Origin of the sequence: Romboutsia sp. 1001216sp1 (assembly GCF_039841805.1) — a bacterium.
GTDB classification, from domain to species: Bacteria; Bacillota; Clostridia; order Peptostreptococcales; family Peptostreptococcaceae; genus Romboutsia_C; species Romboutsia_C hominis.
The window spans coordinates 115,343-173,013 of sequence record NZ_JBDPHA010000003.1; the positions used below are offsets into that span (position 1 = coordinate 115,343).

A 57,671-nucleotide genomic window follows, 5' to 3' on the forward strand; every position below is an offset into this window, starting at 1 on the left:
AGTTGTAGGTCTTCCGTGTGGCATTGCTCCCCTTTCACCAGATACTACTATTGGTTCAAATGACATGCCACTTGCACCCTTTTTAAGTGCATGATATTGAAGTAGGGCTGAAACTTCTAGTTCAGTCATACCTTCTTTTATTTCAGATATGACCTCACTAAATACTTCATCTGTAATCTCACAAGCTTTTTTAATAAGCTCAATTTCCTCTTTAGATTTTACAGCTCTTACTTTACCTAATTCGTTAGTTATTAAGTTAATATTAAAACCTGCCTTATCTAATAAAATATACTCTTGTATACTCATAGTTTGGCTTTCTATTGCTATATTTTTTATATTCATTTCTTCTAACAATTCAATTATATTTTCTATATAAGATCCCTGAGATACAACCCTTTTTATAAATCCAGATGTTTTCTTATCTGCTTCATCAGTATATCTACCATCTAGAATTTGATATTTTTTTTCTTTTGTGATAAGCACATAAACACCGCTACCGGTTAATGCTCCTATATATCTTTTATTATTTTTTCCTTTAATTAAAAGAGCGTCAACGCCTCTTTCTTCAATTAAATCTATTATTTTTTTTACTCTATTATCCATAATAAAATATTAGAAATCTAATTCTAAATCTCCTAATAAATCTTCGTCTTCTTTAGAGAATATATTCTTAGCTGCATTTTTAGCTTCTTCTTGTTCCTTAGCTTCTTGTTGACGTTCCATTATCTTGAAGAATGGCCAATATAGCGCAACTGCTAGTACTAATTGTAAAGCATTAACTACTATAGAACGCCAATCTCCATTAGTTAAGAATCCTTCTAAGAATACTCCTACATATGGAGGGTCAAATACTGGTTTTGCTAGCCATCCCCAGTGCATAAGAAACATTGGCAATGTACCTATTATAGCTCCACCAAATACATGTGGTATAAACATTATTGGGTTTAATATTATTGGAGCACCAAATAATATTGGTTCATTTATTCCAAATAATGCTGGGAATAATGATACACGTCCTATCTTCTTATAAGTTTGGTTTTTAGATAACATACAAGCTACTACACATCCTATACTAATACCACAACCTGTAAATCCGAAGAATGCACTTGAAACCCCTCCTGTAAAGAAGTGAGGTATTGCTTCTCCTGCTTGCATTGCTGCTATATTTTCAGCTATAAATGTAACCATTATAGGTCCTGTTAAAGGCTTAAATACTGATGAGTGTATACCAAAGAAGAATATAGTACATATAGCAAAGTTAAGTGCAAGAACTGCCCATGGATTATCCATACTTCCTACTAACGGAGATAGGAATTGAGTAAGTATTTGTGGAGGTAATTCTCCAAATACAGCTAATGAAATAAAACGAGCTGCTATGAAAGTACCACAAACTATAATAGTAGTTGGTATTAATTCAAAAGATTTAGATACAAAATCTGGTACTCCTTCTGGCATTCTTATTGTAATATTCTTTTTCTTACAGAAGTTATATAACTCTACAGATCCAAGACCTGCTATCATACCTGTAAATAGACCTTTAGCACCTAGGTTTCCTAATTCTAATGCACCATCTGGTGTAAAAGTTGCTACTAAGAATAAAAATGAGAAAGTTGCAAGTGTAACACAACCTGGTATATATAATTTATAATAATTACCTAAGTTAAAGGCAATACACATACAGGCATATAATCCTATTAATCCTATAGAAAGACTTACTGGTAAATCTAATACTGCTGCATTTTTTAATATAAATTGACTTATTGGATTGCTTTTTCCAAGCATATTTGGAAGTGCTGGAAGTATTGCAAATATACTCCCCAGTATTGTGAATGGCGTCATAGCAACCATACCAGCTTTTATAGCCCCAAGGTGACGTTGATTGTCAACCTTGTGAGCTAAAGGCATAAATACTCGATTCATAAACGCTTCAAACTTAGCAAACATATTTAATCCCCTTTTCCCTATACTATTTTTATTATCCTTGAGCTAATTGATGTTTTTTATAAGTTACTAAAGCTAACTTCATAACTGTAGCTCCATCCATTTTTCCATAAACATCTTTATCTATTACTGCATAAGGTTTATTTTTTGGATCTAATATTCCTTTTAAGAAGTCTAACTTATGAGATATTTGAGGTCCTATAAGTACTATATCCCACTCATCAACTTGACTTTCTATTGAATCTGCTGGTATCGCTGTAAATTCGAAATCGTTTTCATCAAGTTTAGCACTTTCTTTTACTACCTTCTTCATATTTTGCATTAACATATTTGTAGAGAATCCACCTGCACAACATAATAATATTTTCATAACAATTCCTCCTAAAATTTATATTTTTTATTTTCCTTTAGAAAGTTTAATCTTTCTAAAGGAGTATTTGTATAATTAATTTGTTTATCTACTACTTATCAAAAACTTCTATTAAAGCTTCTATTAAATCTTTTGCTAATTGAGAAGTCATATAGTGATCTTGAGCATGAACCATTAAAAGACTCATTGCTGGACTTTCAACATCTTCATTTAGATCTTGAGTTATTAATTCTGTTTGTATTCTGTGAGCCTCAATATCTATTTTACGAGCTTCATTTATTAATGCTCTTGCTCCCTCGAAATCCTTTTCCTTAACCTTTTTTAAAGCTTCGAAAGCTTTTGCTTTACTGTCACCTGCTGTTGATATAAGCTCCATTATTTGCATTTCTGTTGACATTTTTTTATTCTCCTTTTAAATAAAATTCTTTATATTTTTATATCTTTCTTCATCAAAATTTAAAATTAACTGAGTATACAACTCTATAATAGCTTCTAAGTCTTTATTACTTACTATAGAAAATGCACAATGTCCATATCTAACTGGGACACAAGTTACTGCACAAGGTTTACCTTCATTTATAAGATGTGCCTCTCCACCATCAGTTCCACCTGATTCAAACATATCATGTTGAAGAGATATATTGTTTTTATCAGCAGTTTCTATTATGTAATTTATCATTTTTCTATTTGGAACTAAGGTTCTATCTCTATGCATTAGCATTATGCCTTTATCTATTTGTTTTTGATTTGTATGATCTCTTAAAAATTCATTTTTAGCACATGCTACATCTATTACAAATACTACATCAGGGTTTATTAACTGAGTTGCTGTTTTTGCACCTCTTATACCAACTTCTTCACTACTTGTAGCTGCAAAATGAACATTACAATTTATATCTTTTTTCTCTAGTCTTTTTAAGACCTCTCCCATTACAAAGCATCCAATTCTATCATCAAAAGCCTTACCTACTAATCTATTTTCTAAAGTAAATTCTTCAAAATCAGTAGTGTATGTTACCATGTCCCCAACTTGAATACCTAAATTGTATACTTCTTCTGCTGTATATGCTCCAACATCTGCATATACTTTCTCAACTTTACCATCATTATATGTCCCATTTATGATAGCAGGGATTTTCTTCCCTTCACTTGTAGTGATTCTAACTTTTTGTGTGAATTGTGCAAGAGGTTTTACTCCTCCTATTGTTATTAAATGAATCATACCAAGCTTATCTATACTTCTTACCATAAACCCAACTTCATCCATATGAGCACAAATCATTACATTTGGCACTTTTTCATTTTTTTTCTTAGAAAAAATTATACTCCCTAATCCATCACATACTATTTCATCACTATAATCTTTCAATTCTTCTAGTAAAACTTCTCTAACTTCTCCCTCATTAGAGGCTATCCCATCTGCTTCTGATAATTTCTTAAAAAAATCTATATTCATATCTAACCCCCTATGTAGATTTTTAATTTATACATAAACTCTTCATAAGATTGTGATCTATTTAGCATATCTACTATATCCTTATCTGCCATAATCTTAGTTAAGTATTTAGATATTTGTTTGTGAAGCTCTAGATTTCCCTTTATTAGTGAAATCATAAAAATAATTTTTGGTTTTCTATTTTCATGGGTAATATCTGAGTGTATCAAAGCTACTGATATTATATTTTTATTACCTGTCATTTCAATTGGGTGAGGTATTGATACACCATTGGTATAAATGGTACTTAAGTAACTTTCTCTTTCCCATACATCTTGTGGGTAACTTGGAGAACAAGCACCTTCATCAACTATACACTGTGACATATTATCAAGAATATCTTTATAGTCAATTTTTTCTTTTATACATCTAAAATGATTTTTATTAAATAGGCTTAATATATATTTCTTAGGATTTGACAAACTTCCTATATGGTCTGCAAATCGTACACTTTCTTTAATATTTAGATAATCTAATTCATCTAAAATTTCATTTATAAGTATAACTGGAGCATTTGTTTTAAATTGTGGATTTGTTATTGAAAAAATCAAATCTGGCTCAAAACATACTACTTCTTCTTCATCTAATAAAGAAAAGTTTTTTATTTCAGCATTTGGAAAAATTTCTCTTAATCTTAATTTTATTAAAAATGCACTTCCCCCGCCTGATGAACATATTACTGCTATTTTATATTTTTGATTAAAACTAGCTTCTTCTCTTTTCTCAAATGGTACAGCTATATGAGTGGCTATAAAACCTATTTCCTCTTGACTTATCTTTATCTTGTATTCACTTTCTATAACTTTGGAAAGTTGAATAGCTAAATTAAAAACTGTTGGATATTGCTGACTTATCTTCACCGAAAAAGGATTTTTTGTGTTATGATTCCTTTTTACACGTTCTATTAAAGACGCGATATGTAAATAAAGTAAATTAAAGAATTCTTTATCTTCTAAAAAACTAGTATTATATTTTTTATCTACACCTTTAAAAAATTCGTATATTATATCTTGAAGTTTACTTTTGTCAGCATTCATTATGGTAGCTTTTTTATCTTTAGTCCTTAGCTTTATAAGTTGCTTTAAGTAATCATTTTCCTCATAAGTAAGATAATATTTTTTGTCTTTAAAAATTTTATCTAGTAAATCATTTATTATTAAATCTTCTGTATCTAACTTTAATTCATTAATATTTTCTAATACTCTCAAATTGACCCTTATATATAAAGTAACAATTTGAGCTAATATTTCTTCAAGTTCCGTTAGGTTTGCTTCCAAATCATGCTTATTAAGTACATTTTTTATTGTGCTTCTAATATCATCTAATTTGAAATCATCTATAAATTTATCTCTATATTCCGTTATATTTCTATTTTCTTTAAAATAACTTTCTACTAATATTTTTTGAATTGATTTAACAGTACCTTCTATCTTAATTCCATAATGAGCCTTACGCTCTAACTTCAATTCTGTATCTCTTAGCTTTTCATCTACTTTTTTTAAATCATTTTTAATTTGAGATGAACTTACTAAGAATTTTTTGCTTAGCTGATCTATAGTTTTGTAACCTTCATTTACTAATAGTTCTACTATTATAGATTCTATCCGTTGTTCTGGATTTTCAATTGAATATGAGGGTAAGTTTTTTAGGTAATTTTCGAACTTTTCTTGGTCTTTAAGATTTAAAATATATCCTAGTCTAGTCTTGTATTCTAATTTAAAACCATTGCGTTCTTCTACACTTTCTATATTCTTAATTTCATTTCTAATAGTTCTAGTAGATACCCCTAGCTTATCTGCAAAATAATCTAGTCTTAGATAGTCACCACTGTTTCTTAAGCATTCAAGAATAACACGCTCTCTCATATACCCACCTCCCTCAGTTGTTTTTATACTTTTAAATAATGTTATGAATTGAAAACATTTTCTTTAAAAAGTCGATCTTTTCTATATTTATAGCGAAATTTATGTATCTTAATATATCATAATAAAATATATGTTTGATACAACAATAAAACCTATAGTTTGTTTTTTATTATATTTTAATTATATCCTCAATCTTTTTCCAATAAAAGCCGATATTTTTCAACAATTATATGAAAAAACTATACCATTATTTAAATAAATGACATACCTTTTTCAAAAATAAAAATATCCTAGATTTATCTAAAATAAATCTAGGATATTTTTATTTTTATGCTTTATTTATAGACCCACATACAACCATTTTTTCTTTTACAAATGATTTTACTGATTGAAGTCCAGCTTTTCCATATTTCTTTGGATCTATAACTTCAGGATCTTCACTTAAAACTTTTTTTACACCGTTACTATATGCAATTCTTAATTCAGTTGCATAGTTAACTTTAACAATACCTCTTCTTATAGTTTCTTTTATAGTTTCATCAGGTATTCCTGATCCTCCATGTAATACTAATGGTACTGAAACTAATTTTTTAATTTCTGATAATCTATCTAAATCTATTTTAGGTTCTCCTTTGTATAAACCATGTGCTGTACCTATGGCTATAGCTAATGAAGACACTCCTGTTCTTTCAACAAATTCCTTTGCTTCTTGTGGATCTGTATGAGCACTTCCTTCTCCACCATCTAGATCATCTTCTTTTCCCCCAACTTTTCCAAGTTCAGCTTCTACTGGTATAAGAGATGGATTACAAGCTTCTACCACTGCTTTTGATAATGATATATTTTCTTCAAAACTCTGATGAGAACCATCTATCATTATTGATGTATAACCTGTTCTTAAAGCTCTCATTGCAAGATCAAAACTTGAACCATGATCTAGATGCATTGCTACAGGTACTTTCGCTCTCTCTGCTGCAACTTTTGCATTTGCTAAATAATAGTCAAGACCTGCATATTTTACAGTAGATGGAGTAGTTTGTAGTATAACTGGAGAATTTAGTTCCTCAGCAGCTTCTATAACAGCCATTACCATTTCCATATTCTCTACATTAAAAGCCCCTACTGCATATTTTCCCTCTTGCGCTTTTTTAAACATTTCAGTTGTCGTTGCTAATGCCATATTTATACCCCCTAATTTTAATCTAAATATTTATAAATTTTCAATTTCTTACTTCTCATATTCGTGTATTATTACACCTTTTACTACTCTATTTACTGTCCCTGTTGGCGATGGTGTATCTGGTTTATTATTACATTTTACTGATGCAAATAGTGATATAGTTTGTGCAAATAATACATATGGGAATGCAAGGTATGCATCTGGTAATTTATCGTATTCTCTTTCAAATCCAAATGTTGTACCTGAGAAATTATTTTCATTTTCTACTGATATTGCACAAGTAAGTTTAGCAATTTTATCTGCATTTATTTCTTCTAAAACATCTAAATCATATTTTCTTGTGTATACATTATTGGATACAAATACAAATATAAGTGTATTTTCATCAATGAACGACTTTGGACCATGTCTAAATCCCATAGGAGAATCATATGCTGTAGCTATTTTTCCCGCTGTAAGTTCTAATAACTTTAACTGTGCTTCTTGTGTTAATCCTCCTAGACCTCCAGATCCTAAGTATACTACTCTATTAAAATCTTTATTTATTAACTCGTGTATTTCATCTTTTCTATCTAATACATTTTTACCCATTTCTATTATTGCATCTATATAAGATTTCTCTACATCTTCTTCTAAGTTATCAAATATTAACATTGCAGTTAACATCATGCATGAGAAACTTCCTGTCATAGCAAAACCTTTATCATTTGATCTTGATGGCATTAATAATAAATAATTATTTTCATCATTTTTAGTTACTTGAGCAAGTTTTCCTTCTGGAGCACAAGTTATAGCTAAATGATAAAAATTATCTACAATTTGTCTTCCTAAATTTAGGGCTGCTAGGCTTTCAGGGCTATTTCCACTTCTTGCAAATGAAACTAATAATGTTGGTACATCCTTTTTTAAGTAATCATATGGATTAGAAACTATATCTGTAGTAGGTATTGCTTCAATTATACATTTTCTTATATCATTTTTATTTTTAAGATATGGAAGTATTGAATTTCCTACATAAGCTGAAGTTCCAGCACCTGTAAATATAACTCTAAATTGTCCATGCTTATTACCTATATTTTCTATAAACTTATTTAATTGTTCTTTATTATCCTTATATATTTCATAAGCCTCTAACCATAACTCAGGTTGTTGCTTTATTTCTGTTGTTGTTATTATTGCACCTAAATCTTGTAACTTTTGTTCTTCTAATTTAAACATATTACTTCCCCTTTCATATTTCAAATTAAATCTGGTAATAAGGTTATAACCAGTTATTTTTTAAAAAAAATATATATCATACTTAAACTATTTTCTTCTCTCCCAAGTGGTAATTACCAATAATCCAAATATAAATTAATTTGAATTTTTTGTCAATAAGAAAAAGTTTATATTACTCTCCTTATAAACTTTATGCTTTAATTATAATTAAGTTTACAATTATAAAAATATGCTAAAAATAATTATTATGAACCTATTTATCTCAGATTTTACTAACTTAATTTTGTTACTTTAACTAAGACTTGATATTTTTTAACTTCTTCTAAAGTTACAAATCCAGTTTCTATGTTAAGAGCATTACTTATACCACAAGCATTCGAAAGTTTAAGCAAGTCTTCTACTTCATATCCTCTCAAAATACCTACACTAAATCCAGCTATTGTACTATCTCCACTACCTACAGTATTCACAGCTTCTATCTTTGGTACTTTTGCTTCATATACTCCATATTCATTTAAGTAAATCATTCCATCTTTTCCTAGAGATATACACACATTTTGTGCTCCCATTTCAAGAAGTTTTTTCCCCGCAGATATAACCTCATCTCTTGATTCTACATTGGTTCTTAATATCTGTTTTATTTCATCTGTGTTAGGTTTTATTAAATATGGTTTTGATTTTAGTGCTATTTTTAATGGTTCTCCTGATGTATCTAATATAAATTTTATATTATTTTCTCTACATATATGACCTATCTTTTCATAATAATCTAGCGGCATATTTTGACAGTAGCTACCTGAAGCTATTAGTATTTTAGTGTCTTTTATCACTTCTTTTATATCATTTTCAAACTTTTCTAAATCATTCTTTTCTATTATTGGCCCTTTTTCTAAGAACTCTGTACTTACCTTATTATCTTCAATTATATTTAAGCAATTTCTAGTCTCTTGCTTTATTTCTGTAAATTTGTTTTTTATGTCTAATTTTCTAAGTTCATCTTTTATAAATGCTCCATTAAATCCCCCTATAAATCCCATAGCTAGCGGATTTTCTCCTAAAATTTTGCATACTTTCGTTACGTTTAGACCCTTTCCTCCAGCAGCTGCATTTGTACTTACTACTCTTTGAACTTCACCTATATTTATACTATTTACTCGATACATTCTATCTATAGATGGATTGAATGTTATTGTCGTAATCATAATTACTTCTCCTTTTATTAATATACAAACCCCTAATCTATAACCTTTAATGTGGTTACTACCACTTTGAATATAAATTATTTTATTATTTTTGTCAATACTATGTAGTTTTAGCATAAATTAATAATTTTCCTTGCTCAGTTATCTCTATACTTTATTCATTGACAGAAATAGTTGCTCATTTTATAATTAAAATGTGGTAATAACCACTTAGAGAGGATTAAAATTTTTATGATAAACAGAAATGATAAAAGACCAATATATGATCAATTAGTTGAAATACTAAGAAATAAAATCGAAAATGAGATGGAGCCTAATGATAGGATGCTATCAGAAAGAAAAATTTGTGATGAATACGGAGTAAGTAGGACCACAGTTAGATTGGCCATGGCTGACTTAGAACATATGGGGTATATATACAAAAGACATGGAAAAGGAACTTTCGTAGCTGCACTTAATCAAAATTCACAAAATTTAATGGATAGTTATAGCTTTACTGATCATATGAAAGCTCAAGGAAAAAATCCAAGTACAAAAGTATTATCCTTTGAGATAGTAGAAAGTACAAAATATTTTGCTGAAAAGTTAGGTATAAACCCTGGCGAAAAAATAATAAAAATAATGCGTCTAAGACTTGCAGATAATATTCCTATGATGCTTGAAAGAACATATCTTCCTATGAGAGAATTTGCGGGATTAACACAAGAAAAAGTTATACAAAAACCTTTATATGAAATATTTAGAGAAGACTATGGAGAAATTATCAAGGTGGCTGATGAGGAATTTTCTGCAGGTATAGTATCTGATAAAGAGGCGGAGCTATTGGAAGTACCAATAGATTCAGCATGCTTAAAGTTACTTCGTACTACATATAATGATAATAATATAGTTATTGAATTTACTCTAAGCGTTGCTAGAAGTGATAAATTTGTATATAAAATAAGACATTTGAGATAAGAAACATACCAAATATAATATGATTAGGGGGATCAACTTTGAAAAATTTTATTTATGCAGATAAGTTTTTTATGAAATATGGTATAGAGGAAAAAGGATACCTTAGTATAATTGATGGTAAATTTGGCAAATTTCAAAAAGAAAAACCAGATGTTAATGACAATATCATAGATTACTCAGGTAAGTATATTGCTCCAGGTTTAGTCGATACTCACATACATGGTCTTTTAAATGCAGATGTTATGGATAACACATTTGAGGCTATTAATACAATTTCAAAAGGATTACTAAAATATGGAGTAACTTCTTTTCTACCAACAACTTTGACTGATTCTATAGAAACACTAAGTGAATCTATAGAAAATATAAGTAATAATTACAAAAAAGTTGAGGGCGCAAAAATACAAGGAATTTTCTTAGAAGGTCCATTTTTTACTGAAAAACATAAAGGTGCCCAGAATGAAAAATATTTTAAGGACCCTGAAATTAATATCCTAAAAAAATGGCAAGAGAAATCAGGAAACTTAATAAAGAAAATAGCAATTGCCCCAGAACGTGAAGGTGCAGTAGAATTTACTAAATATGCTACTAAAAACAATATATCAATAGCACTTGGGCATAGTTCATCTACATTTGAACAAGCCGAGAAAGTAGTTAATTCAGGTGCTAAAATATTTGTACACACATATAACGGTATGAGCCCATTAAATCATAGAGAACCTGGAATGGTTGGAGCAGCTATGGCATTAAAAGATACATATGCAGAGCTAATATGCGATGGACATCATGTAAGCCCTATTGCTGCTAAAATAATGATGGATATTAAATCTAGAGATAATATTGCCTTGATTACAGATTGTATGAGAGCTGGTGCTATGCCTGATGGTGAGTATATTCTTGGGAAGTTCGATGTTAATGTAAAAAATGGAGTTGCAAGATTAAGTAGCGGAAGTTTGGCTGGAAGCGTATTAACAATGAATAATGCTATTAAAAATGTAATTGATTGGAATATAGCAACTTTAGAAGAGGCAATAAAAATGGCTTCATATGTACCTGCTTTAAGTTGTAATATTAATGATGTATGTGGTTGTATAGACCAAGGTATGGATGCAGATTTTATAGTTATAGATAATAATTTAAATGTACATGAAACTTATATAAATGGTGTATGTAAATATAAATCTGATAAGTAAATTTATATAGAGAGAAATATCTAAGTATGAGAGTGTAGATAGATTTGTGTAAAAACAAGCTTATCTACACTCTTTTTATTATTTTAAATAATCTTACAAAATCAACTTAACTTCCCCCTTTTAATTTTATACTAAAAAAGATGTTAGTATTTCTACCAACACCTTAATTCATTAGCTAATTACTTTAATCGAAATGTTTTTTGCACTTGCATACTTTTCTAATAATTCTTTTGCGTATTTTAAATACTCTTCTATTTCTTGCTTTCCACTAAAAGAATAAATACACATAATTATCTCACTCACATCATTAGTTATCATTGCTCTTTCTGAATCACTTGTAGGACTACCAAAAGTAGATATCTCATCCGATAATACTGGCAGATTTTCAATATTTATAAGATCTTTACCAATACCTTTATATTTTTGTCCTTCTTTCCCTATAGTCAAACATATTGGAGGTTGTGTATTGTTTATATTATAACTCCCTACCGAAAAACCAGATTTTAAAGATATTAAATTATTAATTTCTACAATGTTATTTATTTTATAAAGTCCTTTTTTCTGTAAAATTCTTCTCATTAAAGATTCTGAAGATACTCTGTATTTACTAGGTGATTTGCCTAATTTTTTATATAATTCTCTAGCATCCTTTATTCTCGGTAAACTTGCTATATCTTCTAAAGAAATTTTTTTAATTAGATCTTCACAATATTTATCTATTTCTTTTAATATGCTTTCACTACTACTTTCCACTTTTACACTTGCTTGTATACATCCTAATGTAATATCTGGACATACTTCTTTTAGCTTTTCTGAAACTTTAATATCTATCATAGTATATCAATTCCTTTCTCAATGGTAATAAATTATTGATATTTATTGATTTATAAATTATTATACTATGCAGTAAAAATATTCTTATCTCATATACAGATACTTTTTAGCACTTATTTAGAATATTTCTTGAATTATTTTGGTCTAATATTTTCTTATCAATTCTTAACTTTTGGAGACATTCAATTGGAGATACACCCATATTATTTTTAAACCATTCAGTATAATAATTCATATTATAATCTTCAATTTGAGCTAAATTTTTTAAATCTATATCATTCATATAATGCTCATTTATATATTCTACTGATGCAAATTTCTTTTCACACATAATCATCTCATAACAATATAAAAATAAATTATTTATTGAAGATGAGCTATACTTATTATTTATTTCGCTTAAAAATAAATGTTTTACTGCCTTCCACTTATCATTAAATATAATTTCTTGTACTTCCTTTTTATATTTTTTCTTTATTAGCTAATTAGCATATTAATTATATCATTTTAAAATATAAAAACACATTAGTAGTAATATCAATATATTTTTCATGGATTTCAATAGGGTTACTTAAACAAAGCAAATTTTATTTTAAGATTCATTTAAGGTTAAATTTATACAATAAAATCACAGAGATATAGAAATATTTTTTAGGAGGTATTTTGATGGCGATTAAGTCATTTAAACGTTATGAAAAGAAGTTTATTTTAACTCAAAAACAGTATGATGCATTAATACCAAGATTACTAGAGTATATGAATCCAGATGAACATTGTAAGTCTGGTAAGAACTACTCTATCTACAATATATATTACGATACAGATAACAACGATGTTATTAGACATTCTATTGCTAAACCTTATTATAAGGAAAAGCTAAGACTTAGAAGTTATACTGTACCTAATAGTATAGATGATAGTGTCTTTTTAGAACTTAAAAAGAAAATCAACGGTATTGTTAATAAAAGAAGAGTTGTTCTTACTTTAGATGAAGCCTATAAATTTGTAAACCAAGGTATAGCACCTACTTCTAATGATTATATCAATAAACAAGTTATTAATGAGATACAGTATTATCTAAAAAAAAATAAAGTCTATCCAAAAGTATATATTAGCTACTCTAGAAAGGCATTTTTTGCTAACGATGATAGAGATTTTAGATTAACCTTTGATTCTCAAATTATTACTAGGCGAGATAACTTAGCTTTAGAGTCTGGAAGTTTTGGACAAGATATTTTAGGTGAAGGTAAGTATTTAATGGAAGTAAAAATTTTAGGCTCTATGCCTTTATGGTTTACTAGAATACTTAGTGAACTAGAAATTTACAACACTCATTTTTCAAAGTACGGTAGTGAATTTATGAATTACTGTTTAAACAATTCAAATATAGATATAAAAGGGAGAAAAAAAGTATGTTAGAAACAATAATTTCATCAACAAGTGGGGAGTCATTTACTCTGATAAATGCATTTATTGTAATAATATCATCAATTATTTTAGGGCTTTTAATTAGCGTTATATATATGAGGACAAACAAAACCACTTATAGCTCAAGTTTTACTACTACTCTTATTATGCTACCTGTGGTTATAGCTATAATAATTTTATTAGTAGGAAACAACATAGCTAGAGCATTTAGTTTAGCTGGTGCATTTTCAATAATTCGTTTTAGAAGTGCTCCTGGAGATCCTAAAGATATAGCTTATGTATTCTTTACTTTAGCTGTTGGTCTTACTTGTGGTATGGGATATATTGGATATGCTGTAATATTCACTACTATATTATGTGCAGTTATGGCAATCCTTGAATTGACTAAGTTCGCAACACCTAAAAATAAAAATATGCAACTTAAAATTACTATTCCTGAAGATTTAAACTATGAAGATGCTTTTGAAGATATATTAAACAAATACACTGACTCATTTTATATAGAAAAAATCAGGACTAGAGATTTCGGTGCATTGTTTGAATTAAATTACAAAGTTCAATTAAAGCCTAATGTAAATCAAAAGAAATTCATTGATGAATTAAGATGTAGAAATGGAAATTTAAATATAGTCTTAACGTTAGCTGGATTTGAAAATAATACTTACAGTTAATATTAACCCCTTAAAGTAATTTTAAGGGGATTTATTTTATAATTTTAAATTTAGATAATAAATGTGTAATTATTTGGTAATATATTATTAGACAATATATAAAGAGGTATATTTTTATGAAATTATTATTAGTAGAAGATGAAAAACAACTTTCCGAAGCTTTAACTCAGATTTTAATAAAAAATAATTACTCTGTTGATGCCGTATTTGATGGTGAAGATGGACTTGATTATGGTTTAGCAGATGTTTATGATGTTATTATTTTAGATATAATGTTGCCTAAAATGAATGGTCTAGATGTATTAAAAGACTTAAGAAAAGAAGGAATTTCAACTCCTATTATACTCCTTACTGCTAAAGGTAGTGTTGAAGATAGAATTTTAGGACTTGATTATGGTGCTGATGACTATTTACCTAAGCCTTTTTCTCCTGAAGAACTATTGGCTAGACTAAGAGCTATAACTAGAAGAAAAGGTCCTATGGTAAATAATAATATATTGGAATTTGGAGATATTAAATTAAATATTTCTACCTATAATATGGAAGTCAATGGTACTTCTCTTACTCTAACTTCTAAGGAGTTTGATATACTAAAATATTTTATGGAAAGACCTACATCTATAGTAACTAAGGATGATTTAATCACTAAACTATGGGGCTTTGATTCTGATGTAGAGCACAATAATATTGAAGTGTATATTTCCTTCCTTAGAAAAAAATTAGCCTATGTAAAGTCAAATGTTCAAATTACTACCTTAAGAAGAGTTGGGTACAAACTGGAGGAGCAAAATGTTTGATAAGCTAAAGAAAAAATTTATACTTATTAATATGACATTGCTTACTACAGTTTTTGTAGCTATTTTTGGAACTATTTTTGCCATAACTTATACTAATATAGTTAATGAAATGAATGGTGAAATGGAAGTTTTATTAAGGGGTGGTCATAAACCTAAACCTTATTATGACTATATAATTGCAGAGTATGATAAGGACAAAAATATATTAAATACTTTTACTCGTTTTAATACTAAAATTGACAACAATAATCTAAAGGAATCTGTAGTACAAATACTAAACAATAAAAGTAGATCTGGCAAAATAGAAATAGGTGATACTAAATATTCTTATACAAAAGAAGATACTCCTATGGGCAGTAAAATTGTTTTACTAAATAGAACTTATCTGCAAAATACAGTAACTCAGCTTTTAAAGAGTTTCTTATTAGTTGGCTGTATAAGTTTAATAGCTTTATTATTTATTAGTTTTTATTTAACTAACAAGGCTCTAAAACCTATAAAAGAAACTTTTGAAAAGCAAAAACAGTTTATTGCTGATGCTTCTCATGAGTTAAAAACCCCTCTTACCATTATAAAGACCAATACTTCATTAGTACTAAGTAATCCAAATGATGCTGTAAAAAATCAGTCTAAATGGATTAACTACATTAACTCTCAATGTGACAGAATGTCTGAGTTAGTTAATGAGATGTTATCTCTTGCTAAGCTAGATGTTGAAGAAAATAAAATTGAACTCCAATCTATTAATATTAGTAAGATAGTCCAAAGTATGATGCTTGGATTTGATGCTATTATCTATGAAAATGGTATTAAATTAGAAGAAAATATCTCAAATGATATCTTTATTAATGGAGATACTGAGGGTATCAAAAAATTATTTAATATATTAATGGACAATGCTATAAAGCATAGTAATAAGAGTGGTAAAATTACTGTTGATTTATTTAAAGATAAAAATAAAGTTAAGCTAATAGTTAAAAATACTGGTGAAGGTATTGAACCTGAGTATCTAGAGAAAATTTTTGAAAGATTCTACAGAATTGATACTTCCAGGGTAAGAGAAACTGGAGGTTATGGATTAGGATTATCTATTGCTAAGTCTATAGTAGCTCAACATAAAGGTAAGATATATGCTAAAAGTAACGTAGGAAAAGATACTACTTTTATAGTAGAGCTTCCTCTTCAATAAAATAACAAACACTTAAAAAAGAGGAGCTACTGCTCCTCTTTTTTAGTATTTGTTATTGTGTTTGAATATTGTTTTCCATGCTATTTTGTGTTGGTGGTTGTTGCATACTACCATTTCTATCTGGTCTAATGCCACCTTTTCCACCTCCCATATGACCCCCACCAGGACCTCCCATAGAACCTCCTGCTGAACCTAGGTTAGTTACACTTTCTGATACTGTAAAGCTCGTAGATTTTGTTCCTCCTGAGTATTTACCACCAGTGTATAATCCATCTTTAGCTTCTCCAGTTGAAGTTCCTCCATAAGATACTGTATATGTTGAACCTGTTTTTAATTCAGGTGATGATACTATTACTGACTGATATTGTTTTGATGGTGCAAAGGTAATTACTTCATTTCCTTTTTCATCTTCTATATGAATTATTGTGTTAGCTTGTTGTGATGATAAAGCTACGTTTACTGAGTTTTGAGAGGAAGTGGCGCTAGGTGATTGTGCCATACCTGCACTACCTGCTGCTATTAATATTCCTCCACTTATATCACAACTTCCATCATAATCTAAAGAACCATTTCCGTTATTTTCAGGACCGTTTACTATTGTTGTACCACCTGTTATTGTTATTGTGCCATTTGCATCTATACCATCTCCTCTAGCATCTACTACTGTATACCCGCCATTTATAACTATTTCACATTTGCTAGATGAATTAAAATTATTTTCTCCTGGTCTACCACTAGTTGAAGAAGCATCATTGCCTCCACCAGCATTTATTCCATCATCACTTGATACTACATTTACATTCCCATCGTTAATTGCTATAGACTGACTCTCTATCCCTTCATATGATTTTGTAATATCTATATCTCCATCGTTTATTTCTATTTTAGAATCTGCATGTACACCATCATCTCCAGAAGATGCTTTGATATTACCTCCATTGATCATTATGGTGTCATTTGAGTGAATAGAGTCATCAGATGAATCTATATTTATATTACCTCCAGATATTGTAATATTAGAAGTTGCTTTTATCCCTTTTGCACTAGTAGAATCCGTTTCTTCTGTAGTAGTTGTATTATTCTTCTCTGGTGGTTGCACTCCTGGTGATTGCATTTCTGCTGGCTGCTTACCTCCCCAGTTACCCCAGTTTTCATTTTTACTACTACTATTTTTACTTCCTTCACCTGAGACTATATTTATTTCTCCATTAGATATTACTGCATTAGTTTCAGCTTGTATTCCATCTTGTCCTGACGTGACGTTTAAAGTCCCACCTTGAATATGTATATATCCTTTTTCTACATCTTCAGTATTACTAGATTTCATACCATCTTCCTTTGCATCTATAGTTATTTTACCATCTAAAATTGTAATAGAGTCTTTACCTCTTAGTCCATCTGATACTGCATTTACTGTTATTTGTCCGCCTTCTATTTTTAAGTCATCTTTACTAGTGATACCATTGTTGTAGTTTGCATTTACTACTAATGAACCTGTTCCTATTATAGTAAGGTCATCTTTACTAAAAATTGCCGCATTTGGTTCATCTGTTGTAGCATCTTCAAATACATAATTTTCTCCATCTGTTATAGTATTTTTAGTTCCCTCACTTAGCCCTATTACTACTTTTTTAGCACTTTTTACATATATAGGTGCACTATTTGAGCTTGTTATATTTGCATTGTTTAATTGTATTTGAACTTTATCTTCTTCACTTGAACTTACTACTATCTGCCCGTCCTTTAATTCTCCGCTTATGCTATAAGTACCTGCTGAAGTTATTGTTACTACATTGTTTTCTACCTTAGCACCTTCTCCGTTTATGCTTATGCTATCTCCAAGTTCTATATATGTATCTACTTCTTTTAATTCTTCGCTTTTTGTTGAATCTATTGTTTGATCGGTTACTGTAGTTTTGTTTGTATTTGTAGATGTTGTTGTATTAGTTTTTACTGAGCATCCTGTTACACTTACTGTTAAGGAAAGTGCACATAACGTTGTTAATAGTTTTTTGTTCATAATTTACCCTCCGAAAATTATATCTATTTAATTTGAATTTTTATTTGTATTCTTTTTCTTAGGATATAATAGCAACTCTACCTTAAACTAAACTTAAAAATAATCAAGTATGATATATACATCTACAAATCTATTTTAGTTTCTAAGTATATTATTAATTTATCTTATCTCTCAAAAATATGTTTTATAACTTCTATTGGCTCATGAAATAATAGCCTTGGACCTGAAAACCTCATGACTTCTTTAATCTTAGCTCTCATATCCTTTTTATAGCAATGTATAGGACATTTACTACAAAACTTCTTTTCTTCTCCAAATTTACAAAAATCCAACCTTTTATTAGCATATTCTAAAAGTTCACTACATTCATTACATAAGCTTCCGTTTTTATGCCTATGCTTTTTATTGCAATATATATTTATCATAAGATTAATAATATTTTTCTCTTTTTCTATTCTAGTCATACTCTTTCTCCCTAATTATCTCTAATATAAAAGGGCTAAAATAGCCCTTTTATATTAGTTGAATTTAAGTGTATTATTTTTTATATAAACCTTCTTGTCACATATTGATGTACTAGATTTTCTATGTGATACCATTATTATTGTTTTATCATCTGATTCTTCTTTTATACTTTTTAATATTTGTGCCTCATTAAGTGTATCTAAATTACTTGTAGGCTCATCAAGTATTAAAACTTGTGGATTATGTAAAAATGCCCTTGCTATACCTAATCTTTGCTTTTCACCTGATGAAAGATTAGAACCTATTTCTCCAACATTAGTTTCATATCCATTAGGTAAAGTTTCTATAAACTCATGTACTGAGGCTTTTTTACAAGCACTTATTACCTCTTCAATAGTTGCATCTTTTTTACCTATTTTTAAGTTATTTATAATAGTATCATTGAATAAGAATGTTTCTTGACTTACTAATGATTGAGTTTTTCTTAATGCTTTAGTTGGAATAGTTTTTATATTCTTATTGTCTATTTCAATACTTCCATTCTCTACATCCCAGAATCTCATCATAAGTTTTAAAAGTGTACTCTTTCCGCAACCACTTTCTCCTATTATTGCAACCTTATCCCCTTTTTTAATGTTAAGATTGACATCTTTAAGTAATACTTCATCTCTATCTGCATACTTAAATTCTAAATCATTTATATTAGTATTATTCATTTCTAAATCACAATTTCCAGATACTTCTTCAACAGCAGGCACTTCATCTAATATATCGAATAATCTTTGTGCACAAGCAAATGTATGCATTAAGTTATTTGATAGGTTACTTAACGCTACAGTTGGTCCAAAAGAACTAGAAAGTAAAACTAAAGCAACTATTACTTGACCTAAGTTTATAATATCAGCTTTAAATAATTCAACACCTACGTAAAGAGTTATAAGTATTGCTATCATTATAGTTATATCAGTTAAAGCTCTTATTAAACCTTCATGACTTTTTATAACTTTCATTTTTTCATTTAATTTATCACTATTTTTATTTATTGAGTTTAGTCTATTATCACCTTGACCAAATAATAATATTTCTTTTATACCTCTTAATGAATCAAGTAAAAAACTATTAGCTTGCCCAAATTCATTTCTATAATCAAATCCTGCTTCACTTCCTAATTTAGAAGATAAAACTGGTATTATGTATCCTACTATTACATAAAAAACTAATCCTATAATCCCAAAGTATGGATTTATATTATATAAAAATAATGCTATTATTGATGATGTAATTATGGCTATAACTATTGGTGCTATTGTATGAGCATAAAATACTTCAAGTAATTCTATATCACTAGTTATAACTGATATTAAATTTCCTTTTTCTTTACTTTCAAGCTTAGCTGGTGCTAACTTTCTTAAAGCTTTATATACCTTGTCTCTTAGTATAGCAAGTATTTTAAATGCTATATAATGACCTGAGTATTGTTCTATATACCTTAATATACCTCTAAGTACTGCACATACTATTATTATTTTTACTGCATTTTTAAAAGTATAACCCATATCAAGACCTATAATATCTCCCATAGCAACTGCTCCAAATGTAGTTATTGCTATAGCCGCTAAAAATCCTAATACACCAAAACTTATTGTTATCATCATTACAGGTACTAGTGGCTTTAGTATTTTTATAAGTCTAAGCATTATTTTACTACCTGACAATCTTTTTCTTTCATTATTCACTTATAGCCACCTCCCTAACTATATCTTCTTTATATATATTTTCTAAGTTTTCTTGATTAGTATATAGATTCGCATATGCTGAATTATTGTTCATTAATTCCTCATGATTTCCACTTTCAGCTATATATCCTTTATCTAACACATATATCTTATCCGCATTTTTTATGTTAGCTAATCTATGTGATATAACTACTACAGTTTTCTCTTTTGCTAAAGCATATATCGTTTCAAGTATTGAGTCTTCACTTTCAACGTCAATATTTGAAGTTGCTTCATCAAATATATAAACTTCCGGATTCGTTAGTATCATTCTAGCTAAAGCTAATCTTTGCTTTTGCCCTCCTGATAAGAACGATCCATTTTCACCAACTGGAGTTTGTAATTTTTTATCAAGTCCCATTACAAAATCATAAAGATTTGCTGTCTTTAAAGCTATATATAGTTCTTCTTCAGTTGCATCTTCTTTACCCATTCTTAAATTTGCCTCTATCGTAGAGTTAAATATATACGAGCTATGACTTATAAAGCTTACTTTTTTTCTTAATTCATTAAATGGTATATCATTTAAGTTTACTTCATTTAATAGAATTTCACCTTTATCGACCTTATTTAACTTTAAAAGTAAATTAGTTATTGTACTTTTTCCACAACCACTTTCTCCGACTAAAGCAACCATTGATTTATTTTCTATGTCTATATTTACATTATGTAAGACTTTTCTTTCTTTATCATAACTAAAATCAACATTTTTTATTGATATAGAAATATCTTTTAATTTTGCTTTATTCTTATCTGATAACTCTTTTTCTTCTTCAACCTTAGCATCAAGTAAATCAAATATCTTATCAGCAGCAGCTAATCCATTCATAGCGACATGGAAAAATGACCCAAGTAGCCTCATCGGAATAAAGAACTCTGATGATAATAATATTATTACTACTGTAGATCCTATAGTAATATTGCCTTTAGAAAATTCATTAACAGCTATTAATATACCTATAGCAGAACCACCAAATGCTATTAAGTCCATTATTGTTATAGAATTTAATTGCATTGATAAAACCTTCATTGTTATATTTCTAAAAGTTTCTGCTTCTTTATTCATTTCATCATTTTTTTCTTTATCTAAATCAAATATCTTTAAAGTAGTAAGACCTTGAAGATTTTCTAGGAATGAATCTCCTAAATTAGTATATATCCCCCAATATTTACTTAAAAGTTTTTTAGCAAATTTCATAACTGACGCTATTGATATTGGTATCAATGGAACACATATTAAAAGTACTATACCTGCCTTAAAGCTTATAGGTGCTATAACAGCAAATAATGTAAGCGGTGCTAATAAACTATAAAATAATTGAGGTAAGTATCTACCAAAATAAATTTCAAGTGCCTCAACTCCATCTACTGCTATTTGAACAGTTGATGATGTTGATATTGTGTCATTATAATTTACACCTAATTTTAATAATTTCTTATAAATACTTTCTCTTATTGATGCTCTTACCTTTGCTGAAGAATTATAAGAAAATATTCCTGACATATAATTGCATATAAATCTTATCAATATTAACGAACCTAAATAAGCCACATAAGCTACCATATTAAAATTCAAATCATTATTATATAATTTGTCTATTATATTTCCAACAAATAAAACTATTCCTATATTACAAATTATTGATATCCAGTTCATTAAAACTGTAAAATATACATATTTTTGAGATTCTTTGCTAAGCGAAAGTAATCTTTTATTTACCATAATATTCCCTCCTGCATATTAGTTGATTATATGATATGCAAGCGCAACTGCAAATCCTATAACCGACATTAAATGTAACCATTTATATTTTTTTCTGACCTTATTAGTCCCAGATAATAATATTAATAAACTAGCTATACCTACTGGCAATATTGTAACTTCCTTATCCTTAATATAATCTGTTATTGAATATACAATCATTGCTAGTGATCCTAAACTTCCAGTTAAAATATGTAACTTTAAAATTAGTTTATTATTTATAAATTTTAAATACTTAAAAAAATATGTTATTATAGCTAACAAAAATAACATTGATCCTAATCTATGTAACATTCATGTTTTCCTTTCTACTTTTACCTTTATTGAGAATTTACTTTTAAATCATCTTGTTTTATTGTTTTTATTTTAAACATAAAGTAATAATATTTAAAACATGCTAAAGCTATTAAAAATAACCTAATATGTAAACTATCTAATATTATAATTGGAAATGCTAACATTATATCTGCGAATAATAATATACCTATCTTTTGTTTCATAGTCATAGCTCTTTCATTTACAAATCTTTCTAAATGTTTTTTGTAAATTTTTGTTGACTTAAGCCATCTATCAAACTTTTCAGAGCCCCTAACAAAACAATATGACGCTAATAATAAAAATGGAGTAGTCGGAAGTATTGGAAGTGCAACGCCTATCGCGCCTAACACAAATGATATTAACCCTACTGTTACATATATAAACTTTTTAATTTTACTCACTAGCTTTTCCCCCTAATTTAATTTACTATAACAATTCTATCATTATTAATAATCAATATCAATAACATTTTAAAATCAAATAAAAATAATTATTATGTACTTTTTGAAAACTTATATAAAAATTCATAATAAAAAATACCTATATCCAAAAGGATATAGGTATTCGTGTACTTCAATTATTAAAATTAAAGATTTACTGCTCTTGTACTTGATAAGTTATATCTACAGGTGTCTCTTCTTTTGACAACTTCTTTGATAAAATCATAAAGTAAATTACACATAATATAATTTGTACAAATGTAGACATTGGTGTTGCAAGACCTACTTTAAATAACGATACTGGTAATATTTTACTCATAATATATGATACTGGTATTCTTACCCCAAAAGCACCTATTATTCCTTGTATCATTACAAAAGTTGTTTTTCCACATCCATTAAAATACCCTACCATACAGAACATAATTGCAGTTAAAAGACAGTCTATTCCGTATGCTTTCATGTATTCCCAAGCTGCTAAGACTACATCTTTATCTTTAGAGAACATTCCTGCAAGTAAATTTCCATGGAAGAAGGTAATATAAAACATTACAACTCCACAACATAAAGAAGCCGAAATTGCATAAACAAGAACTTTTCTTGATCTATGGTATTTTTTAGCTCCATAGTTTTGTGCAACAAACGCAGATACTGCTTGAGAAAAAGATGATGGTATAAGCATTATAAATCCAACAAGTTTTTCTGCGACACCAATTCCTGCTGATGGAATTACTCCCATTGAATTACCTATAATCATAATTACAAGGAAAGATAAATGTACAAGTCCATCTTGTAAAGCTATTGGAGTACCGTATTTAATTATCTTTGATGTTAAACCTTTATGAAACTTTATACTTTTTCTAAAAAATTCAAAAGGAAGTCCACGCTTTTTAATAATTATTACAGAAAGTATAACACTAATTGCCTGAGCCATTATAGTAGCAAGTGCTGCACCTGTAGCAGCCATTTTAAATATTCCAACAAATATTAAATCTCCTATAATATTTGTAACACATGCAATCCCTACTGTAATAAGTGGAGTTTTTGAATCTCCTAATCCTCTAAATACTCCTCCTATAATATTATAAGCTACTATAAAAATAGAGCCTGAAGCACAAACTTTTATATACATTACAGTGCTATCAAAAGCTTCTTTTGGAGTATGCATAAAAGTTGAAATAGGTGAAGCAAAGCTAACAATTAAAACAGTAATAACTATAGCTATAATAGCAAATATTGAAATACCACTTCCTACAACATTTCCAGCTTCTTTTGAATTTCCTTCTCCAAGTTTTTGTCCTATTAATATGGTAAGCCCCATAGTTAACCCTGTGATTATTACAGTTATAGTCATCATTACTTGACTACCTGTTGAAACGGCAGACACATCTGCTGCATTACCAAATTGCCCTACTATAAGTAAATCAACTGCACCGTACATGGTTTGTAAAAATAGTGCAAGTAGTATAGGTATTGCAAATTTTAATAAAGGGGAGAATATCTTCCCTTCTGTAAAGTTAGATACTTTTGACATATATCATCCTCCTATTTTTATTTATGTTTTGTGCAAAACAATATTTATATAAATATAACCGTTATTGAAATTTCAAACGGTTATTCTAAACTATTTCTTATTTTTTCAAGTACACTTTGAAATACTTTTATTTCTTCTGGAGTTATATTTTCTGATAATTTATCCTCAATTGAATCAATTGCAGTTGAAATTTTTTCATAAAGTTTTATAGATTTTTGAGTTAAAATTATTTTCTTTAATCGTGCATCCTCTGTAACAGGTACTCTTTCTATTAAATCACTCTTTTCCATATTATTTAGCATCAAGCTAATAGATGAGCGCTTTAAATCAAATGCTTTTTCTAAATCCTTTTGGAATATTTCTTTATCTTTACCTTCATTAGAAATAAAATCTATTACATAAGCTTGTGATACAGTTAAATTATCATCAATTGCACTAATTACAGAAGCATCCATCTTCCTTGAAATTATATGATGAATTTTACTAATATCAAGGCCTAGTTTAAGCTTATTTTTATTTTTCATGGAAACACCTCCATACAAAATTTGTTTTGTACAAAACTATAGTAACTATTATAGCTACTTATGTCAATAAAAACCCTTATACTTTTATTATTAATAAAATAAAAAAATTACCACACATATTCATGCGGTAATTTAAATACTTTAAAGGTTATATCATTATATAATTGTTATAGAAAAATCCATATAATAATGATTACAATATTATCTATTAAATTATTATACCTTCGAAGTGATCTACCTCATGCTGAATAATCTGTGCAGTAAATCCCGTAAATATTTGTTTGTGCTTCTTGAAATTTATATCTAGATATTCAACCTCTATAGTTTCATATCTTGTTGTTTTTCTAAAACCATCTAAAGATAAACAACTTTCTTCAGCCTCATAAGGATTTTCTTTTTTTAATATAACTGGGTTCACCATAGGAACTATAATATTACCTACAGTAAATACCAATATACGTTTTTTTACTCCTATCATATTGGCTGCCATACCCACACAATGTTCTAAATTTGCTCTTAATGTATCGATTAAATCATTAATAACATCTACATCTTCTTTTGTCGCAGGTTCTGATTTTTGTTTTAAAAATGATATATCTTTTACAATTGTTCTTATCATCTGTGTTCCAACCTTTCTAATTTCTTTACTTAATTAATATAAGTTTATATTCTATACTTTTAAATTATACTCTAATAACTTCCTAATTTATCATTTTTAATTTATTTTCACTACTAATCTATAATATCCTTTATTATCAAGTTATTTTTCATTAGTGAAAAAAGCATGTACACTAAGTACATTAACAATCTACTAAACTATAAAACTATACATACTAAGTAAATATATAAAATTTTATTAGCTATAGTGTACCTACTGTACTAAATATTTTAGACTACACTATTTTTCTATATTTTAAATACAGTACACCAAAAATGATACTGTTGATTTTGATAGGTTGCTATCTTTTGCTAGTTTGGTTATTGAATAGCCTTTTCTTAACATTTGTAGTTTTATTATTTCTGTGTTTATTTTGTATTTCATTACTACCTCCTATTTCGTTTTGTTTTGTTCTATGAGGTAACGATATCATTTGAAGTTTGATGATTTCAAAGAACATATGTGTATAAAATATGTTGTAGAAAAAAGGCATCCTTATTTTATTAAAAATTGTCTTTGATAATTATTTCTAGGTTATTATTTTTTATATTGTTAGTTTTCTTATTTTCATTTATAAAATAATATGATTAAATAAAAAACACATTGATAAAATTATCAATGTGTTTTCGTAAATTTCAATATTTAAGGAGATTAACAGTGATCATCCTAACTCTTCTAGTGTTTCTACAATTACCTTAAAATCTTTCACCTAATAATTCACCTTGCTTATTAAATTCATCCGCTAAAGTAATTTTTTATAACTGATTTAAATTCTATTTCTATATTTCTTCCACATTTTCTTCTGTAAATCTATCTTTACACATTTCTCTTAATATTTTTAAATCTTCACTATAATCTACCTTACTTTCATCTTTATCATAAGGTAATACTTCTACTGTTGTTATCTCAAAGTTCTCTTCTTTATTTTCATTCCAATCTTTTTGCAACTTTTTACATCTATGATTATTAGAATTTAATTTAAATCTATCACCATTTATAGTTGCTTTTATATTTTTATCACAACCTAAATAAACTATGTTTGTTTTTATAGACTTAAACATATATACACCCATTTCTGGCTTCATTTCTTTGTATTGTTGTAATAATTCTTTTCTTCTTAATCTATCCATAATTAATCTCCTATCTATTATTAGTTCTATATTAAAAATCTTTTATAAATCTCTTTACATATATGTGTTGTCATTATACTTATTAATTTAAATTATTTCACACTACTAAACAATAAACGCTCCGTAGAGTTAAACTCTTTGGAGCATTTATTGTTTAGCAAAAAATTCTAATATACTTATTTAGTGAATTTAAAAAGAATATAACTATCATAGATAATATATTTTAAATTTTCTTATTATCCCTTTCTTAATTTCTTATATTTCTCTTAAATGTATAATATGTTCCAATAAAGTAGCTTATATAAATCATTACCATAATAAATATACCTGTACTCATATTTAATACAAACATGCTATCTCCAATATAAGCACTAATATAGGATTCATATATTAAATAAAAATTATATATAAATACTACAAATCCTATCATGCCTATTATTACAGGAATAGTAAAATATACACTTATTTGCTTTAATACTATTTTATTAATTTCATTTTCTTCTATCCCCAGTTTTCGTAAAACATTAAATCTATCTTTATGTTCTATTGAATCTGTAAGCTGTTGAAGAGCAAGCACTGTCAAACTTATCATAAGTAAAACTGTACCTAAATATAATCCTAAGATTCTCATTCCTAGAGTAAAATTTATAATTTCACTAGTTTCTGCTGATTTAATTCTTCCGTGTATAAAATAATAAGATCTATCATATTTTTTCATTAATTCTGGATTATTTTCTTCAAACCACTTCGGTATATACTCTAATTCAAATTTAGTAGCTTCTTCATAACTTAGCTCATTATTAGATGTAATAAATAAATCTACCCCTGCACTTACAAGATCTTTACATATATCATCAGGTAATATAATAATATTTGTAGTAGGATAATTATATATACCTTCTCCTAAAGTTTCTTTATAATATGCATCTTTACTAACTTTTAAACTTTTTCCTTCTACATTTATAACTTTATTTTCTTCTATATACTTGTCAATTTCTTGCTGATCAGTAGTATTATCCCATTGAGTTGTATATTCATCATTTTTTAAACTTATTGTATCATAACCTTTCATACTTCTTAGTTTATTAAAATCACTTAAACTTATAGCTAAGGCAGGCTTTTCTCTATTATCTCTTATGTAAAAATCTTCTTTATTTATACAGTACTTTTCTAATTCTTCATACTCATTAATATCTAAACCAGAGTTTTTTAGATAGTCTATAACCTCTGAATAATTAAACTTTGGCATATCTTCTATTTTGTTTATACTGTACTCTTTCTCAGGTCTATATGAATATTCACTCCTTAACTCTATATCAAAAGGAAGTCTATAATCTAAGTACCCTAAAGACCACTGAGAGATTAATAATGTAAGTATAAAGCTTATTGAAGCACCTAAAAATGTTAATGATATAGTAGCCATAAGTATTGGAGTTGTTCTTATTTTAGATACTATTGTTCCTAATAAAAAAAGATTTGTACCTTCATAGCTAAATTTTTTGTGTTTTTCTTTTATTCTTATAAGAATATATGATATTGAGTAAAATAAAGCATAAGTTGCTATTATAAATGAAACTATTGAAATAACTTCTGCAAACATCATTTGATTTGCACTAATTAAATGATTAGTGCTATTTATTCCTTTTTTAATATTTATAATAAATTTAATTGAATATATAAATATACCATATAATATTAAAGATATTAAAAATACTATTGAATAAACTTTTTTACTTTTTTTAAACTTAAATTCACTTATTTTACTATTATTCATCATATCTATAAGCTTTAACTTATTTAAAACTCTAATATTATAAATACCTACTACTAAAAACATTCCTATAAAGAATATAAATGTTATAAAAACTGTGTCTAAATAAAGTTTAAATGAAAATACTATTTCTTGTTTAGCACTTATATATACCATAGCTGTAACAACTTGTGAGAAAAGTGTTCCAATAAATATCCCACATGCTATGGATAATATTCCAACTATCAACATTTCTACAAAAAACATAAGTGCTATACTCTTTTGCTCTGCTCCTAATAATATATAAGTAGCAAATTCTTTTTGTCTTCTTTTAATCATATATTTACTTACATATGCAACAAGTATTGCTAATAATGCTGTAATTATATAAGTTGAGTATTTTAACATCTTTTTTAGAGATTCAAAGTTGAAAGTATCCTCAGTTATAAGTTCATAACTAGAACTTGATAAAGATGTGAAAGCATAAAACAAACTTACACACATTGTTATAGTTATAAAATATATTAAGTAATCTTTAATAGATTTTTTTGCATTATTTATGGCTAATTTAACGTACATCCCTTACATCACCGCCTAACAATGCAACTACATCTAATACTTGATTAAAAAATTGTTTTCGTGTATTATTTCCCTTTACTAATTCTGTAAATATCTTTCCGTCTTTAATAAACAAAATTCTATCACAGTAACTTGCCGTAAACGAATCATGTGTTACCATTAATATTGTTGCATTAAAATCCTTGTTTAGACTTGATATCATCTCTATTAGAATTTGAGCCGACCTAGAATCTAGAGCTCCTGTTGGTTCATCTGCAAGTATTAGCTTTGGATTTGTTATCAATGCTCTTGCACAAGCTGTCCTTTGTTTTTGGCCACCTGATACTTCATAAGGATACTTATTTAGTATTTCTATTATTCCCAATTCTTTTGCTACAGATTTTACTTTATCGTCTATTTCATTTTTATTAGTTTTATTTATTGTAAGTGCTAAAGCTATATTTTCATATATTGTTAAAGTATCTAATAAATTAAAATCTTGAAATATAAATCCTAGATTTTCTCTTCTAAATCTAGCTATATTCTTTTTATTTATTTCAGTTAAGTCCTGATTATTTAAGTAGATATGACCAGAACTTACTTCATCAATAGTTGCTATTAGGTTTAATAAAGTCGTTTTTCCTGAACCAGAAGGTCCCATAACCCCTACAAACTCACCTTCCCTCACATTAAAGCTTATATCATCAATTGCCTTAAATATATTTCCCTTATTTCCATAGTATTTTTCTATACTATCAATTTTTAATATTTCACCCATATTTATCACCTCAAGGTTATTTTATATGATTTATCCTTGTTTTGATTTGATTTAACCTTTCATTAATGTTACGTTATTGTAACGTTAAGAGGTAATTATTAAAATTTAGAAAAATTTCCTTTTGGAAAAATAATTCTAACTTTTGTACATTTGTCTTCTTTTGATTCTATTTTTATTAATAACCCCAACTTATCACATAAATTTTTACACAAATATAATCCTATCCCTGTTGATTTATAATTTAGGCGACCTTTATTACCTGTAAATCCTTTATCAAATACTCTATTTATTTCATAACTAGGTATTCCTATACCATTATCATAAATAATTAATTCAACTGCATTTTTTATTTCATTAGTATATATCTTTATGGTAGGATTGTTATCTCTCCTATACTTTATTGCATTTACTATAATTTGATTTACTATAAACTCTAACCATTTACTATCGCTATATACGCTTTTATTAATATCATCTATCTCAATATTTATATTATTAAGTATAAGCACTTGCTTATTTTTAGTGATAACTCTATTAATGCACTCATCTAAAGATATTTCTTTTACTAAATAATCCTTTTCTACATCTTCACTTCTAGCATAAAATAATGCTTGTTCTACATATGTATCTATTTCCTCTAACTGCTGAAGTACTAGTCTTGACGTAGATGTTTTATTGTTTTCTTCTATTAATTTAATAGCTGAAATAGGTGTCTTAACTTCATGTACCCACTTTTCTATATATTCTTTATAATCTTTTCTTTGTTTTTTTATTGTGTTTATTTCGTCTCTCATAGATTTACTCGCCTTTTTTAAAGCATAGTAATATGGCATTGCCTCTATATACTTAGGTTCTTTTATTATTTCACTTAGTAAATATTTTTTATCTGTGTTTTCAATGTATTTATTTATTTCATCAAAATGTTTTCTTATAGCCTTATATTCATACAAAAGATATATTAATAATACTATAATCCATGTTATTGCCACTATTTTTATAACTTTAAAAGGGTTTCCTACACTAAATAAAAATATTGATAATGTTATCAAAGATATAATGTTTAAGCTAATTATACCTATCCTTTTGTTTAAATAATCTTTTATATTCATACCATATAACCTTGTCCTCTTTTAGTTATTATATAGTCTTTTACCCCTAACTCCTCTACCTTACTTCTTATTCTCGTAATGTTAACTGTAAGAGTATTATCATTTACAAATAATGCACTATCCCATAAATACTCTAATATATCTACTCTTGAAACTATCTTACCTTTGTTTATAAGTAAGTAATGTAATATTTTAAATTCATTTTTTGTAAGCTCTACTGATTTATCATTTTTTTCTATTGTGCTTTTTAATATATTTAATGTTATTCCATTATGTTCTATATTATCTATTGTTTTTTCGTTAGGATATGCTCTTTTTAGTAATGATGCTATTCTTGCTAGAAGTATTTGTGTATTATAAGGCTTTGTTATAAAATCATCGGCTCCTAATGTTATTCCCATAAGTTCATCTATATTTGTATTTCTACTAGTTACAAATATTATAGGAACTTTTGAAAAACTTCTTATTTCTGTACAGATTTTAAAGCCATCTTCATCTGGTAAATTTATATCTAGTAGTATTAAATCTGGATTGTATTCTTTCACTTGCTTTGTAATACTATTAAAATCATTTACCTTTATTGTTTTATATCTGTTTAAATCTAATAAATTATGAATTTCATTTCTTATTAGTTCGTTATCCTCTATTATCATTATAGTAAACATACTTTTTCTCCATATATTATCATATTATATTTGCCTATGTTTAATTATATATTATATTAGACTAGCTTAACTACTTTATAAAATAAAAAACACATTGATAATATTCTCAATGTGTTTTTTGGATTTCAATGGTGGAGATGATTCTCAAAAATCATACCCACGATAAAATTATTTAAGTAATTAGTTTTTCATATATTTAATATATCTCTGATAAAAACTTTATTCTAAATATAATCCATTCTTTATCCATATCAACATCAATTTCACCATTCATAGATTCAACTAAAAGCTTGGTTATTGTAAGACCTAAACCAGAACTATCACTACTTCTTGATTTATCCTTCATATAAAATCTATTAAACAGTAAGTTTAACTCATCTTTATTAATATCTTGGACATCATTTTTAAACTCAATAATAACTTCTCTACCTTTATTGTTTATTGACATACAAAAATGACTCTTACTATACTTAATAGAATTTTGAATTAAATTATTAAAAACTCTTTTAATAGCACTTTCATCTAACCTTACTAATACTGGATTTTCATCTAACTTTAAATCCACTTCAATATTTTTCTTTTCAAAATCATTATAAAATACCAGTATATGCTCTCTTAGCTCCTTATTAATATCTATAATTTCCATATTTAAATTATAATCATTATTTTCAAACCTACTTAAATCATAAAAATCCTGAATTAAATGTTGAAGAACCTTAGCTCTTTTTTCTACAATACAAAGGTAATCTTTCTTTTCTTTAGATGTAATAGTTTCATCATTTATTAACTCTAAATATCCCCTAATAGAAGTTAAAGGTGTTCTTAAATCATGAGAAACATTTTCGATTTCTTTTCTAATTTCTTCTTCTCTTTTTATGTACTTTAATTTATTTACTTGTGTATCTTCTAAATACTGATTTATTTCAGATAATAATTTCTCAAAATTCTTATCTGGATGATTTAACTTAAGTTTACGATTTGTATCTATATTTTCAGAAATATATTTAAAGTCCTTAACTGATGTTTTAATATTTCTAGAAAGCAAGAAAAAGCGTGCAGAAAAATACACACTTGGTATTAATAAAATTACTAACATTCATTCCATAATCCACACGCCCCTTTTTATCTATTTTATTTCTTTTTTCTTAAACATAATTAATCCTAATGTATAAAATAATACAACTCCTATAAATCCTACTATAAAACATCTTACAAAACCATCAGTAGTATTCCATGCCATGATTATTCGATTAGTATTACTGTCAAATGTAGCATTTCCAACTATATTCCAAGGTAGCCATCTTGCTATTTTACCTAGTATATCTATTTTACGTCCAGCCATTGATATTAATAGTGGCACAAATACTATAAAAATTGACCAAAATGTCACAGCTATACTCTCATTATCAAATATGAAGTAAAAACAATGAGCAGCAGTCATACTAACTAATAGCAGTGGAAAGCATGCTACTATTGCATGTATAAAATCTTTTAAATATACTATACCGCTATCCTCTAGCATTACGTATGCAGCTATAACATATGCACTACTAATTAATATTAAATTTATTGTACAAATTACTACTTCTACTAAAAATTTGCCTAAATATATTTCACTTCTTGAAATTCCAAAGGCAATAGAATTTTTAAGTGTAGAGTTCTTAAATTCTTGACCAAAAATTAATGAAACTAAATAAATAGATATAAGTATTAATAATCCCATATAAGTATAAAAACTACTAAGAGAATATTTTGTATTTCCATACAAAAAATTCACTTGGCTTTGTGCAAATAAACCTAAGGCTACATTTATAAATATTACAAATGCTATACTTCCAAATAAAAATATATAATTTCCTTTAGTATTTATATTTCTGTAAAATTCACTTTTTATATAATTAAGCATTGCAATATCCCCCAATCAATGACATATAATAATTTTCAAGATTTATAGTTTTTTCTTCTATGCAATTTAATCCAATTCCATTTTTAACTATAAGCTCACTTATCTTTTGAGGGTCTCTATTTCTATCAAATAACTGTATTATATCATTAGGTAAAACCTTATAATCACTATAACCTAATTTTTCTTCTAATAGTGCAGTTAACTTATTGGCATTAGTAACTTTAATTTCTAAATAGCTTTTACATTTTTCATTAAGTTCAGTTGAAGATATTTCTTTGACTAATCTTCCCTTATTTAAAAATCCATAGCAAGTTGCAATATTTGATAGCTCTAAAAGTATATGACTTGATATAACTATAGTAATATTTTTTTCCTTATTTAATTTTAATAGTAGATTTCTAATTTCAATAATTCCTGATGGGTCTAAGCCATTAATTGGTTCATCAAGTATTAATAACTCTGGTTCTGTCATAATAGCAAGAGCTAATCCTAGTCGTTGCTTCATACCAAGAGATAATTGATTAAATTTTTTCTTTTTAGCATGACTCAAATTAACATCTTCAAGAGCTTTAATAACTTTGTCTTTTCCTGGTATACCTCTTTGAATACGATAATACTCCATATTTTTTTCAACAGTAAGATTAGGATAAAAACTTGGCGATTCAATAATAACACCTGTATGTTTTCTAACTTCATTTAATTCTTTCTCATCTGAAACTGAGAAAAGTTCAAAACTACCACTACTAGCATGTGACTGCCCAGATAATATTCTAAGTAAAGTAGTCTTACCTGCTCCATTATCACCTACTAAACCATATATATCACCTTGTTTTACATTAATATTTACATCTAACAATGCATCATAATTTCCATATTTCTTAGATAAATTATACGTTTTTATAACTTCCTTCATATATTTCTCCCTCTTTATTTAAGCAGTATTAAGTACCATTTATTAACTAACTTACAATAACTATGATATAAAAATTTTTTTAATAAATATTCAAGAAAGTTTAAAGAAAGTATAAAGATTTTTATTAATTATTATTTAATTTAAATCCTATTCCCCATACTGTTTTTATGTAATCTTCATCTTGTGATACTGATTTAATTTTTTTTCTAATATTGCTAATATGAACATTTACAGAGTTATCTTCCCCATAGTATCCATTTTTCCATACTTGTTCATACAATGATTCCCTTGAATATACCTTATCAGGATTTTTAATTAAAATGCTTAAAATATCAAACTCATGACCAGTTAAATGTATCTCTTCTCCTTTGACCTTTACTTTTCTTGTTTCTTCTTCTAAGATAAGATTTTTAAATTTGTATATTTCATTTGATTGTGTACTTATTTCATACTTTCTATATCTTCTTAACTGTGAGTTTATTCGAGCTATTATTTCTTCTGATTCAAAAGGTTTAGTTATATAATCATCCGCTCCTATATTCAAAACATTTACTTTATCTTTTAAAGACGTTTTTGCTGAAATTACTATTATTGGTATTTCTTTTTCATCTCTAATTTTACTGATTATCTCTTCTCCGCTCATACCTGGTAACATTAAATCTAGTAGCATCAATTTAAATTCTGATATAGATAGTTGTAACAGCGCTTCACTCCCTGAAAATGCCTGCGTTACTTTATAGTTCTGTTTTTCTAGTGTTTTTGTTATTAGGTTATTTATATCTACATCATCTTCTACTACTAAAATGTTCTCTTTGTACATATATACATTCTCCCTAACTTGTATTTTATTTTATAATATCATACTTTATATTTGCATACTAAAAAAAGATATTAGCTAAGTAGCTAATATCTTTTCTTTGATTTCAATATTGTAGACGATTCGCAAAATCAAACCCACAATCAACTTATACTATTATTTCTATTTTATTACTTAAGTCACCTATACTCTCTATGAGCACAACATAACTCATTAAATTATCATTTCCCCTATTATTAGATTTAATCTAAAATGCACATTCTATAAGATTAATATTTCTATATTCTACAGCCATTGGTACAAATCTAATTCTACTACCTTCACAAGCTATCCTAAATCCTTGAATACTTCTTCTATCAGCTCTATCTACTAGCATAAAGAAATTAGAAGGAGTAAAGCCTCTCCTCATTACTATTCTAACTACTGCCATCCTCCTACAATTATTTATAGTAAATTGCCCACCACCAGGTGATATAAAAGGAGTAGGAGATTGCCCACCACCAGGTAATGTAAAATTTGGATCGTTACCTGTTTGTGCATAGACATTATCATCGTCATATTCATCATAATCCTCGTAATCTTCAAGAGACATAGGAGGTTCAAATAAGTTAGCAACTTCTGCGTATTCATTTTTTATATCCGCATCAGGATATGCATTTTGTAACTCTCTAAGATATACAGCCATAAACTTGTAATAATTTTCCCAATAATCTTGCCAATAATTTCTGTCCATTGTTGATTCCCCTTTTTCTGATATAAATATTGTTCTCTATATTATATGTAAATACTAGACAATGGTTCTTATTTATGTAAGATAATTTACCTTAAAAATTCCATATATACTATTTGCTTATAATATGACAATAAAAAATAAATAGATTAAAAAAATATGTATAAAAAACCTATATTTGGATATCTATATAGATTATACTGTCCATTCATTAAAGAATTACCTAAAGCATTAACTAAAATATTAATACCTTTTATATTTGATTTTGCCATTCTTATATCATAATACTTTTCCTTTTTAATGTAATACTAATGCTAAAAAAGCTGACTCCTTATCAATACAGGAATCAGCTTTTGAATACTTAAAAACTTTCTACTTTTAAATTTTTTACAAAGTAATCTTCTAATTTTACTGGTCCTTTTAAAACTTTTTTTCCTACATACATACTACTATCTTCTCTTGTCATAACACTCCATTTCACCAAGCTAATACAACCACATTCAATCTCTATAGCTGTAATAGCTGTTGGATGTATGCAACTTCCTGAATTAAAGTACATAGCTTCATCTAAGTTAGCAAAGCTAGGTCTATGAGTATGACCTGCAATTAACATTATGTTATTCTCTTTTGACCATGCCATCAGTTGTCGTTCTATTCTATTTTTCTTTTTATAATTTTTAGCTGCTCTTGTAGGGTCATTAAATCCCCATATCTCTAGTGGTCTCCAGATATAACGAACTAAAAACCTACCTAGCTTCCATAGTCTATCATTAATCAAATCTCCTTGATGACCATGTACAAGAAAGGTTCTATATTGATTATTGTCTTCATTTTCTAGAATTATTCCTTCATATGCTTTTATATAATTGAATAATGAAAAAATATCTTTTCTTATTCCACAATAATATCCTTTATAATGACACTCTAAAAATTCTGTATAACTTTTTTGCATATCATGATTACCATAAATCATATACATTCTGTTTGACTCATAAAATTTAGATAGTAATTCAAATGTACTACTGTGTACTTCCATAATTTGTTCCATAGATCTGTTTTCCCAAAGTTCATCTCCATCACCTAATTCAATGTAAGTAAATCCTTTTTTATAGTAGTCATTAAGTGCCGCGAAAAATATATATTGGTTTTTTATAAAATTATCTCCTAAATTTCCGCTACCCCTATGACAATCACTCATTATGACAAATTTTGAAGAATAATCATAAGGAATAACTTTAGAATTTTCATAGATTTTGGATAAGCGTTTATAAATGCTCATTACTTCTCATCTCATTTCCACTTATATAAGATGAAATCACTTTATAAGATTTTTTTAATTTTTTCATTCTATTTTTACCTGCAATCAATCTAAGCAAATTAGGATAGTATAATCGTAAAAAGTCAATTTTATCTATTGTACATTCAAAATCTTTAGTAATTAAATTATATATCTTACAATAAGTTTTGTTCATAAATTGGATAAAAGGTATTATTAATTTATAACGATTATATGGTTGATCAGATTTAGGTTCATCAAAATTAAAATAAATTATATTCTTAGTTATTTTAATTTCATCTTCTTTATAACCTGCTCTTTTTAATCCACCAAGAAATGCATCTTTCATAATTGAATTTGGAAAAATTATTCTAACTTCCATTGATAAGTTATGAGTATTAGAAAATACACCTACATCAAAACCTGTTAGCCACCAATGATAATCTTGTCTTTGAAATAATTCTTCTTCATTTATTTTAAGCTTAAAATCCATATTTAATAGTTCTTCATCTGATACGGCTTCGAAAAAAGGACCTGAAAAAATACCTGGTATATTAATATCATCCATTTCACTTACATATATACCAATTTCAGCACCAGTAGTCATTCCATACTGACCTTTCCAAAGTTCAATAAGCCATCTTCTATTATCATATTCAAAATAAATAGGCTCGCTATCAATAATCATATTTAAGGTAGGTGCTGCTTCATCATAAAACCTACAATATCCTACTTCTCTTTGCCAAGGATACATATTTGAACATATAATATCATTAGTTTTATCATATACAAAACCATATAACTCTAGTGCATTATTAATATCTTTAATTTTTTCTTCATCACTTCTTTGTAACACATTATTAATAACTTGTTTTCTTTGTATTATCCATCTATATAAGAGTAAGGCAAGTATAATTATAATAATAACTATAGTCCATTTTAACTCCATATACTCAACCTCCATAAACAATATGTTTCATATTATTATATTTCTATATATCATTTTTTGTTACATTTTTAAATTTTTTGATAATAAACAATCCATAATCCAAACAAAATAGATAAAAATATAAATATGTAATATGTATTATCCCAAGATATGAAGAAATGAGAAAAACAGATAGATTCCATCTAAAAAATAATTGTATTTGTCGCAGCCTTTATACAAAAAAATGTCCTATTAAAGTGATAGAAATGCCCAATATGAAGTCCACTTGGGTAAAAGATAAATGTATTCTATGTGTAGGATTCCTTCACCTATGCTAAAAATCTTCAATTCAATATAGCAAAATACTAAAAAATATAGATAGTTTATTTCATAAAAAGTATGCAACCTCACTATTTTCATAGCATTAAAATTTCAATTTTTAGGATAAGTATATATTATAGTTTAATTTCTATTTGCCATTTTGAAAATTCATTATATCTGTTAAAACTATCTTAATACTATCCTCATTTTCATGTAATTCGATAATTAACATCCATATTATCTACAAATTAATTAAACTAATTCTAGCATTATTAATAAAAAATTATTTTTATTGATTATGTATATTACGATACCTTTCTGCCAATAATATTTTCGAGGAGGTGATAATCATGATAAAGTCAAACAACAACGACAATAATAGAAACAATAACAACAACAATAACTGCAATAACAACTGCAACAACAACAATAATAGAAATAATAATAACAATAATAGAAACAATAATAACTGCAACAACAACGAAAATAATAGAAACAACAACAATAGATAGTTTTATTGACAAAACTTACATAGAAGTTAGTAAAGCAAGTTCTATGTAATTGATAAGATGATAGCAAAGTCATTATAAAATTGACTTTGTTATCGCTTTATTATAAAAATTATAAGAAAATTTTAATTATTATTCTACTTAATAAATTATTCAAACCAATCCTTTCTACCACAAAGTTTAACCAAGCTAACTTCATCAAGTAAATTCCCGAAATTCTTACCTACAATCTTATTCAAAATTAATATAATTTCTATTTGCTATAATACATACTATTAATCTATATAATATATTTATCTAAAACTATTAATAATTAATATAAAAAAGTAGATAGCTTGTTATATAAAACTATCTACCATTCTTATTTTTAATAGCTAATTATCTATATCTTTTGCTTCATAAACTATTTCACCATCAATTATGGTATACATTGTTTTTGTAAATACCTCCATTGGATTCCCATCAAAAATTGCAATATCAGCATCTTTTCCTATTTCAAGACTTCCAACTTTATCTGATACATTACATATTTCTGCCGCATTTATTGTAATTGCTTTAAGTCCCTCTTCTATTCCTAGTCCTTCTCTTGCTGCAAATCCAGCACAAATAGGTAAATCTTGTATTCTTGTAACTGGATGATCAGTAGTAATAGCTACTTTCACACCAGCCTTGTGTAATATACCAGCTGTTTTAAAATCTGCATTTTGAGTCTCTATCTTATTTCTTATTGCTAATGAAGGTCCAACTATTGCCGGAAATCCAGCTTCCTTAATCTCTTCTGAAATTAGATGTCCTTCTGTACAATGATCTAAAGTTAATCTTAAATTAAACTCTTTAGCTATACGGATTGCTGTTAAAATATCATCTGCTCTATGTACATGTGCTTTTAAAGGAATCTCTCTGTTAATTACAGGTAACCAACACTCTCTCCTAAATACCTCATCAAAACTATCACCATTTTTCATAGCATTTTTTTTGTTTTGATTATATTTTTGAGCTTCAAACAATTCCTCACGTAAAAGTGCAGCTATTGACATACGAGTTGATGGCATCATATTTTTTTGATTATAATTTGTTTTTATATTTTCTCCAAATGCAATTTTCATTGCTGCTGGTTCAAGGACAGCCATGTCATCTATTGTTCTACCATGAGTTTTTATAAAAACAAACTGTCCTCCGACTACATTTGAACTTCCAGGTCCTACCATTACTCCTGTAATACCAGCAGTCAAAGCATTATGAAAAGCTGAATCCATAACATTAATACCATCTAAAGCCCTAAGATATGGTGTAATTGATTCATTTGTTTCATTACAGTCATTGCCTTCAAATCCTTTTCTTTCTTCTTGAATTCCAATATGGCAATGAGCTTCTATTATGCCTGGCATAACCCAACAATTTTCTGCATCAATTATCTTACAATCCTCATTACTATTTATATTAATATTTTCTCCAATTTCTACAATCTTTTTATCTTTTATTAAAATAGATCCACTATTATAATTTTTATCAGCCATGGTTATTATTTTCCCATTTTTTATTAATAGCATAACCTTTATTCTCCTTTATAGACTAACTTATTATATTCGAACTTATTATTAACTAATATTGCTTCTGAATCTTATATGTAATAACTAGGATATTTTATTATCAAAATATTTATTTTATTTGTGTTAATCATACTAGTTAATATTACTGAGTATAACTATGTAATATATTATTCACAATCCTTAAATTTATATACGCATCTATTTGTTAATTTTTAGTTCATGTTTTGGGTTTATCTGAAATGATAATAAAAGCTAAAACCAATGGTCAAACCCCTGATTTCAAAGATTTTTCATTGCATCACTTGAATTTTTTAATAAAAGGCATAATAATATAACTTTGGGTCAGAAGTACTTGCAAGTATATTAAGGTGACAAATCTTTTACGTTAGTATTTATTTTAATTTTATTTAGCATTTCTTTACAACAAGCTATTTTCACAAGCCATACTCTCTTACTTATGATATAGTTTTTCCGTATCTACTTTACGGAGCGTGTTTTTATTATATAAAGTAACTTTTTAAGTCTTTTATTACACCTTGCTTTTTGGGTATTCTAAAATATAACCTAAAGAATTTTATATTAGAGTTAGTTTTGCACAATACTTATTTTGCAAACCAATTTTCACTTAAACACTCTTTTAATATTTTAAATTTATCCTCACCTATAGAATTTATAATATTTGTTTCAAATTCTTCTTTTAAAATTAATGTCTCTCTACAAAATCTTGATCCCTTTTCAGTTAAAGAAAGTATCTTGTCCCTAGAATTTACGTCTTTATTTTCTATAATAATATATCCTCTTTCAATTAAGCCTTTTGCACATTTATGAGCTCCTTGGCGTGATATTCCTATTATCCTTCCAATCTGTGCCACTGTTAATTCATTTCTTTCTACTAATGCAATCATATACGATTCTGTATCACTAACCCTTTCTTCTCCCCTTTCAACCCAAGTTTCTATTACCATTTTTCTAAGCTTTGCGTGTTTTTCACTTATTAAATCTATTATATTTAAATTTTTAAAATATGAACTCATATAAATACTCCTTTATTTTAATCAAATCTATCTATATTATATAATTTTTAAAATAAATAATACAACTTTAGTCAACCTAGTTGACATTATAGAGTTAAAAATGATACTATACATTAGTCAACTTAGTTGACAATTTATTAGAAGAGAGGTATTTAACTTGTTTAAAAACAAAAAAGAACATTTTATATTCATATTAATGATTGCTGCAACAATGGTATTTATTATGAGTTGCTACAATATAGCTATAATTGAAGGATTTTCATTAAATATATTTAAGCATGCAGCACTAGGGTTTCCATTGGCTTTTATATATGCACTAATAGGAGATATTTTTATAGTTGGTAGAATTGTTAAGGTCATTACAAGTAAAATATTAAAGCCAAATGACACTATGAAAAAAGTAGGACTGTGTATGTCATTTTTTACATCATGTGGTATGGTTATTTGGATGTCATTATTCGGAGTAATTGCTAATGTAGGATTAGATTCTAATTTTATTTCTGCTTATGGTGTTGCTATAGTTACAAACTTTATTTTTGCAATTCCTTTAAATTTATTAATTGTATCTCCTTTAATGAGATTTTTATTTTTTAAGATGTTTCCACCTATTTCAGGTATTAATGAACAAACAAATGCTATATAATAATCAACCCTATCCCTTACTTGTGATAGGGTTCACTTTTATTTGTTATAAATTATTTATTTCCCTATTATATAAATCCTATATTTCTTTAATTTATTTTAATAAAAAAGGAACTAATAGATTTTAAACTCTAACAATTCCAATTGGTTTGACGATAAAAATTATGTAATTGGTAGAGGTGATTCTTCACAATCATACCCACGATTAATTCATCTAATAATTCTTGATAAATATCAAATAACTTATATAATTATCCTTAAAAATATCTAAATAAAATACTTATACTTAATATATCATCATTTAAACTAACTTCATAAACTTCTCCATCAATCTTATCAAGTAATACCTTTACAATAAATAACCCTAAACCACTTCCACTGCGGTTTCGAGATTTATCTGCAGTATAAAACTTATCAAATAAATATTTCAAATCATCTTGAGTTAAATCCGAAACACTATTTCTAATCTTAAAAATAACATACTCATCAAACTCTTTAAGTTCAATAGAAATATAGCCTGTTGAATACTTTATTGCATTAGAAACTAAGTTTTGAATAATCCTTGAACAAACCACCTCTTCGCCTTGAACTTCTATTGGTTTAGAAGGAAGTCTATTATCAATTTCTATTTCTTTATTTTTAATTAAGGCATAGTTAGAAATAACAGTCCCCATAATTATTTCTACTATATCAATAACTTTTATATCTATTTGGTAACTATCATTATCAAAAATAGAAAGCTCATAAAAATTATTAAGTAAATTATTTAGTTCTTCTGATTTTTTAGAAAGAATGCCAATATACATATTTCTTTCTTCTTCAGTACAATTTTCAAGAAGTGTAATATACCCTCTAATAGCTGTAAGTGGTGTTCTTAAATCATGTGAAATATTAGAAATAGATTGTTTTAGATTTTCTTCTCTGTTTCTTATATTTATCTCTAGTTGTTTTTGTTCTTGCAGAAAAATATTAAAAGATTCAGCTATTTTTTCTACATCTTTATCATTTAATATTATATTTATCCGTTCTTTCTTATTAAGTTGAATCTTAATTTTTCTTAGTTGTTTTTTTATAGATATGAAACGGATTACGATATATGTAAATCCTATAATTAATAAAATTGTTATCAAATCATAATCCATCCTTTCATATTAAATATCTTGTTTGTTAAAACAATAATTGCAAATTAAATATAAAATACCCGTACCTAATACAAAACTTATTGCAAAGATAAGTGGCATCATTCCTAAAGAATAATCTTTATTTGCAACATAATAAGTAATAGTGTTCCAAGATAACTGAGTTAGTGCTAGTATCAATCCTACAGTTCCTCCACATAAGGCAATTGATACACTTGAGTTTTTTACAAGTATACAAATAAAAAATGAAACTGAAGAAATGCATATATTAAAAAATATCCCAACTACTACATATACAATTAAAAAATATAACTCACTGCTATTAAATACTTGTCCCCATCCGTAAAATAAGCCATATGTACTTCCTATAAATGCATAGTTTGCAAGTAAAATAATCACACAACCAATCAAATAACACAAATACTTACTTAGAAAAACTTTACTTCTCTCATGTCCTGATGTTAGTGTGTGATTAATAGTTTTTGATACTAAATCTTTTCCTACATATGTAGCCGCAAATAAACTACAAGCCATTATTCCAATTATTTCTCTACTTGGATGGACTAATGCACCTTTTGCACCAAATTCTACTGAACCGTAGTAAGTATTTATGATAGCTAGTATTAATAGTCCTATCAAACATATCATAAGTTCTTTACTGTATTTTAATTTATATATTTCTGCTTTTAAAATATTATACATTAGCCCCACCTCCAATTATTTTTGCAAAATATGATTCTAAACTATCTCCTTTAATACTAATCTCTTCGACTAAGACTTTATTTAATATTAAAGTTGAATTGATTTTTGAACATTCATCAAAGTGGCTATATATTTTTATAATATTGTTATTACAAACAATAAAATCATTTATACCTAGTTCTTTCTCTAAAATAATAGATGCAATTTTGCTATCTGAAACATTTATATATATATGTTTTTTACATCTTTCATCTAATTCCTTAGACGATATCTCTTCTATTAACTTTCCTTTGTGCATAATTCCATAACATGTTGATAGCTTATATAGTTCACTAAGAATATGACTAGATAAAACTATTGTAATTCCCTTTTCTAAGTTTAATCTTATTAACAATTGCCTTAATTCTAAAATTCCTGTAGGATCTAGTCCATTTAAAGGCTCATCTAAAATTAATAATTCTGGCTCATCTAACAATGCCATAGCTAATGCTAATCTTTGTTTCATTCCTAGAGAAAAGTTTTTTACCTTCTTTTTATCATTAATATCTAGGTTTACAAGTTTTAATACCCTCTCAATATCGTATGTTCCAGGTATTCCTTTTTGCATACGTATTACTTCTAGGTTTTTTCTTGCTGTCATGTCCATGTACAGTGCCGGATTTTCAATTGTATACCCAATATTTTTTTGTAATTTGCACAATTGATTTTTATCAGTTGTTCCAAATAGCTTTACTTTTCCTTCTGTTTGGTTTATTAACTGAGCGATTATTTTTATTAATGTAGTCTTACCTGCTCCATTTTCCCCTATAAGACCATAAATGTCGCCTCTTTTAATGTTGATACTTACGTTATCAAGTACTATATTATCTTTATATTTTTTTGATAAGTTTACTGTTTGGCAAATTATCTCTGACATATTTATCATCTCCTCTGCCTTATATGATATATTTTAGAATATAAGAATTTCTAAATTAAATTCTAAAGAAATTCTAAAATAATCACTTTAACTTATATCCCATTTTCCAAACAGTTTCGATTAGTTCACTATCAATTTTCTTTCTTATATTACTTATATGAGTGTTTATCGTATCATCATCATATGCATATGAGTCTTTCCACACTGTTTCGTATATATTTTTCTTAGAAAATACTTTGTTTGGATATTTTATAAATAAGTATAAAATCTCAAACTCCTTAGATGTAAGTTTGACAACATTATTATCAACAAAGACTTCCTTTAAATCATAGTTTAGTGTTATGTTTTTGTGTTTATAAAGTGTTTGTTGACTTGTAAGTTTTAAGTAGCGTCTTAAATTTGTTTCGATCCTTGCTAGAAGTTCTAATAAATCAAATGGCTTGACTACATAATCATCTACTCCTATTTTAAATAAATCAACTTTAAACTGTACATTTTCTTTTGCTGATACTACTATTATTGGAATATCGGAAAATTCCCTCACTTCTCTTAAAATCTCATCACCACTTTTATATGGCAACATAATATCTAAGATAATTAAGTCAGGCTTCTTTTCTATCACATATTTAATCCCTCTTATTCCATCTTTAGCTATATGCGTTTCATATCCATTTTTACCAAGATAATCTGCAATCATATTAGATATTTCATTATCGTCCTCTATAATTAAAATTCGATTCTTCATGCCATCTCCCCTATACAACATAAATATTGTTTATAAATTTATCAATAAAATAATTTTAGTCTAATACAAAGCTATTATAGCATATTCCATTAATTATTTTGTAAATGTATATATTATTAAGTCTAGTATAAATATAATATTATTTTCCATAAAAAAAGATATTGGCTATTTAGCCAATACCTTTTCGTGGATTTCAATGGTGGAGACGAATCACAGGAATAATACCCACGATTAATTTTTAACCTAGAATACACAAGTTAATTTAATGTAATATTATTTATTATGCTACTGATTTTTATTTTATTATTACAAATAGGTCTTCTGGGTCAGATGCCATAATTTTGATAGCTAGTTCTTTTCTCAATGATAATAATTTTTCTTGATCTTCTACTCTCATAGAAATATTTTCTGCTTTGCACTTATGTGATAATTTTGAATAATTTATAAATTCACTAGGTATAACCCCCTCTTTTAAGTACAATTTAACTAGTTTATCATCATATCCTATTTCAAAATAATATCTTCCACCACCTGGTGCTTCTTGTCCCATCTTATCATTAGAATAATCAATATCTAGTTCTAAATTTCCATAAGTTTTTACACGCATAACCATTTCTGCTGCATCTATTATACCTTTTCCATTTTTCCCTATTCCACTATAAAAACTAAACTTTCCTCTTTGCGGTATTTCATCAGAAAGTTTAGGAAAAGTCATAAGCATTATTTTAAATGCTAAAGCTGCTCCACCTATCATTTCTCTACCATGATATTTTAATATATCATCGTAAGTTATCTCTATAATATCATTTTGATCTTTTACTATAACTTTTTCTTGTATCATTTATATTCACCTACTATTTTATAAAAAGTTCATTTGTCTTAACTTCTTCTTCTATCATTCCAGTTTTTAACATAAAGTCTGCTACATTTTGAAATGCTTTACGGTCTGCATCTGTAGTTTCTATACTGAAATCATATTGTTTATACATTTCTTCAACTGCTGATTTATCTAAATCAAGTTCTTTAGAAACTATTTCCATAGTTTCATCGTAGTTTTCATTCATGTATTTATTTACGTTTTCTTGAGCTTTCATGAATAATTCAACTTCTTCTTTGTGCTCATTATAGAAATCTTCTCTAACTGCAACTGCTATTACTGCATCTGTTAATCCTTTTCCATTAGTAACTAAGTTATATCCCTGTTGTTCTGCTTTATATGCAGTAGGTCCTGCAACTAATGCTGCATCAACACTTTTTCCATCTAAAGCTGCTTTTGCATCAGCTATAGACATATTCACATAGTTAACATCATCTATAGTCATTCCAGCTTTTTCAAGGTATGCTATTAATAGTTGGTGTAAGTTAGTTCCAACTGGTCCTGCTATAGTTTTACCTTTTAAATCTTGTGCTGATTTTATGTTTTCATCAAGCGAATACATACAGAATGCTTCTGGTGATCTACTGTACATATTTAATATTTTTATATCTGCACCATTTGCTGCTGCTGAAACTACAGAAGTTCCTCCAACAGCGTATAATATATCAACATCTCCTGATGCTAATGCTTGAGTTTGATCAGCCCCCGATGTTATTTCAGCATACTCAATAGCTATATCTTTACCATTTTCACTGAACTCATTAGCAAAAACATTTTTATTTTTTTGTATTATACTTGGTACATTTAAAGGTGAAGTTACATGTGTTATTACTAACTTATCTAAACTTGCTTCTTTTGTTGTTGTACATCCAACCATTGATATCATTAATACACCAGTTGCAAGTACCGATGTTAATTTTATTTTTATTGACTTACTTAATTTCATAAATTTATCCTCCATTACTTATATATCTTTAATTAAATAACTTTTAAATCATCAATTATTTGTTTTTTTAATTTAACAAACTTATCATCTAATAAGTCTCTTGTGCTACTTTTTTCTTTAATTTCATATTGAGATTTAATAACACCTTTTTCTAAAATTACTATTTTATCTCCAAGGATAAGTGCCTCATCTATACTATGAGTTACAAATAAAATTGAGCATTTTGATGTTTGGTGAATCTTTAATAATTCATTTTGCATTTGCTCTCTTGTAAAAAAGTCTAATGCCGAAAAAGGCTCATCCATCATTATAAAGTCTGGATCATATGCAAATGCTCTTGCAATCGAGACTCTTTGTTTCATTCCACCTGATAATTGTCTTGGATATGCACTATAGAATTTTTTAAGACCTACAGTTTCAATAATCCTATCAATTTTTCTATTATCTATATTTTTATTATGTATACCAAATGTTATATTCTTTTTTACATCTAGCCATGGCATTAATCTATCCTCTTGGAATACATATGCCTTTCTTTTTGAATTAGTACCTAATATCTCTCCTTGATCAAATTCTTCTAAACCTGATACAAGTCTCAATAAAGTAGTCTTTCCACATCCACTTCGACCTAAGATTACAGTTATCTTATTTGCTGGTATATTTAAATCAATTCCATTTAGAACTTTCATACTTTCTTTTTCAACAGTATAGAACTTACTTACATTTACTAATTTAATCCCATCCATTTTCTTCTGATCCTTTCAAAGCCTTATCGATTATAAGTGCAAACAATCTATCAGTTATATAACCAACTACACCTATTACTAAAATACCGACTATAACTTTATCTGTTCTAGACATTTGCTGAGCAAATAAAATCATATGACCTAGACCAGTTGACGCAGCAATCATTTCTGCACTTATTATAGCTCTCCAACTATAACCTAGTCCTATTCTCATTCCAACTAATATATCTGACATAGCATATGGAATTCTTATCTTAAAAAAGCTATTTACTTTTGAATATCCATAAATTTCTCCAACTTCTAACAGTTTTTTATCACAACTTACAAATCCCTTTACCGTATTTAGGTATATTGGGAAAAACGCAGTTAAAACTATTATCCCAATCTTAGTTGTTTCTCCTATACCAAACCATAAAATTAATAATGATATTAAACTTAATGGTGGTACATTCTTTAAAAATTGAACTATATTTTCATAGTAATCATTAAATTTTGGTAAAATAACTCTCACCATTGCTAATAAAAAAGCTAATAAAGTTGCTATGAAAAATCCTTTTAAAACTCTTATGTAACTTATGTAAATATCTTCAAAGATTTCTCCTGATTTAATCATTTTTAATAAACTGTCTAATACCTTTGATGGAGATGGTAAAATATAAGAACTAACTATATCCATTTTAGTAACTATACTCCATATTAAAACCAAAATTATTATAGAAATTGATGTTTTTATAACTTTATTCTTATTCATTTATTAATACTCCATCTCCATTGTTGCATCCATCCTTACAATAAAGCATCTCAACCAAGTCGCTTTCCTTATGTAGGTTATTTTTAAAATACGCTTCTATATTTTCTTCTCCTGAGATACTACTAATTTTAGCTTCTAATGAATTAAAATAACCCAGTGGAATAGGACTCTCATCAAGTAGTTTTACTTGAATTTTTTCATATAAATTTAATTTCTTTATAAATTCTTTCCAGCTTATAAATACTGTATCTTCTAAACCCTTTTTGTTTCCATATGAAGCTAGACTTTTACATGGCGTAGTAATTACCTTTTTCTTTCCTTTTAGATCCTCTCTATTTGCAATTTCTATACCACAATGTATTAGAATTGGATCAATTTTAGGAATAAAAACATCCTGCTCATTTATATATTCATTAATTGTATCAATAGCTAAAGGACACCTTCGATCTAAAAGTGCCTTTTCTGTTGATTTAAGAGCTTCATTATACTTTTCTTTTACAACCTTATGCCAATCATTTTCAACTTCTACCCTTGAGTAACCATTGTTAAGTAATAATTTATCTAGATCTTCTTTTATATACATATTATCTACAACTGGATTAATAAAAATATATTTCATAGCTGTCTCCTTTCTATCATGTCTTATATTTCAATTTGTAGATATCGATACTCATTATCATTAAATCCTCATAATTATATTTCATTGCTATATCTATAGTCTAATCTGTTAATTAATAAAAATATGTTCCATAGCTGTCTCCTTTCTATTATGTCTTATAACTATTATTTATTTTCTTAAATATTCATGAGCATCCAATTAATTATTTTTATTCATCATTATCGTTTATTTTTAATACATTATATAGCATTTGATATAGATAATCAATATCATTTTCGCTTTTTTTTAATCACAAATAATTATGTAATTTATACAAATTAAACTAAAATATTTGTGATAATATATACATAATTTTAATCCATAAATTAAATGAGGATTAATGCTTAGTAAAATAGATATAATTGAAGAGTTTTCTAAGAACATAAATATATACCCTTTTAAAAAAGAAAACCTTAAGGAAAATTCAATAAATTTAAGTGCTAGTTCTTGTGCTTGGAATACCTCACATGGTGATATATTCATCGATAAAAACGGTGAAGTTAGAGCATATGATAGTTCTAAATCGCAAAATTCTAAACAATGTAATCTTGATAAAACCAAACGCGTCGGTAAAATTATTTTTATACTTCTTATATTCTATGGAGTATTCTATTTATCAGATTTCTTTTTTAAACACACAATTAATACCTTGGTACACTCAAGTTGGTTTATCTGGAGCTATGCTTTCTTTATTGTTAATATTAATTGATTTTTAAATTTCTTTTGTTATATTATTATCTTAAAATAAAAATACCTATATCCTTTTGGATATAGGTATTCGTGGATTTCAATGGTGGAGACGAATCACAAGAATAATACCCACGATTATTATGTAATAAATTGTAGTAAAATAATTAATATGTCAATTATAGTTTTTCATATATGATTATTTATTATTTAAAATATCTGTTTTTTCACAAAATTTCATAAAACATTCTATAGGTTTAGAAATATACTTATCTTTGTGTATAGCACTATATAAAGATCTATTAATCTTATGATCTTTTATCCTATATACATTTATTGATTTTGAATTTTCTTCAGATAAAACAGACATATAAGGTACACAACTTACTCCTATATTTAATTTAACATAATTTAAAATAGCCTCTAAATTACTTAATTCTATATATGAATTAAATTTAATATCATTATTTTCTAAAAAACCTTCAAATCGTTGTCTTGTTCCACTGCCATCTTCCCTTATAATAAATTTATTATTTTTTAAATCCTCTATGTCTAAGTATTTTTTTCCATTCCATTCATGATTTATTGAACTTATAAATACAAGCTCATCTGTCCATATATCTTTTAATATTATTTCTTTTGAATTTACTGTGCCTTCTATAAATGCAATGTCTACTTTATTATTTAATATAAGTTCTTCTATATTATGCTTATTATCTATAATCATAGATATTTCAATATCTTTTTCTTTTTTATTAAATTTATGTATTATATAGGGCATTATATATGTACCTATAGTTGTACTTGCACCAATAACTAATTTTCCTTTATTAGATTTAGATGAACGTACTACATTTATCCCTTCTTCATAAATATTTAATATTCTCCTTGTATATTCATAAAAAATTTTACCTTCATGTGTCAAGTACAGTTTTTTACCTATTCTATCAAACAATTTTGTACCAATTTCTGACTCAATTTCAGATATACATTGACTTATTGATGGTTGACTAATATACATATCCTTTGCTACTTGACTCATATTTAAACACTTAGCTGTTTTATAAAAAATCTCTAATTTTCTAATATTCATAAGTATATCCTCCTCATATCTATATTACTATATCTAGCAAAAAGAGGTGAAAATAAAGTTTCACCTCTTTCTTAATTTTACTATTTTTTATATATTGTATTACCTTCTTTTATTGTCTCTAATACTTTTATTTCTTTAATCTCAGATAAATTTACATCTAAAGGATTTCTATCAAGTATTACAAAATCTGCAACTTTACCTTCTTCTATAGATCCTTTTTCATCTTCTTCAAAATACTGATATGCTGCATTTATTGTTAAAGCTTTTATTGCTTCCATAGTAGATAATCTTTGATCAGCTCCTAATATCCTACCGCTTTGAGTTTGTCTATTAACCGCATTATGCATTGCTAGTATTTGATTTGGCATCTTTACTGGCGAATCTTGATGTAATGTAAAGTTTATATTTCTTCTTAATGCAGATTTTGCTGGACTAAGTCTATTAGCTCTTTCTGGTCCAAATACTGATTCATAATGATAATCTCCCCAGAACCATATATGATCTAAAAAGAATGTAGGTATTATACCAAGTTCCTTCATATCATCTAATTGATCTTCTCTAACTGTTTGAGCATGTACCATTACTGGTCTTAAATCAGTTTTATTATCTGTCATTTCTAAAGCTTTTTTATAACATCTTATAAATTGATCTGATGCCGCATCACCATTACAATGAACATTTACCTGTATATTATTCTCAATTAAAGATTTAAAATATTCTATTACGTCTTTATCTTCTTGAGTTGCATACCCACAGTAATCTTTAGATTCCCCTTCTGGAACTTCATAATACGGCTTAGTTAACCAAGCTGTTTTTCCTTGTGGTGAGCCATCAAGCCAAGTTTTTCCACCTAGTAACTTATAATGATTATAGTATTTTCTCTTTGGTGTTCCTTCATTCTTTAATAATTTTAATGTTGTATGTTGAACAGTTTGACCAACAATATCAATTATTAATTCATTTTTTTGAGCTGCTAAATTTAAAAGTTGATTTAAATTTTCATCTATACTTGCATCCTGAGCTGTTGTTAATCCATAAGATGAATATATTTGTTGCGCTTTCTTTATACAGCTTAAAAGTGTATCTACAGATGGTGTAGGAATTACCTTTCTCTTTTCAGGAGATAAACAAGCATTTTCTTCTAATATTCCATTTGGCTCATTTGATTCTCCTACAGTTCTAACAACTCCACCTTCTGGTACTTCATAGTTTGTTCCTACATATCCAAAAGCTTCTAGCGCCTTTGAGTTTGTAGTTGCAATATGACCTGACGCATGACTTATAAATATAGGTATATCTTTAGTTACCAAATCTAAATCAAATTTAGTTGGATGTTCTTCATTTTCATATCTTGTGTTATCATAACCAAATCCTATTATCCACTCTCCATTTTTAGATGGATTATTTTTAACATAATCTTTTAATATTGCTATAAATTCTTCTTTAGAATTTGCATCACTTAAATTTACTATCATTAAAGTCTGAGCTACTGCAATAATATGACTATGAGAATCTATGAAACCTGGTAACATGGTTTTACCATCTAAATCTACTAGTTCTGTATCTTCATTTTTTAATTTTAGTATTTCTTCTTTTGATCCTGTTTTTATTATTTTCCCATTTTCAACTAAAACAGCATCTACTATAGGCTCTTTATCATTAACTGTTATAATGTCTCCATTGAAGTATATTTTTCTCATTTTATTCACTCCTAATCCATATTTAATTTATTTCTTAAAGTAAATATATACTTTATGCTAATTTTTATTTTAATCTTTGACTTTTTTATTGATGTAAGTAGTAAATATCATTAATCCTATTACAGCTACAATTGAAAGTACTAATGATATAGACATTGTTTTTAATGTACCTATTTTATCAAATAAAGCTCCTCCAGTTACACTTCCTATTAAACAAAGTAGAGTAAATACTGAACCTAATGTCCCAACTAATATTGAACTCATTCCAAACTCTTCCTGTAAAATATGTTGCATATTGAATACTTAATACTGATATAGCAATTGCTATTATTGCATTAAGTATTCAAAATATCCCCAAATTAATATTAATCAAATAAGCTATTTTAGACCATCTATAAAATTTTAAATTATTAATAATCTATATTTTATAGGTTTATCAATCATTAGTTTTGTGCGAACATTTTTTTTGATTTTATTTGAGCAAATAAATTTAATCCAAATCCTACTACACCAACAACTATAAATAACATACATGAGCCAGTTAATCCTAACTTGTTTGATATAGTTGTGAATAATAATGCTGATATTGAACTACCTAATGCATAGAACATACCTACTTTTGCTAATTTCATTGTTCCATCTTTTTGTCCAAATACATCTGCTGGCATAAATGCTGGTGCTGATGTTATTGTATATACAGTTAATCCTGAACATATAGGTACTAAAAATCCTATTGCACTTCCATCTGGCATAAATGCCATTATTAATAATGCTATTACTGTAGATATTCCTGATAAAACCATCGGAATAAATGATCCTAGTTTATCGAATAATTTACCACCTACTACGTTACCTATTAAACATGATACTCCAAATATTGATCCTGCGATTCCTAATTTCCCTGCTTCAAATCCTTTTCGTCCTAATACTGGTATTGCTTGTGTCGATACTGCAACAACTGCAAAACATATTAATGCACACCCTACACAGAAAGTCCAGAATATTGGATTTTTATCATTTTCTTTGTCTGATAAACCATCAAATTTTGCTCTTGCTGGTTTCGCATTTGACTTATTAGATGATGTTTCTATTACGACTTCTTCTTGTCTTGGATATCTTATGAATAATAATGCTAGTGGCACACCTATTATTATCATAGCTGCCCCTAATGCCATATATGTTCCTCTCCATCCAACGTTAGCTAATAACTTAACAGTTATTGGTTGTAAAAATACATTACCTAATGATCCACCTGCTAATGCTATTCCTAATGCTGTCCCTTTACCTTCGCCTGGGAACCAATGACTCATCATTATTGGTAATGATAAACCTGTAAATAATATTGTTCCTACTTGTGTAAAAAATGCACTTCCATTAAACATTATTGCATTTTGAGCCATTCCATATGATGCGAATGCTATACCTGATATTATTAAACCTGCTACATATATATATTTAATTTTGAATTTATCATATACTTTAGCTATTATTGGATTGAATAATGCCGGAATTGTTCCTGATAAATATAGTAATGTAAATCCTACCTCAGATACTACACCTGATTGAGATACTGGTGTTTGCATCTGACTTTGTAAATTTTGAGATATGCAATATGGTATTGCTTGAATTAACATACAAATAAATACTATTAAGTATCTTCTCTTATTATTTTGTTCGTTTTTCATAATCCTCTCACTTTCCTTTTCTTTGCTAAATTTCATAACTTTATTATAAATATTTTTATTTAATTTGTTAAATACGTAAATTTTATATCACATATAACTAAATACTTATATGCGATATATAGGTAAATACTTATATTTATTATAAAAAAAACATATTTAACAAATTGTAAATATGAATTTAAAATTAAATTTATATCATAATAAAAGGAGTACTATAATGAAAAAATTAAATAATAATTTTATAAAAAATATAAAAGGTATATTACCTGGATTTATAGTTTCTATATTAGTAGCATATTTAAGTATACTTATTGCAAAATTTGTTCCAAAGCTTGGAGCAGCATCTATTGCTATATTCTTAGGTATGTTTGTAGGTAATGTATTTTTAAATCATAATATATTTCAAAAGGGATATAAGTTTTCAGAAACTGATTTGTTGTCATACTCAATAGTGTTATTAGGTGCAACATTAAGTATATCTACTATATCTGAAATTGGATTTTCTGGAGTAATATTTATAGTATTACAAATGGCAATTACAATAATAGGAGCTTTATATATTGGGAAAAAATTAGGTTTTTCAGACAACTTCAGATATATGATGGCAAGTGGTAATGCAGTATGTGGATCTTCTGCAATAGCAGCAACATCACCTGTAATTGGAGCTGATGATAAGGAAAAAGGAATATCAATAACTATTGTTAACGTAACTGGTATAGTCCTTATGTTCTTATTACCTATAATATCTCAATTCTTATATAATAATGAGATTACTCAAACATCTGCCATGGTCGGAGGTATATTACAATCTGTAGGACAAGTTGTCGCTAGTGGAGCAATGGTAAATGAACATGTAAAAGATTTATCTACAATATTTAAAATTGTACGTATAATATTTTTAGTTGTTGTTGTTTTCGTATTAGGTCATTTAAAACATAAATCAAATAAAGAAATTATAGAAGAAGAAGTACAAGATATGGAAAAAGGAAAAATAAAGGTTCCATGGTATGTAATAGGCTTCTTTATAACTTGTGCCTTATTCTCTTTAAATATAATAAGCAATGATATTTCAATTCTTTGCAAAGAAATAAGCAATAAATTTGAAATAATTGCTTTAGCTGCTATCGGATTAAGGGTTAATGTAAAAGATTTAATTAAGCAAGGAAAATCAGTATCTCTGTATGGATTATTTATAGGGTTATTACAAATTGTCTCTGCAATAACTTTGATTGGAATATTATTATAAGTATAATCTAACCTGTTGTGAAAGTTAGATAACTATTACAACAGATTAGCTAAAAAGTTTAATAAGCTTATTAAACTTTTCTAAATATAAAAGTAAAGAAGGTATTCATCATGGAACAAACAAAACAAAAAAGCACATTTTTTTATGGCTGGTTAATAGTTATAGGTTGTATGCTTATCCAAGCAGTTCCATACTCATTAGCAGCTAATATTCAACCTGCATTTACAAGTTATGTAACTTCAGGAGAGGGCTTTACTTATACTCAATTTTCACTAATATTCACAATTGGTACTATAGTGTCTGCATTATGCTCTCCTTTTATCGGAAAATTATATTCCACTCCTAAAGCAAATATAAAATTGCTATATGTACTAGGTATTATTTTAGTAGGTGTTGGATTTGCATCGATGTCTTTAGCTGAAGGAAATATATTCGCTTATTATGCGCTATCTATATTAGTTCAAATAGGTTCAGCTATAATATCAGCTATAGGAGTTCCTACACTTATAAATAGTTGGTTTACAGAAAATAAGGGTATTGCAATGGGTCTTGCATTCTCTGGTGGAGGACTTGGCAATATGATTCTTCAACAATTTGCAGGTAAATGGCTATCTAATCCAGCAATTGGCTATAAAGGTGCTTATTTAAGATTCGGATTATTAGCTATAATAGTAGCATTACCAATAGCATTATTTGTAATGAGATTACCAAAGTCAAAATCTGAATTAGAAATGAATAAATCAAAGAAATCTAAAAAAACTTCTTCACAAAGCTCTAACTGGGGATATACTTTTGCAGAAGTTAGCAAAATAAAATACTTCTGGATTTTCGCAATATCATTTGTATTTGTAGGATTATATGTTGGTGGAATGGCATTACAATTTATACCATACTTACAAATATTAGAACAAGCTAAAGTATTAACTTTAGGATCAGCATTAGTTGCCTCTCTATTTGGACTGTTTTCAATATTTGGAAACCTTTGTGGTGGCGTTCTGTTTGATAAATTTGGTATAACAAAATCTCTTATACTAGCAGAATTATTAGTTATAATTTGTGGTTTATCTTTAATATTTATTGGTAAGATAAATGCACTTGGATTTGTATTTGCAGTTTGTCTAGGCATATCTATGTTTTCATATATAATAGGACCATCTTATATGACTAGTGCTCTATTTGGTAACAAAGAATTTGGTACTATATTAGGTATTGTACAAATATTCTTTGCGGTTGGATTTGGTTCAGGTTCTACAGTATTTGGATTTATAGTTGATAAGTCTGGCTTTACAAATGCATGGATATCTACAATAATCTATGCTGTAATAGCT

59 protein-coding genes (2 of these 59 running past the window's edge) are annotated in these 57,671 nt (G+C 27.3%); 11 read left to right on the forward strand and 48 right to left on the reverse strand.

Annotated elements, in window-relative coordinates; translation table 11 throughout:
• The 9 genes from ABHC41_RS04840 to pfkB all read right to left on the reverse strand — a co-directional run.
• On the reverse strand, positions 1 to 603 hold the 5' portion of the coding sequence (locus ABHC41_RS04840; protein WP_271893228.1) for a Xaa-Pro peptidase family protein. It extends 468 nt beyond the left edge of the window; only the first 603 of its 1,071 coding nucleotides appear in the window; the start codon lies at positions 601 to 603; the stop codon falls past the left edge of the window.
• 9 nt (positions 604 to 612) lie between these two features.
• The gene (locus tag ABHC41_RS04845) at positions 613 to 1,944 is read right to left on the reverse strand and encodes a PTS transporter subunit EIIC (RefSeq protein WP_092922750.1); all 1,332 of its coding nucleotides are present in this window, start codon (positions 1,942 to 1,944) and stop codon (positions 613 to 615) included.
• A 31-nt stretch (positions 1,945 to 1,975) separates the two neighbouring features.
• Positions 1,976 to 2,311: a PTS sugar transporter subunit IIB gene (locus tag ABHC41_RS04850; protein WP_092922747.1), complete on the reverse strand. Its 336-nt coding sequence runs from the start codon at positions 2,309 to 2,311 to the stop codon at positions 1,976 to 1,978.
• Between the two features lie 91 nt (positions 2,312 to 2,402).
• Positions 2,403 to 2,708: a PTS lactose/cellobiose transporter subunit IIA gene (locus ABHC41_RS04855; protein WP_092922744.1), complete on the reverse strand. Its 306-nt coding sequence runs from the start codon at positions 2,706 to 2,708 to the stop codon at positions 2,403 to 2,405.
• 15 nt (positions 2,709 to 2,723) lie between these two features.
• Positions 2,724 to 3,767, reverse strand: a complete 1,044-nt coding sequence (ypdE, locus tag ABHC41_RS04860; RefSeq protein WP_271893232.1) for an aminopeptidase — start codon at positions 3,765 to 3,767, stop codon at positions 2,724 to 2,726.
• 2 nt (positions 3,768 to 3,769) lie between these two features.
• Positions 3,770 to 5,671, reverse strand: a complete 1,902-nt coding sequence (locus ABHC41_RS04865) for a PRD domain-containing protein (RefSeq protein WP_271893234.1) — start codon at positions 5,669 to 5,671, stop codon at positions 3,770 to 3,772.
• Between the two features lie 328 nt (positions 5,672 to 5,999).
• A complete protein-coding gene (gene gatY / locus ABHC41_RS04870) occupies positions 6,000 to 6,851 on the reverse strand; it encodes a tagatose-bisphosphate aldolase subunit GatY (RefSeq protein ID WP_271893235.1) in 852 nt (283 codons plus the stop codon).
• Positions 6,852 to 6,899: 48 nt separating this feature from the next.
• Positions 6,900 to 8,069, reverse strand: coding sequence for an SIS domain-containing protein (locus tag ABHC41_RS04875; protein WP_092922732.1), 1,170 nt, complete (start codon positions 8,067 to 8,069; stop codon positions 6,900 to 6,902).
• Between the two features lie 272 nt (positions 8,070 to 8,341).
• Positions 8,342 to 9,271 carry a 1-phosphofructokinase gene (pfkB, locus tag ABHC41_RS04880; protein ID WP_271893238.1) on the reverse strand — a complete coding sequence of 310 codons (930 nt, stop codon included), beginning with the start codon at positions 9,269 to 9,271 and terminating at the stop codon, positions 8,342 to 8,344.
• 231 nt (positions 9,272 to 9,502) lie between these two features.
• Here pfkB and ABHC41_RS04885 point away from each other — a divergent pair, with 231 nt between their 5' ends.
• Positions 9,503 to 10,228, forward strand: coding sequence for a GntR family transcriptional regulator (locus ABHC41_RS04885; RefSeq protein ID WP_166504776.1), 726 nt, complete (start codon positions 9,503 to 9,505; stop codon positions 10,226 to 10,228).
• 38 nt (positions 10,229 to 10,266) lie between these two features.
• Positions 10,267 to 11,421: an N-acetylglucosamine-6-phosphate deacetylase gene (gene nagA, locus ABHC41_RS04890; RefSeq protein WP_195581506.1), complete on the forward strand. Its 1,155-nt coding sequence runs from the start codon at positions 10,267 to 10,269 to the stop codon at positions 11,419 to 11,421.
• A gap of 171 nt (positions 11,422 to 11,592) precedes the next feature.
• Here nagA and ABHC41_RS04895 read toward each other — a convergent pair whose 3' ends face one another.
• Positions 11,593 to 12,255 (reverse strand): phenylalanine--tRNA ligase beta subunit-related protein, encoded by a 663-nt coding sequence (locus tag ABHC41_RS04895; RefSeq protein WP_195581505.1) that lies wholly within the window; start codon positions 12,253 to 12,255, stop codon positions 11,593 to 11,595.
• Between the two features lie 106 nt (positions 12,256 to 12,361).
• Complete coding sequence (locus tag ABHC41_RS04900; protein WP_195581504.1) at positions 12,362 to 12,586, reverse strand: helix-turn-helix transcriptional regulator; 225 nt, start codon at positions 12,584 to 12,586, stop codon at positions 12,362 to 12,364.
• Between the two features lie 335 nt (positions 12,587 to 12,921).
• Between ABHC41_RS04900 and ABHC41_RS04905 the strand changes: the two genes are divergently transcribed.
• The 4 genes from ABHC41_RS04905 to ABHC41_RS04920 all read left to right on the forward strand — a co-directional run bounded on the left by ABHC41_RS04905 (position 12,922) and on the right by ABHC41_RS04920 (position 16,340).
• Positions 12,922 to 13,674, forward strand: a complete 753-nt coding sequence (locus tag ABHC41_RS04905; protein ID WP_166504772.1) for a polyphosphate polymerase domain-containing protein — start codon at positions 12,922 to 12,924, stop codon at positions 13,672 to 13,674.
• Positions 13,668 to 14,354, forward strand: coding sequence for a DUF4956 domain-containing protein (locus ABHC41_RS04910; protein WP_271893243.1), 687 nt, complete (start codon positions 13,668 to 13,670; stop codon positions 14,352 to 14,354). Before ABHC41_RS04905 ends, ABHC41_RS04910 begins: the two co-directional genes overlap by 7 nt.
• A gap of 116 nt (positions 14,355 to 14,470) precedes the next feature.
• A complete protein-coding gene (locus ABHC41_RS04915) occupies positions 14,471 to 15,151 on the forward strand; it encodes a response regulator transcription factor (protein WP_271893245.1) in 681 nt (226 codons plus the stop codon).
• A complete protein-coding gene (locus ABHC41_RS04920; RefSeq protein ID WP_271893247.1) occupies positions 15,144 to 16,340 on the forward strand; it encodes a HAMP domain-containing sensor histidine kinase in 1,197 nt (398 codons plus the stop codon). Before ABHC41_RS04915 ends, ABHC41_RS04920 begins: the two co-directional genes overlap by 8 nt.
• 52 nt (positions 16,341 to 16,392) lie before the next feature.
• Here the strand turns inward: ABHC41_RS04920 and ABHC41_RS04925 are convergent, their stop codons facing one another.
• The 22 genes from ABHC41_RS04925 to ABHC41_RS05030 form a co-directional block, all read right to left on the reverse strand.
• Positions 16,393 to 18,360, reverse strand: coding sequence for a carbohydrate-binding domain-containing protein (locus ABHC41_RS04925; protein WP_271893249.1), 1,968 nt, complete (start codon positions 18,358 to 18,360; stop codon positions 16,393 to 16,395).
• 164 nt (positions 18,361 to 18,524) lie between these two features.
• Positions 18,525 to 18,824 (reverse strand): nitrous oxide-stimulated promoter family protein, encoded by a 300-nt coding sequence (locus ABHC41_RS04930; RefSeq protein ID WP_271893251.1) that lies wholly within the window; start codon positions 18,822 to 18,824, stop codon positions 18,525 to 18,527.
• A 54-nt stretch (positions 18,825 to 18,878) separates the two neighbouring features.
• Positions 18,879 to 20,561, reverse strand: coding sequence for an ABC transporter ATP-binding protein (locus ABHC41_RS04935; protein WP_330678012.1), 1,683 nt, complete (start codon positions 20,559 to 20,561; stop codon positions 18,879 to 18,881).
• Positions 20,554 to 22,323 carry an ABC transporter ATP-binding protein/permease gene (locus ABHC41_RS04940; protein ID WP_195928578.1) on the reverse strand — a complete coding sequence of 590 codons (1,770 nt, stop codon included), beginning with the start codon at positions 22,321 to 22,323 and terminating at the stop codon, positions 20,554 to 20,556. The genes ABHC41_RS04935 and ABHC41_RS04940 overlap by 8 nt, the downstream gene beginning before the upstream one ends.
• 18 nt (positions 22,324 to 22,341) lie before the next feature.
• Positions 22,342 to 22,656, reverse strand: a complete 315-nt coding sequence (locus ABHC41_RS04945; RefSeq protein WP_195237972.1) for a hypothetical protein — start codon at positions 22,654 to 22,656, stop codon at positions 22,342 to 22,344.
• A gap of 26 nt (positions 22,657 to 22,682) precedes the next feature.
• Complete coding sequence (locus ABHC41_RS04950) at positions 22,683 to 23,081, reverse strand: YbaN family protein (protein ID WP_195237973.1); 399 nt, start codon at positions 23,079 to 23,081, stop codon at positions 22,683 to 22,685.
• Positions 23,082 to 23,274: 193 nt separating this feature from the next.
• Positions 23,275 to 24,654: an MATE family efflux transporter gene (locus ABHC41_RS04955; protein ID WP_271893255.1), complete on the reverse strand. Its 1,380-nt coding sequence runs from the start codon at positions 24,652 to 24,654 to the stop codon at positions 23,275 to 23,277.
• An 80-nt stretch (positions 24,655 to 24,734) separates the two neighbouring features.
• Positions 24,735 to 25,178, reverse strand: a complete 444-nt coding sequence (locus tag ABHC41_RS04960) for a MarR family transcriptional regulator (RefSeq protein WP_195237979.1) — start codon at positions 25,176 to 25,178, stop codon at positions 24,735 to 24,737.
• A 208-nt stretch (positions 25,179 to 25,386) separates the two neighbouring features.
• Positions 25,387 to 25,818: a peptide deformylase gene (locus ABHC41_RS04965; protein ID WP_271893384.1), complete on the reverse strand. Its 432-nt coding sequence runs from the start codon at positions 25,816 to 25,818 to the stop codon at positions 25,387 to 25,389.
• A 273-nt stretch (positions 25,819 to 26,091) separates the two neighbouring features.
• Positions 26,092 to 26,220: a helix-turn-helix domain-containing protein gene (locus tag ABHC41_RS04970; RefSeq protein ID WP_166504764.1), complete on the reverse strand. Its 129-nt coding sequence runs from the start codon at positions 26,218 to 26,220 to the stop codon at positions 26,092 to 26,094.
• A 395-nt stretch (positions 26,221 to 26,615) separates the two neighbouring features.
• Positions 26,616 to 26,966 (reverse strand): GIY-YIG nuclease family protein, encoded by a 351-nt coding sequence (locus ABHC41_RS04975; protein WP_166504763.1) that lies wholly within the window; start codon positions 26,964 to 26,966, stop codon positions 26,616 to 26,618.
• Between the two features lie 247 nt (positions 26,967 to 27,213).
• Positions 27,214 to 29,295, reverse strand: coding sequence for an ABC transporter permease (locus tag ABHC41_RS04980; protein ID WP_195237983.1), 2,082 nt, complete (start codon positions 29,293 to 29,295; stop codon positions 27,214 to 27,216).
• The gene (locus ABHC41_RS04985; RefSeq protein ID WP_195237985.1) at positions 29,285 to 30,052 is read right to left on the reverse strand and encodes an ABC transporter ATP-binding protein; all 768 of its coding nucleotides are present in this window, start codon (positions 30,050 to 30,052) and stop codon (positions 29,285 to 29,287) included. The genes ABHC41_RS04980 and ABHC41_RS04985 overlap by 11 nt, the downstream gene beginning before the upstream one ends.
• Before the next feature lie 98 nt (positions 30,053 to 30,150).
• The gene (locus ABHC41_RS04990; protein ID WP_195237987.1) at positions 30,151 to 31,161 is read right to left on the reverse strand and encodes a sensor histidine kinase; all 1,011 of its coding nucleotides are present in this window, start codon (positions 31,159 to 31,161) and stop codon (positions 30,151 to 30,153) included.
• Positions 31,158 to 31,826, reverse strand: a complete 669-nt coding sequence (locus tag ABHC41_RS04995; protein WP_166504760.1) for a response regulator transcription factor — start codon at positions 31,824 to 31,826, stop codon at positions 31,158 to 31,160. Before ABHC41_RS04995 ends, ABHC41_RS04990 begins: the two co-directional genes overlap by 4 nt.
• Positions 31,827 to 32,022: 196 nt before the next feature.
• The gene (locus ABHC41_RS05000) at positions 32,023 to 32,922 is read right to left on the reverse strand and encodes a HAMP domain-containing sensor histidine kinase (RefSeq protein ID WP_195237988.1); all 900 of its coding nucleotides are present in this window, start codon (positions 32,920 to 32,922) and stop codon (positions 32,023 to 32,025) included.
• Positions 32,923 to 32,952: 30 nt separating this feature from the next.
• Entirely contained in the window at positions 32,953 to 33,732 is a 780-nt protein-coding gene (locus tag ABHC41_RS05005; protein ID WP_195237989.1) for an ABC transporter permease, read from the reverse strand.
• Positions 33,725 to 34,645 carry an ABC transporter ATP-binding protein gene (locus ABHC41_RS05010; protein WP_092922660.1) on the reverse strand — a complete coding sequence of 307 codons (921 nt, stop codon included), beginning with the start codon at positions 34,643 to 34,645 and terminating at the stop codon, positions 33,725 to 33,727. Before ABHC41_RS05010 ends, ABHC41_RS05005 begins: the two co-directional genes overlap by 8 nt.
• A 124-nt stretch (positions 34,646 to 34,769) precedes the next feature.
• Positions 34,770 to 35,465, reverse strand: coding sequence for a response regulator transcription factor (locus ABHC41_RS05015; RefSeq protein WP_271893261.1), 696 nt, complete (start codon positions 35,463 to 35,465; stop codon positions 34,770 to 34,772).
• 244 nt (positions 35,466 to 35,709) lie between these two features.
• Positions 35,710 to 36,195 carry a hypothetical protein gene (locus tag ABHC41_RS05020; RefSeq protein WP_271893263.1) on the reverse strand — a complete coding sequence of 162 codons (486 nt, stop codon included), beginning with the start codon at positions 36,193 to 36,195 and terminating at the stop codon, positions 35,710 to 35,712.
• 358 nt (positions 36,196 to 36,553) lie between these two features.
• Positions 36,554 to 37,390, reverse strand: coding sequence for a metallophosphoesterase (locus ABHC41_RS05025; protein WP_271893265.1), 837 nt, complete (start codon positions 37,388 to 37,390; stop codon positions 36,554 to 36,556).
• 67 nt (positions 37,391 to 37,457) lie between these two features.
• Complete coding sequence (locus ABHC41_RS05030; RefSeq protein WP_271893267.1) at positions 37,458 to 38,417, reverse strand: DUF4474 domain-containing protein; 960 nt, start codon at positions 38,415 to 38,417, stop codon at positions 37,458 to 37,460.
• 650 nt (positions 38,418 to 39,067) lie between these two features.
• Between ABHC41_RS05030 and ABHC41_RS05035 the strand changes: the two genes are divergently transcribed.
• Positions 39,068 to 39,229 carry a hypothetical protein gene (locus ABHC41_RS05035; RefSeq protein ID WP_195237996.1) on the forward strand — a complete coding sequence of 54 codons (162 nt, stop codon included), beginning with the start codon at positions 39,068 to 39,070 and terminating at the stop codon, positions 39,227 to 39,229.
• A 371-nt stretch (positions 39,230 to 39,600) separates the two neighbouring features.
• Here ABHC41_RS05035 and ABHC41_RS05040 read toward each other — a convergent pair whose 3' ends face one another.
• Positions 39,601 to 40,776, reverse strand: coding sequence for an amidohydrolase (locus ABHC41_RS05040; protein ID WP_240276199.1), 1,176 nt, complete (start codon positions 40,774 to 40,776; stop codon positions 39,601 to 39,603).
• 602 nt (positions 40,777 to 41,378) lie between these two features.
• Positions 41,379 to 41,810 (reverse strand): helix-turn-helix domain-containing protein, encoded by a 432-nt coding sequence (locus tag ABHC41_RS05045; RefSeq protein WP_092922642.1) that lies wholly within the window; start codon positions 41,808 to 41,810, stop codon positions 41,379 to 41,381.
• Positions 41,811 to 41,967: 157 nt separating this feature from the next.
• Here ABHC41_RS05045 and ABHC41_RS05050 point away from each other — a divergent pair, with 157 nt between their 5' ends.
• Positions 41,968 to 42,453, forward strand: coding sequence for a DUF2798 domain-containing protein (locus tag ABHC41_RS05050; protein WP_092922639.1), 486 nt, complete (start codon positions 41,968 to 41,970; stop codon positions 42,451 to 42,453).
• Between the two features lie 256 nt (positions 42,454 to 42,709).
• On the opposite strand, the gene ABHC41_RS05055 is transcribed toward ABHC41_RS05050, so the two are convergent.
• The 9 genes from ABHC41_RS05055 to ABHC41_RS05095 form a co-directional block, all read right to left on the reverse strand.
• Positions 42,710 to 43,582 carry a HAMP domain-containing sensor histidine kinase gene (locus tag ABHC41_RS05055; RefSeq protein WP_176698634.1) on the reverse strand — a complete coding sequence of 291 codons (873 nt, stop codon included), beginning with the start codon at positions 43,580 to 43,582 and terminating at the stop codon, positions 42,710 to 42,712.
• Between the two features lie 21 nt (positions 43,583 to 43,603).
• Positions 43,604 to 44,293, reverse strand: a complete 690-nt coding sequence (locus tag ABHC41_RS05060; RefSeq protein WP_092922633.1) for an ABC transporter permease subunit — start codon at positions 44,291 to 44,293, stop codon at positions 43,604 to 43,606.
• Complete coding sequence (locus ABHC41_RS05065; protein WP_271893273.1) at positions 44,286 to 45,209, reverse strand: ABC transporter ATP-binding protein; 924 nt, start codon at positions 45,207 to 45,209, stop codon at positions 44,286 to 44,288. Before ABHC41_RS05065 ends, ABHC41_RS05060 begins: the two co-directional genes overlap by 8 nt.
• A gap of 82 nt (positions 45,210 to 45,291) precedes the next feature.
• The gene (locus ABHC41_RS05070; RefSeq protein ID WP_092922627.1) at positions 45,292 to 45,954 is read right to left on the reverse strand and encodes a response regulator transcription factor; all 663 of its coding nucleotides are present in this window, start codon (positions 45,952 to 45,954) and stop codon (positions 45,292 to 45,294) included.
• 295 nt (positions 45,955 to 46,249) lie between these two features.
• The gene (locus tag ABHC41_RS05075) at positions 46,250 to 46,795 is read right to left on the reverse strand and encodes a hypothetical protein (RefSeq protein ID WP_166504749.1); all 546 of its coding nucleotides are present in this window, start codon (positions 46,793 to 46,795) and stop codon (positions 46,250 to 46,252) included.
• A 13-nt stretch (positions 46,796 to 46,808) separates the two neighbouring features.
• Positions 46,809 to 47,777, reverse strand: coding sequence for an aliphatic sulfonate ABC transporter substrate-binding protein (locus ABHC41_RS05080; RefSeq protein ID WP_092922621.1), 969 nt, complete (start codon positions 47,775 to 47,777; stop codon positions 46,809 to 46,811).
• Between the two features lie 32 nt (positions 47,778 to 47,809).
• Complete coding sequence (locus tag ABHC41_RS05085) at positions 47,810 to 48,523, reverse strand: ABC transporter ATP-binding protein (RefSeq protein WP_092922618.1); 714 nt, start codon at positions 48,521 to 48,523, stop codon at positions 47,810 to 47,812.
• Positions 48,510 to 49,274 carry an ABC transporter permease gene (locus ABHC41_RS05090; RefSeq protein WP_092922615.1) on the reverse strand — a complete coding sequence of 255 codons (765 nt, stop codon included), beginning with the start codon at positions 49,272 to 49,274 and terminating at the stop codon, positions 48,510 to 48,512. Before ABHC41_RS05090 ends, ABHC41_RS05085 begins: the two co-directional genes overlap by 14 nt.
• A complete protein-coding gene (locus tag ABHC41_RS05095; protein WP_166504748.1) occupies positions 49,267 to 49,893 on the reverse strand; it encodes a hypothetical protein in 627 nt (208 codons plus the stop codon). Before ABHC41_RS05095 ends, ABHC41_RS05090 begins: the two co-directional genes overlap by 8 nt.
• 379 nt (positions 49,894 to 50,272) lie before the next feature.
• Between ABHC41_RS05095 and ABHC41_RS05100 the strand changes: the two genes are divergently transcribed.
• Positions 50,273 to 50,641: a hypothetical protein gene (locus tag ABHC41_RS05100; RefSeq protein ID WP_092922609.1), complete on the forward strand. Its 369-nt coding sequence runs from the start codon at positions 50,273 to 50,275 to the stop codon at positions 50,639 to 50,641.
• A 177-nt stretch (positions 50,642 to 50,818) separates the two neighbouring features.
• On the opposite strand, the gene ABHC41_RS05105 is transcribed toward ABHC41_RS05100, so the two are convergent.
• From ABHC41_RS05105 to ABHC41_RS05120, 4 genes are all read right to left on the reverse strand, one after another.
• Entirely contained in the window at positions 50,819 to 51,712 is an 894-nt protein-coding gene (locus ABHC41_RS05105) for a LysR family transcriptional regulator (protein ID WP_166504747.1), read from the reverse strand.
• Between the two features lie 80 nt (positions 51,713 to 51,792).
• Positions 51,793 to 53,412 carry an amidohydrolase gene (locus ABHC41_RS05110; RefSeq protein ID WP_271893280.1) on the reverse strand — a complete coding sequence of 540 codons (1,620 nt, stop codon included), beginning with the start codon at positions 53,410 to 53,412 and terminating at the stop codon, positions 51,793 to 51,795.
• A gap of 69 nt (positions 53,413 to 53,481) precedes the next feature.
• Positions 53,482 to 53,676: a hypothetical protein gene (locus ABHC41_RS05115; protein ID WP_207741715.1), complete on the reverse strand. Its 195-nt coding sequence runs from the start codon at positions 53,674 to 53,676 to the stop codon at positions 53,482 to 53,484.
• 179 nt (positions 53,677 to 53,855) lie between these two features.
• Entirely contained in the window at positions 53,856 to 55,097 is a 1,242-nt protein-coding gene (locus ABHC41_RS05120) for an MFS transporter (protein WP_166504744.1), read from the reverse strand.
• 217 nt (positions 55,098 to 55,314) lie between these two features.
• Here ABHC41_RS05120 and ABHC41_RS05125 point away from each other — a divergent pair, with 217 nt between their 5' ends.
• The gene (locus tag ABHC41_RS05125; RefSeq protein ID WP_271893285.1) at positions 55,315 to 56,343 is read left to right on the forward strand and encodes a putative sulfate exporter family transporter; all 1,029 of its coding nucleotides are present in this window, start codon (positions 55,315 to 55,317) and stop codon (positions 56,341 to 56,343) included.
• Between the two features lie 110 nt (positions 56,344 to 56,453).
• On the forward strand, positions 56,454 to 57,671 hold the 5' portion of the coding sequence (locus ABHC41_RS05130; RefSeq protein WP_271893287.1) for a conjugated bile salt MFS transporter. The gene runs 84 nt beyond the window's last position; only the first 1,218 of its 1,302 coding nucleotides appear in the window; the start codon lies at positions 56,454 to 56,456; its stop codon lies off the right edge, out of view.

Coding starts and splice junctions, on each gene's coding strand:
- ABHC41_RS05120 (WP_166504744.1), bottom strand. CDS start 55,097: ATGAAAAACGAACAAAATAATAAGAGAAGATACTTAATAGTATTTATT.
- ABHC41_RS05100 (WP_092922609.1), top strand. CDS start 50,273: ATGCTTAGTAAAATAGATATAATTGAAGAGTTTTCTAAGAACATAAAT.
- ABHC41_RS04990 (WP_195237987.1), bottom strand. CDS start 31,161: ATGAATATAAAAGATTATTTAAACAAAAGGATAGGTATAATTAGCTTA.
- ABHC41_RS05035 (WP_195237996.1), top strand. CDS start 39,068: ATGATAAAGTCAAACAACAACGACAATAATAGAAACAATAACAACAAC.
- ABHC41_RS05125 (WP_271893285.1), top strand. CDS start 55,315: ATGAAAAAATTAAATAATAATTTTATAAAAAATATAAAAGGTATATTA.
- ABHC41_RS05090 (WP_092922615.1), bottom strand. CDS start 49,274: ATGAATAAGAATAAAGTTATAAAAACATCAATTTCTATAATAATTTTG.
- ABHC41_RS04895 (WP_195581505.1), bottom strand. CDS start 12,255: ATGATAGATATTAAAGTTTCAGAAAAGCTAAAAGAAGTATGTCCAGAT.
- ABHC41_RS05115 (WP_207741715.1), bottom strand. CDS start 53,676: ATGAGTTCAATATTAGTTGGGACATTAGGTTCAGTATTTACTCTACTT.
- ABHC41_RS05020 (WP_271893263.1), bottom strand. CDS start 36,195: ATGGACAGAAATTATTGGCAAGATTATTGGGAAAATTATTACAAGTTT.
- ABHC41_RS04845 (WP_092922750.1), bottom strand. CDS start 1,944: ATGTTTGCTAAGTTTGAAGCGTTTATGAATCGAGTATTTATGCCTTTA.
- ABHC41_RS05085 (WP_092922618.1), bottom strand. CDS start 48,523: ATGGATGGGATTAAATTAGTAAATGTAAGTAAGTTCTATACTGTTGAA.
- ABHC41_RS04920 (WP_271893247.1), top strand. CDS start 15,144: ATGTTTGATAAGCTAAAGAAAAAATTTATACTTATTAATATGACATTG.
- ABHC41_RS04915 (WP_271893245.1), top strand. CDS start 14,471: ATGAAATTATTATTAGTAGAAGATGAAAAACAACTTTCCGAAGCTTTA.
- ABHC41_RS04995 (WP_166504760.1), bottom strand. CDS start 31,826: ATGTTTACTATAATGATAATAGAGGATAACGAACTAATAAGAAATGAA.
- ABHC41_RS05070 (WP_092922627.1), bottom strand. CDS start 45,954: ATGAAGAATCGAATTTTAATTATAGAGGACGATAATGAAATATCTAAT.
- ABHC41_RS04930 (WP_271893251.1), bottom strand. CDS start 18,824: ATGACTAGAATAGAAAAAGAGAAAAATATTATTAATCTTATGATAAAT.
- ABHC41_RS05010 (WP_092922660.1), bottom strand. CDS start 34,645: ATGAAGGAAGTTATAAAAACGTATAATTTATCTAAGAAATATGGAAAT.
- ABHC41_RS04980 (WP_195237983.1), bottom strand. CDS start 29,295: ATGTACGTTAAATTAGCCATAAATAATGCAAAAAAATCTATTAAAGAT.
- ABHC41_RS04875 (WP_092922732.1), bottom strand. CDS start 8,069: ATGTTTAAATTAGAAGAACAAAAGTTACAAGATTTAGGTGCAATAATA.
- ABHC41_RS04925 (WP_271893249.1), bottom strand. CDS start 18,360: ATGAACAAAAAACTATTAACAACGTTATGTGCACTTTCCTTAACAGTA.
- ABHC41_RS05025 (WP_271893265.1), bottom strand. CDS start 37,390: ATGAGTGATTGTCATAGGGGTAGCGGAAATTTAGGAGATAATTTTATA.
- ABHC41_RS05040 (WP_240276199.1), bottom strand. CDS start 40,776: ATGCTATTAATAAAAAATGGGAAAATAATAACCATGGCTGATAAAAAT.
- ypdE (WP_271893232.1), bottom strand. CDS start 3,767: ATGAATATAGATTTTTTTAAGAAATTATCAGAAGCAGATGGGATAGCC.
- ABHC41_RS05080 (WP_092922621.1), bottom strand. CDS start 47,777: ATGAAATTAAGTAAGTCAATAAAAATAAAATTAACATCGGTACTTGCA.
- ABHC41_RS04955 (WP_271893255.1), bottom strand. CDS start 24,654: ATGTCAAAAGTATCTAACTTTACAGAAGGGAAGATATTCTCCCCTTTA.
- ABHC41_RS04910 (WP_271893243.1), top strand. CDS start 13,668: ATGTTAGAAACAATAATTTCATCAACAAGTGGGGAGTCATTTACTCTG.
- ABHC41_RS04885 (WP_166504776.1), top strand. CDS start 9,503: ATGATAAACAGAAATGATAAAAGACCAATATATGATCAATTAGTTGAA.
- ABHC41_RS05005 (WP_195237989.1), bottom strand. CDS start 33,732: ATGCTTAATTATATAAAAAGTGAATTTTACAGAAATATAAATACTAAA.
- ABHC41_RS05000 (WP_195237988.1), bottom strand. CDS start 32,922: ATGTTAGTAATTTTATTAATACCAAGTGTGTATTTTTCTGCACGCTTT.
- ABHC41_RS05110 (WP_271893280.1), bottom strand. CDS start 53,412: ATGAGAAAAATATACTTCAATGGAGACATTATAACAGTTAATGATAAA.
- ABHC41_RS05060 (WP_092922633.1), bottom strand. CDS start 44,293: ATGTATAATATTTTAAAAGCAGAAATATATAAATTAAAATACAGTAAA.
- ABHC41_RS04855 (WP_092922744.1), bottom strand. CDS start 2,708: ATGTCAACAGAAATGCAAATAATGGAGCTTATATCAACAGCAGGTGAC.
- ABHC41_RS04970 (WP_166504764.1), bottom strand. CDS start 26,220: ATGAAATACAAAATAAACACAGAAATAATAAAACTACAAATGTTAAGA.
- ABHC41_RS05045 (WP_092922642.1), bottom strand. CDS start 41,810: ATGAGTTCATATTTTAAAAATTTAAATATAATAGATTTAATAAGTGAA.
- ABHC41_RS04945 (WP_195237972.1), bottom strand. CDS start 22,656: ATGTTACATAGATTAGGATCAATGTTATTTTTGTTAGCTATAATAACA.
- ABHC41_RS04960 (WP_195237979.1), bottom strand. CDS start 25,178: ATGAAAAATAAAAATAAGCTTAAACTAGGCCTTGATATTAGTAAAATT.
- ABHC41_RS05105 (WP_166504747.1), bottom strand. CDS start 51,712: ATGAATATTAGAAAATTAGAGATTTTTTATAAAACAGCTAAGTGTTTA.
- ABHC41_RS05015 (WP_271893261.1), bottom strand. CDS start 35,465: ATGTACAAAGAGAACATTTTAGTAGTAGAAGATGATGTAGATATAAAT.
- ABHC41_RS04905 (WP_166504772.1), top strand. CDS start 12,922: ATGGCGATTAAGTCATTTAAACGTTATGAAAAGAAGTTTATTTTAACT.
- ABHC41_RS05095 (WP_166504748.1), bottom strand. CDS start 49,893: ATGAAATATATTTTTATTAATCCAGTTGTAGATAATATGTATATAAAA.
- ABHC41_RS05075 (WP_166504749.1), bottom strand. CDS start 46,795: ATGATACAAGAAAAAGTTATAGTAAAAGATCAAAATGATATTATAGAG.
- ABHC41_RS04850 (WP_092922747.1), bottom strand. CDS start 2,311: ATGAAAATATTATTATGTTGTGCAGGTGGATTCTCTACAAATATGTTA.
- ABHC41_RS04940 (WP_195928578.1), bottom strand. CDS start 22,323: ATGGTAAATAAAAGATTACTTTCGCTTAGCAAAGAATCTCAAAAATAT.
- pfkB (WP_271893238.1), bottom strand. CDS start 9,271: ATGATTACGACAATAACATTCAATCCATCTATAGATAGAATGTATCGA.
- ABHC41_RS04985 (WP_195237985.1), bottom strand. CDS start 30,052: ATGGGTGAAATATTAAAAATTGATAGTATAGAAAAATACTATGGAAAT.
- ABHC41_RS05030 (WP_271893267.1), bottom strand. CDS start 38,417: ATGGAGTTAAAATGGACTATAGTTATTATTATAATTATACTTGCCTTA.
- ABHC41_RS04865 (WP_271893234.1), bottom strand. CDS start 5,671: ATGAGAGAGCGTGTTATTCTTGAATGCTTAAGAAACAGTGGTGACTAT.
- gatY (WP_271893235.1), bottom strand. CDS start 6,851: ATGGCATTAGCAACGACAACTGAAATGTTTAAAAAAGCGCAAGAGGGA.
- ABHC41_RS04975 (WP_166504763.1), bottom strand. CDS start 26,966: ATGGATAGATTAAGAAGAAAAGAATTATTACAACAATACAAAGAAATG.
- ABHC41_RS04900 (WP_195581504.1), bottom strand. CDS start 12,586: ATGTGTGAAAAGAAATTTGCATCAGTAGAATATATAAATGAGCATTAT.
- ABHC41_RS05065 (WP_271893273.1), bottom strand. CDS start 45,209: ATGTCAGAGATAATTTGCCAAACAGTAAACTTATCAAAAAAATATAAA.